This is a genomic window from Cognatundibacterium squillarum, from assembly GCF_014652435.1.
Classification (GTDB): Bacteria; Pseudomonadota; Gammaproteobacteria; order Burkholderiales; family Burkholderiaceae_D; genus Undibacterium; species Undibacterium squillarum.
The window spans coordinates 115,344-172,482 of record NZ_BMYU01000007.1 but is presented as its reverse complement, the minus strand read 5'-3'; the positions used below and the strand labels follow the sequence as shown (position 1 = coordinate 172,482).

56 protein-coding genes (2 of these 56 only partly in view) are annotated in these 57,139 nt (G+C 54.0%); 30 read left to right on the top strand and 26 right to left on the bottom strand.

The window, feature by feature from the left end:
* From IE092_RS14235 to IE092_RS14175, 13 genes are all read left to right on the top strand, one after another.
* A protein-coding gene (locus IE092_RS14235) for an acyl-CoA dehydrogenase (protein ID WP_189357860.1) crosses the window boundary here: on the top strand, nt 1-733 show its 3' portion. Its footprint begins 398 nt before the window's first position; the window shows 733 of its 1,131 coding nt (coding positions 399-1,131); the start codon falls outside the window, past its left edge; its stop codon occupies nt 731-733.
* A 53-nt stretch (nt 734-786) separates the two neighbouring features.
* Nucleotides 787-1,392 (top strand): 2-hydroxychromene-2-carboxylate isomerase, encoded by a 606-nt coding sequence (locus IE092_RS14230; protein WP_189357859.1) that lies wholly within the window; start codon nt 787-789, stop codon nt 1,390-1,392.
* A gap of 28 nt (nt 1,393-1,420) precedes the next feature.
* Entirely contained in the window at nt 1,421-1,822 is a 402-nt protein-coding gene (locus IE092_RS14225) for a rhodanese-like domain-containing protein (RefSeq protein ID WP_189357858.1), read from the top strand.
* Nucleotides 1,819-2,223 carry a YchJ family protein gene (locus tag IE092_RS14220; RefSeq protein WP_189357857.1) on the top strand — a complete coding sequence of 135 codons (405 nt, stop codon included), beginning with the start codon at nt 1,819-1,821 and terminating at the stop codon, nt 2,221-2,223. Before IE092_RS14225 ends, IE092_RS14220 begins: the two co-directional genes overlap by 4 nt.
* Before the next feature lie 93 nt (nt 2,224-2,316).
* Nucleotides 2,317-3,939, top strand: a complete 1,623-nt coding sequence (locus tag IE092_RS14215) for a carboxyl transferase domain-containing protein (protein WP_189357856.1) — start codon at nt 2,317-2,319, stop codon at nt 3,937-3,939.
* Between the two features lie 19 nt (nt 3,940-3,958).
* Nucleotides 3,959-4,744 carry an enoyl-CoA hydratase/isomerase family protein gene (locus tag IE092_RS14210; RefSeq protein WP_189357855.1) on the top strand — a complete coding sequence of 262 codons (786 nt, stop codon included), beginning with the start codon at nt 3,959-3,961 and terminating at the stop codon, nt 4,742-4,744.
* Between the two features lie 196 nt (nt 4,745-4,940).
* Nucleotides 4,941-6,269, top strand: coding sequence for an adenosylmethionine--8-amino-7-oxononanoate transaminase (bioA, locus tag IE092_RS14205; RefSeq protein WP_229793191.1), 1,329 nt, complete (start codon nt 4,941-4,943; stop codon nt 6,267-6,269).
* Nucleotides 6,270-6,316: 47 nt separating this feature from the next.
* On the top strand, nt 6,317-7,528 hold the full coding sequence (bioF, locus tag IE092_RS14200; protein WP_189357853.1) for an 8-amino-7-oxononanoate synthase: 1,212 nt from the start codon (nt 6,317-6,319) through the stop codon (nt 7,526-7,528).
* Between the two features lie 2 nt (nt 7,529-7,530).
* Nucleotides 7,531-8,220, top strand: a complete 690-nt coding sequence (gene bioD / locus IE092_RS14195; RefSeq protein WP_189357852.1) for a dethiobiotin synthase — start codon at nt 7,531-7,533, stop codon at nt 8,218-8,220.
* Nucleotides 8,221-8,230: 10 nt separating this feature from the next.
* The gene (bioB, locus tag IE092_RS14190) at nt 8,231-9,253 is read left to right on the top strand and encodes a biotin synthase BioB (RefSeq protein ID WP_189357851.1); all 1,023 of its coding nucleotides are present in this window, start codon (nt 8,231-8,233) and stop codon (nt 9,251-9,253) included.
* A 130-nt stretch (nt 9,254-9,383) separates the two neighbouring features.
* Complete coding sequence (locus tag IE092_RS14185; RefSeq protein WP_189357850.1) at nt 9,384-11,384, top strand: acetyl/propionyl/methylcrotonyl-CoA carboxylase subunit alpha; 2,001 nt, start codon at nt 9,384-9,386, stop codon at nt 11,382-11,384.
* Between the two features lie 49 nt (nt 11,385-11,433).
* A complete protein-coding gene (locus IE092_RS14180; protein ID WP_189357849.1) occupies nt 11,434-12,165 on the top strand; it encodes a pyridoxine 5'-phosphate synthase in 732 nt (243 codons plus the stop codon).
* A gap of 30 nt (nt 12,166-12,195) precedes the next feature.
* A complete protein-coding gene (locus IE092_RS14175; protein ID WP_189357848.1) occupies nt 12,196-13,113 on the top strand; it encodes a hydroxymethylglutaryl-CoA lyase in 918 nt (305 codons plus the stop codon).
* A gap of 11 nt (nt 13,114-13,124) precedes the next feature.
* On the opposite strand, the gene IE092_RS14170 is transcribed toward IE092_RS14175, so the two are convergent.
* Together IE092_RS14170 and IE092_RS14165 are read right to left on the bottom strand one after the other, a co-directional pair.
* Nucleotides 13,125-13,871 (bottom strand): alpha/beta fold hydrolase, encoded by a 747-nt coding sequence (locus IE092_RS14170; protein ID WP_189357847.1) that lies wholly within the window; start codon nt 13,869-13,871, stop codon nt 13,125-13,127.
* Between the two features lie 14 nt (nt 13,872-13,885).
* Entirely contained in the window at nt 13,886-14,896 is a 1,011-nt protein-coding gene (locus tag IE092_RS14165; protein ID WP_189357846.1) for a M14 family zinc carboxypeptidase, read from the bottom strand.
* Between the two features lie 346 nt (nt 14,897-15,242).
* On the opposite strand from IE092_RS14165, the gene IE092_RS14160 reads away from it, so the two are divergent.
* The 4 genes from IE092_RS14160 to IE092_RS14145 all read left to right on the top strand — a co-directional run bounded on the left by IE092_RS14160 (nt 15,243) and on the right by IE092_RS14145 (nt 17,700).
* Nucleotides 15,243-15,842, top strand: a complete 600-nt coding sequence (locus IE092_RS14160; protein WP_229793190.1) for a GNAT family N-acetyltransferase — start codon at nt 15,243-15,245, stop codon at nt 15,840-15,842.
* Nucleotides 15,843-15,938: 96 nt separating this feature from the next.
* Complete coding sequence (locus IE092_RS14155) at nt 15,939-16,727, top strand: TIGR00266 family protein (RefSeq protein WP_189357845.1); 789 nt, start codon at nt 15,939-15,941, stop codon at nt 16,725-16,727.
* A gap of 147 nt (nt 16,728-16,874) precedes the next feature.
* The gene (locus tag IE092_RS14150; RefSeq protein ID WP_189357844.1) at nt 16,875-17,153 is read left to right on the top strand and encodes a hypothetical protein; all 279 of its coding nucleotides are present in this window, start codon (nt 16,875-16,877) and stop codon (nt 17,151-17,153) included.
* 211 nt (nt 17,154-17,364) lie between these two features.
* The gene (locus tag IE092_RS14145; protein ID WP_189357843.1) at nt 17,365-17,700 is read left to right on the top strand and encodes a DUF7709 family protein; all 336 of its coding nucleotides are present in this window, start codon (nt 17,365-17,367) and stop codon (nt 17,698-17,700) included.
* A 299-nt stretch (nt 17,701-17,999) separates the two neighbouring features.
* On the opposite strand, the gene gshA is transcribed toward IE092_RS14145, so the two are convergent.
* Entirely contained in the window at nt 18,000-19,595 is a 1,596-nt protein-coding gene (gene gshA / locus IE092_RS14140; RefSeq protein ID WP_189357842.1) for a glutamate--cysteine ligase, read from the bottom strand.
* A 407-nt stretch (nt 19,596-20,002) separates the two neighbouring features.
* Here gshA and IE092_RS14130 point away from each other — a divergent pair, with 407 nt between their 5' ends.
* Genes IE092_RS14130 through IE092_RS14120 form a run of 3 tightly spaced genes read left to right on the top strand, consistent with a single transcriptional unit; the run spans nt 20,003 to nt 23,198 of the window.
* Complete coding sequence (locus IE092_RS14130) at nt 20,003-21,244, top strand: efflux RND transporter periplasmic adaptor subunit (RefSeq protein WP_189357840.1); 1,242 nt, start codon at nt 20,003-20,005, stop codon at nt 21,242-21,244.
* Nucleotides 21,241-21,978, top strand: a complete 738-nt coding sequence (locus IE092_RS14125; RefSeq protein WP_229793189.1) for an ABC transporter ATP-binding protein — start codon at nt 21,241-21,243, stop codon at nt 21,976-21,978. Before IE092_RS14130 ends, IE092_RS14125 begins: the two co-directional genes overlap by 4 nt.
* Entirely contained in the window at nt 21,975-23,198 is a 1,224-nt protein-coding gene (locus IE092_RS14120) for an ABC transporter permease (protein WP_229793188.1), read from the top strand. Before IE092_RS14125 ends, IE092_RS14120 begins: the two co-directional genes overlap by 4 nt.
* A 102-nt stretch (nt 23,199-23,300) precedes the next feature.
* Here IE092_RS14120 and IE092_RS14115 read toward each other — a convergent pair whose 3' ends face one another.
* Nucleotides 23,301-23,834, bottom strand: coding sequence for a DUF6985 domain-containing protein (locus IE092_RS14115; protein ID WP_189357839.1), 534 nt, complete (start codon nt 23,832-23,834; stop codon nt 23,301-23,303).
* A gap of 36 nt (nt 23,835-23,870) precedes the next feature.
* Complete coding sequence (locus IE092_RS14110) at nt 23,871-25,043, bottom strand: HDOD domain-containing protein (RefSeq protein WP_189357838.1); 1,173 nt, start codon at nt 25,041-25,043, stop codon at nt 23,871-23,873.
* 108 nt (nt 25,044-25,151) lie between these two features.
* Here IE092_RS14110 and IE092_RS14105 point away from each other — a divergent pair, with 108 nt between their 5' ends.
* On the top strand, nt 25,152-26,312 hold the full coding sequence (locus tag IE092_RS14105; RefSeq protein WP_189357837.1) for an NAD(P)/FAD-dependent oxidoreductase: 1,161 nt from the start codon (nt 25,152-25,154) through the stop codon (nt 26,310-26,312).
* Between the two features lie 191 nt (nt 26,313-26,503).
* On the opposite strand, the gene IE092_RS14100 is transcribed toward IE092_RS14105, so the two are convergent.
* From IE092_RS14100 to IE092_RS14050, 11 genes are all read right to left on the bottom strand, one after another.
* The gene (locus tag IE092_RS14100; protein WP_189357836.1) at nt 26,504-27,550 is read right to left on the bottom strand and encodes an adenosine deaminase; all 1,047 of its coding nucleotides are present in this window, start codon (nt 27,548-27,550) and stop codon (nt 26,504-26,506) included.
* A complete protein-coding gene (gene xdhC / locus IE092_RS14095) occupies nt 27,537-28,427 on the bottom strand; it encodes a xanthine dehydrogenase accessory protein XdhC (RefSeq protein ID WP_229793187.1) in 891 nt (296 codons plus the stop codon). Before xdhC ends, IE092_RS14100 begins: the two co-directional genes overlap by 14 nt.
* Nucleotides 28,428-28,627: 200 nt before the next feature.
* A complete protein-coding gene (locus IE092_RS14090) occupies nt 28,628-28,885 on the bottom strand; it encodes a BTH_I0359 family protein (protein WP_189357834.1) in 258 nt (85 codons plus the stop codon).
* 163 nt (nt 28,886-29,048) lie between these two features.
* Nucleotides 29,049-29,429, bottom strand: coding sequence for a GTPase (locus IE092_RS14085; RefSeq protein WP_189357833.1), 381 nt, complete (start codon nt 29,427-29,429; stop codon nt 29,049-29,051).
* Between the two features lie 2 nt (nt 29,430-29,431).
* Nucleotides 29,432-30,169 carry a response regulator gene (locus IE092_RS14080; protein WP_189357832.1) on the bottom strand — a complete coding sequence of 246 codons (738 nt, stop codon included), beginning with the start codon at nt 30,167-30,169 and terminating at the stop codon, nt 29,432-29,434.
* A 65-nt stretch (nt 30,170-30,234) separates the two neighbouring features.
* The gene (locus IE092_RS14075) at nt 30,235-32,592 is read right to left on the bottom strand and encodes a sensor histidine kinase (protein WP_189357831.1); all 2,358 of its coding nucleotides are present in this window, start codon (nt 32,590-32,592) and stop codon (nt 30,235-30,237) included.
* A 3-nt stretch (nt 32,593-32,595) separates the two neighbouring features.
* The gene (locus tag IE092_RS14070) at nt 32,596-33,180 is read right to left on the bottom strand and encodes a DUF4390 domain-containing protein (protein ID WP_229793186.1); all 585 of its coding nucleotides are present in this window, start codon (nt 33,178-33,180) and stop codon (nt 32,596-32,598) included.
* Nucleotides 33,181-33,246: 66 nt separating this feature from the next.
* Nucleotides 33,247-34,686, bottom strand: a complete 1,440-nt coding sequence (gene rsmB / locus IE092_RS14065; protein ID WP_189357830.1) for a 16S rRNA (cytosine(967)-C(5))-methyltransferase RsmB — start codon at nt 34,684-34,686, stop codon at nt 33,247-33,249.
* 194 nt (nt 34,687-34,880) lie between these two features.
* Nucleotides 34,881-35,756 (bottom strand): alpha/beta hydrolase, encoded by an 876-nt coding sequence (locus IE092_RS14060; protein ID WP_189357829.1) that lies wholly within the window; start codon nt 35,754-35,756, stop codon nt 34,881-34,883.
* Between the two features lie 3 nt (nt 35,757-35,759).
* Complete coding sequence (locus IE092_RS14055) at nt 35,760-36,104, bottom strand: DUF1840 domain-containing protein (RefSeq protein ID WP_189357828.1); 345 nt, start codon at nt 36,102-36,104, stop codon at nt 35,760-35,762.
* A gap of 181 nt (nt 36,105-36,285) precedes the next feature.
* Nucleotides 36,286-36,816: a hypothetical protein gene (locus IE092_RS14050; RefSeq protein ID WP_189357827.1), complete on the bottom strand. Its 531-nt coding sequence runs from the start codon at nt 36,814-36,816 to the stop codon at nt 36,286-36,288.
* 234 nt (nt 36,817-37,050) lie between these two features.
* Between IE092_RS14050 and IE092_RS14045 the strand changes: the two genes are divergently transcribed.
* The 3 genes from IE092_RS14045 to IE092_RS14035 all read left to right on the top strand — a co-directional run bounded on the left by IE092_RS14045 (nt 37,051) and on the right by IE092_RS14035 (nt 40,219).
* A complete protein-coding gene (locus IE092_RS14045; RefSeq protein WP_189357826.1) occupies nt 37,051-37,431 on the top strand; it encodes a hypothetical protein in 381 nt (126 codons plus the stop codon).
* Nucleotides 37,432-37,473: 42 nt separating this feature from the next.
* On the top strand, nt 37,474-37,959 hold the full coding sequence (locus IE092_RS14040; RefSeq protein WP_229793185.1) for a GNAT family N-acetyltransferase: 486 nt from the start codon (nt 37,474-37,476) through the stop codon (nt 37,957-37,959).
* A 70-nt stretch (nt 37,960-38,029) separates the two neighbouring features.
* Complete coding sequence (locus IE092_RS14035; protein ID WP_189357824.1) at nt 38,030-40,219, top strand: ATP-binding protein; 2,190 nt, start codon at nt 38,030-38,032, stop codon at nt 40,217-40,219.
* 275 nt (nt 40,220-40,494) lie between these two features.
* Here IE092_RS14035 and IE092_RS14030 read toward each other — a convergent pair whose 3' ends face one another.
* The 5 genes from IE092_RS14030 to IE092_RS14010 form a co-directional block, all read right to left on the bottom strand.
* Entirely contained in the window at nt 40,495-41,691 is a 1,197-nt protein-coding gene (locus IE092_RS14030; protein WP_189357925.1) for a DUF1501 domain-containing protein, read from the bottom strand.
* Between the two features lie 17 nt (nt 41,692-41,708).
* Nucleotides 41,709-43,280, bottom strand: coding sequence for a DUF1800 domain-containing protein (locus IE092_RS14025; RefSeq protein WP_189357823.1), 1,572 nt, complete (start codon nt 43,278-43,280; stop codon nt 41,709-41,711).
* Between the two features lie 175 nt (nt 43,281-43,455).
* Nucleotides 43,456-44,151 (bottom strand): DUF2076 domain-containing protein, encoded by a 696-nt coding sequence (locus IE092_RS14020; RefSeq protein ID WP_189357822.1) that lies wholly within the window; start codon nt 44,149-44,151, stop codon nt 43,456-43,458.
* Nucleotides 44,152-44,270: 119 nt separating this feature from the next.
* On the bottom strand, nt 44,271-45,791 hold the full coding sequence (locus tag IE092_RS14015) for a YifB family Mg chelatase-like AAA ATPase (RefSeq protein WP_189357821.1): 1,521 nt from the start codon (nt 45,789-45,791) through the stop codon (nt 44,271-44,273).
* 5 nt (nt 45,792-45,796) lie between these two features.
* On the bottom strand, nt 45,797-46,039 hold the full coding sequence (locus tag IE092_RS14010; protein WP_189357820.1) for an accessory factor UbiK family protein: 243 nt from the start codon (nt 46,037-46,039) through the stop codon (nt 45,797-45,799).
* 429 nt (nt 46,040-46,468) lie between these two features.
* Here IE092_RS14010 and IE092_RS14005 point away from each other — a divergent pair, with 429 nt between their 5' ends.
* The 5 genes from IE092_RS14005 (at nt 46,469) to IE092_RS13985 (ending at nt 51,098) form a co-directional block, all read left to right on the top strand.
* The gene (locus IE092_RS14005; RefSeq protein WP_189357819.1) at nt 46,469-47,212 is read left to right on the top strand and encodes a TorF family putative porin; all 744 of its coding nucleotides are present in this window, start codon (nt 46,469-46,471) and stop codon (nt 47,210-47,212) included.
* A gap of 13 nt (nt 47,213-47,225) precedes the next feature.
* On the top strand, nt 47,226-47,564 hold the full coding sequence (gene glnK, locus IE092_RS14000) for a P-II family nitrogen regulator (protein ID WP_189357818.1): 339 nt from the start codon (nt 47,226-47,228) through the stop codon (nt 47,562-47,564).
* A gap of 19 nt (nt 47,565-47,583) precedes the next feature.
* The gene (locus tag IE092_RS13995; RefSeq protein WP_189357817.1) at nt 47,584-49,137 is read left to right on the top strand and encodes an ammonium transporter; all 1,554 of its coding nucleotides are present in this window, start codon (nt 47,584-47,586) and stop codon (nt 49,135-49,137) included.
* A 479-nt stretch (nt 49,138-49,616) separates the two neighbouring features.
* Nucleotides 49,617-50,519 (top strand): DUF6414 family protein, encoded by a 903-nt coding sequence (locus IE092_RS13990; RefSeq protein ID WP_189357816.1) that lies wholly within the window; start codon nt 49,617-49,619, stop codon nt 50,517-50,519.
* Nucleotides 50,520-50,606: 87 nt separating this feature from the next.
* A complete protein-coding gene (locus IE092_RS13985) occupies nt 50,607-51,098 on the top strand; it encodes an SLATT domain-containing protein (RefSeq protein WP_189357815.1) in 492 nt (163 codons plus the stop codon).
* A 230-nt stretch (nt 51,099-51,328) separates the two neighbouring features.
* Here the strand turns inward: IE092_RS13985 and IE092_RS13980 are convergent, their stop codons facing one another.
* From IE092_RS13980 to IE092_RS13970, 3 genes are all read right to left on the bottom strand, one after another.
* Nucleotides 51,329-52,594, bottom strand: a complete 1,266-nt coding sequence (locus tag IE092_RS13980) for a tetratricopeptide repeat protein (protein ID WP_189357814.1) — start codon at nt 52,592-52,594, stop codon at nt 51,329-51,331.
* Nucleotides 52,595-52,711: 117 nt separating this feature from the next.
* Nucleotides 52,712-53,359, bottom strand: a complete 648-nt coding sequence (locus tag IE092_RS13975; protein WP_189357813.1) for a hypothetical protein — start codon at nt 53,357-53,359, stop codon at nt 52,712-52,714.
* Nucleotides 53,360-53,607: 248 nt separating this feature from the next.
* Nucleotides 53,608-53,919 carry a DUF2288 domain-containing protein gene (locus tag IE092_RS13970; protein ID WP_189357812.1) on the bottom strand — a complete coding sequence of 104 codons (312 nt, stop codon included), beginning with the start codon at nt 53,917-53,919 and terminating at the stop codon, nt 53,608-53,610.
* A gap of 140 nt (nt 53,920-54,059) precedes the next feature.
* Between IE092_RS13970 and IE092_RS13965 the strand changes: the two genes are divergently transcribed.
* The gene (locus IE092_RS13965) at nt 54,060-56,018 is read left to right on the top strand and encodes a bifunctional diguanylate cyclase/phosphodiesterase (protein ID WP_189357811.1); all 1,959 of its coding nucleotides are present in this window, start codon (nt 54,060-54,062) and stop codon (nt 56,016-56,018) included.
* A 140-nt stretch (nt 56,019-56,158) separates the two neighbouring features.
* Here the strand turns inward: IE092_RS13965 and IE092_RS13960 are convergent, their stop codons facing one another.
* The gene (locus tag IE092_RS13960; RefSeq protein WP_189357810.1) at nt 56,159-56,860 is read right to left on the bottom strand and encodes a transglutaminase-like cysteine peptidase; all 702 of its coding nucleotides are present in this window, start codon (nt 56,858-56,860) and stop codon (nt 56,159-56,161) included.
* Between the two features lie 65 nt (nt 56,861-56,925).
* On the bottom strand, nt 56,926-57,139 hold the 3' portion of the coding sequence (locus tag IE092_RS13955; protein WP_189357809.1) for an IMPACT family protein. Its footprint extends 386 nt past the window's final position; only the last 214 of its 600 coding nucleotides appear in the window; the start codon falls outside the window, past its right edge; the stop codon is at nt 56,926-56,928.

Here is a 57,139-nt window from a genome sequence, read left to right as displayed (position 1 = left end):
AGATTTGAAAACCACGGCCAAACGCGAAGGCGATGAGTATGTGCTGAATGGTGTGAAGCAGTTTATCACCAGTGGTAAGCATGCTGATGTTGCGATTGTAATGGCAGTGACCGACAAAGCGGCAGGTAAAAAAGGCATCAGTGCTTTCTGGGTGCCGACCAGTACGCCTGGCTATGTTGTAGCGGGTCTGGAACACAAAATGGGACAGCATTCTTCGGATACAGCACAGATCATTTTTGAGAATTGCCGCATTCCTGCTGAAAATCTGATCGGGCAAGAGGGCATGGGTTACAAAATTGCGCTGTCCGGTCTGGAAGGCGGACGTATCGGGATTGCTTCGCAATCCGTTGGTATGGCGCGTGCTGCGTTCGAGGCAGCACTGAGTTACGCAAAAGACCGTCAGAGTTTCGGAAAACCCATTTTTGAACATCAGGCGATACAGTTCAAACTGGCAGATATGGCGACTCGCATTGAAGCAGCCCGTCAGTTAATCTGGCATGCTGCAAGCATGAAAGATGCCGGTAAGCCTTGCCTGAAAGAAGCGGCGATGGCGAAATTATTTGCCTCTGAAATAGCAGAACGTGTCTGTTCCGAAGCGATTCAGATTCACGGTGGTTATGGCATCGTCAGCGATTTTCCGGTTGAAAGAATTTATCGTGATGTGCGGGTATGTCAGATCTATGAAGGAACATCTGAAATTCAGAAAATTCTGATTTCCCGCGCACTGGCGTAAGTTATCCGTTATCTGCTAGCCCAGCAGGTTTCTGAAGATCCGAAAAGGGGATCATGATGCAAGCAATTGAATTCTGGTTTGACTTCGTTTCACCCTACGCATATATCGCAGCACAGTCGGTTGAGCAACTGGCTGCACGTTACGGGCGTACAGTGAACTGGCAGCCGGTATTACTTGGCGCGGTATTCCGGGAAACCGGATCAGGTCCCCTGACAATGCGGCCACCGGTGATGGCAAATTATTTTCGTCATGACTTTGAAAGGTCAGCACGGTTTGCGGGACTGAGTCTGCGTTTGCCGGATAATTTCCCCGTCAGTACACACAATACTGCACGTGTGTGTTTGTGGCTGAAGCAGCAGGCGCCGCATCTGACGGGTGAATTTGTTCGCAGAGTAACTTCAGCATATTTTAACGGCGATGTACCGGTGAACGATTCCGCTTGGCTGGCTGATGTGGTCAGCGGGCTGGACTTAGATGGTCAGTCTGCAATCGCTGCCTGCGCTGATCCGCAATGGAAAGATGCTTTGCGTGAACAGTGTGAGACAGCCATTGCACGCGGTATCTTTGGTGCGCCGTGGATCATTGTTGACGGTGAGTCGTTCTGGGGAAATGACCGCTTGCCGCAGGTGGAGCGATGGCTTGCTCAGGGAAGCTTCTGAAGTGAAATATTAACGGAGGAGACGTTCGATGAAAAAAGGCTATAAACAACTGGTAGACGAAGCAACGGCAATGATTCGTACCTACAGTGTGGCGGAAGTACTTGCCCGACTCGATGATCCGAATGTGCAGCTGATTGATGTGCGTGATATCCGTGAACTGGAACGCGAAGGCATGGTGCCGGGTGCCTTTCATGCACCGCGTGGCATGATTGAATTCTGGGTCGATCCTGAATCCCCATATTTCAAACCGGTATTCGGTGAGCAGAAAGAATTTATTTTATTTTGTGCTGCCGGATGGCGCAGTGCTCTGACGACCCGGACTTTGCTGGAAATGGGACTGGAGCATGTTGCCCATATCGAAGGCGGATTCGGTGCATGGAAGGCAGCAGGTGCGCCTGTAGTACAGAAAGAAAGAAAACAATCAGTATGAAGCAAAAAGCAGTAAAGCCGGTGAGCAATGCCTGTCCCTGCGGTTCAGGAAAAACACTGGAAACTTGTTGTGCACCTTATATTCGCGGCGAATTGCTCGCTGCGGATGCAGAAACACTGATGCGCTCGCGTTACACGGCGTATACCCAGAATCAGGAAGCGTATCTGCGTGCCAGCTGGGATGAGCGAACCTGTCCGAAAGAGCAGATTACGCATGAGGAACCGACGCAGTGGCTTGGTCTGGAAGTGCGCAAGCATGTACCCGGCGGAGATGAAGCAACGGTGGAATTTGTGGCGCGTTACAAAATTGCAGGCAAGGCTTACCGCTTGCATGAAATCAGCCGCTTTGTGCGGTATGAAGGACGCTGGTATTACGTAGATGGTCGTTTTCCCGCGAAGTAAGCTTGGCAGGCCAACGGGGGCTGACCTTCCCTGGCCTTAGTAACTGACAGGTGATCCTTGTCAGTCAGACTCAGATAAATACACAGAGACAAAATGGCGATTATCGAATCCAAACTGAATGCACGTTCGGAAGATTTCCGGCTCAACGCAGAAGCTATGCAACGCGTGGTGGATGACCTGAAACAGAAAATTGCAAAAATTGCAGAGGGTGGCGGTGCGGAAGCACGTCAGAAACATCTGAACCGTGGCAAGTTATTGCCACGTGACCGTGTGCAGATGCTGCTGGATCCGGGAACACCGTTTCTGGAATTTTCTCAGCTCGCTGCTTACGGTATGTATCAGGAGAAAAATGGTCAGGATGCTGCACCGTCCGCGGGCGTGATTACCGGCATCGGTCGTGTTGCCGGACAGGAATGTGTAATCGTCTGTAATGATGCTACCGTGAAGGGCGGCACTTATTATCCGATGACCGTGAAAAAGCATCTGCGTGCGCAGGAAATTGCAGAGCAGAATAATTTGCCATGTATTTATCTGGTCGACTCCGGTGGTGCAAATCTGCCGAATCAGGATGACGTTTTCCCGGATCGTGATCACTTCGGGCGTATTTTCTACAATCAGGCAAACATGTCTGCCAAGGGGATACCGCAGATCGCAGTGGTAATGGGCTCATGTACCGCCGGCGGGGCTTATGTACCGGCGATGAGTGATGAGTCCATTATCGTCAAAAATCAGGGAACAATTTTTCTCGGTGGCCCGCCACTGGTGAAAGCGGCAACCGGTGAGGTGGTCAGTGCAGAAGATCTGGGTGGTGGTGATGTACATACCCGCTTGTCCGGTGTTGCGGATCATCTGGCGCAGAACGATACGCACGCTTTATCGCTGGCACGCACCATCGTTTCCAATCTGAATCGTCAGAAACCGCAAACGGTTGTCACCCGTCCGGTGGCAGAACCTTTGTATCCGGCTTCTGAACTATACGGGGTGATTCCGGCAGATACCCGCAAGCCGTTCGATGTACGCGAAGTGATTGCCCGTATTGTTGACGGCTCTCAGTTTGATGAATTTAAAGCGCGCTACGGCACGACGCTGGTTTGTGGCTTTGCACATATCCACGGTATGCCAGTCGGCATTATTGCGAACAACGGTATTCTGTTTTCTGAGTCTGCCCTGAAGGGTACGCACTTTATTGAGCTGTGCTGCCAGCGCAAAATTCCATTGGTGTTCCTGCAGAACATCACGGGCTTTATGGTCGGCCGCAAATACGAAAATGAAGGTATCGCACGTAACGGTGCGAAGATGGTGACTGCAGTGGCAACTGCGAATGTGCCGAAGTTTACGGTGATTATCGGCGGTAGTTTCGGCGCGGGTAATTACGGCATGTGCGGCCGCGCATACTCGCCGCGTTTTATGTGGATGTGGCCGAATGCGCGTATTTCCGTGATGGGTGGTGAGCAGGCTGCCAGCGTGCTGGCAACCGTACGTCGCGATGGTATTGAAGCGAAAGGCGGCAGCTGGAGTGCGGAAGAAGAGGCTGCATTTAAACAACCGATTAAGGATCAGTATGAAGCGCAGGGACATCCGTATTATGCGTCTGCACGCTTGTGGGACGATGGCGTGATTGATCCGGCAGATACACGTATGGTTCTGGGTCTCGGCTTGTCCGCCGCACTGAACGCACCGATTCCGGATGCGCGTTTTGGTATCTTCCGTATGTAATACCTGATCAGGAAAGAACATGACATTTGAAACACTGGAATTGCAGCGCGAAGGCTTTCTGGCGACAGTGACACTGAATCGCCCGGATGTCAGAAATGCATTCAATGAAACCACCATCGCCGAACTGACCGAAGTTTTCCGGTCAATCGACAATGACGCATCGGTCAGGGTGGTCGTGCTGGCGGCGAATGGTCCGGCATTTTGTGCCGGTGCGGACCTGAACTGGATGAAAAAGATGGCGGATTACACCTATGAGGAAAATCTTGCCGATGCAGGTCAGCTGGCAGCAATGCTGAGCGCTATTTACCATTGCAGCAAGCCTGTGATTGCCCGCGTACAGGGTGACTGTTACGCCGGTGGTATGGGGCTGCTGGCAGCCTGTGATATTGCTGTTTCGGCCGATACAGCGAATTTCTGTTTATCAGAAGTGAAGCTTGGCCTGATTCCTGCCACGATTTCTCCGTACGTGATCCGTGCGATGGGTGAGCAGGCTGCACGCCGTTACTTTGTGACCGCAGAGCGGTTCAGTGCGCAGCAGGCCAGTGCCTGTGGTCTGATACACGAACTGGTGTCGCCGGAGTTACTGGACGACAAGATTGCTGAACTGGTGCGCCAGATCAGCGCAAACAGTCCGAATGCTGTCAGACAGGCGAAGCGGCTGGTGCAGACGGTAGCCGGTCAGTCGCTGACACAGGAGCTGGTCGCGGAAACGGTCAAAGGAATCGCTGAAATCCGTGCTTCTGACGAGGGGCGTGAGGGCGTGCGTTCCTTTCTGGAAAAACGCAAACCATTCTGGCTCAGCTGAGCGGGAACTTGTTCACTGAGGGCAGATTTCTGCTCTCAGGCATGGAAAATTGCCGTACATCCTGACAGGCGGCAGTAAATGCAGGCAGCGGTCAGGGATGGCCGGAAAACTCGCATACAATACGGGTCTTGATGAAAAAGGCGGTACCGGTGATCTCAGCAGATGTTCACAGTGCCGCCGGAGGCAGGAAGTCACCTTGAATACACAGCAATCCTGGGTAGCCCGCAGTCTGCAGTCGGTCTGGCACCCTTGTACCCAAATGCAGCATCATGAAAGTATGCCGCTGATTCCGCTCAGTCACGGGCGTGGTCCGTGGCTGTACGACATGGATGGCAAGCGTTATTACGATGCGGTCAGCTCGTGGTGGGTCAATCTGTTTGGTCATGCGAATCCGCGCATCGGTAATGCACTGAAGCAGCAACTGGATCAGTTAGAGCATGCCATGCTGGCTGGCTTCACGCATGAACCTGTCATTCAGTTATCCGAACGATTAGCTGCGCTCACAAACCACCGGCTGGGCCATTGTTTTTATGCCTCAGACGGCGCTTCCGCCACAGAGATTGCACTGAAAATGAGTTTTCATTTCTGGCGTAATCACGGCAACACTGAAAAGCAGGAATTTATCTGTCTGAAAGGCAGTTATCACGGAGAAACCGTTGGTGCTCTGGCAGTCACGGATGTCAGTTTATTCCGTGAGGCCTATGGTCCTATGCTGCAGAGAGCACATGTGATCGCCTCGCCGGATGCGCGTCAGGCAGCGGATGGTGAAACCGCGGTGCAGGTTGCCGAACGGGCGCTGAAGGAGGCGGAAGCGCTGATGCAGCAGCGGGAGGGCCGTATCGCCGCAATCATCGTTGAACCATTGATTCAGTGCGCCACCGGTATGGCGATGTACGATGTTGCCTACTTGCAAGGCTTGCGCCGTTTGTGTGACCAGTATCAGATTCATCTGATCGCCGATGAAATTGCCGTGGGTTGCGGACGGACGGGTACATTTTTCGCCTGCGAACAGGCTGGAATCTGGCCTGATTTTATTACCTTGTCCAAAGGCATCAGCGGCGGGTACTTACCGCTGAGTCTGGTGATGACGACGGATACTGTATATCAGGCATTTTACGATCAGGATATACGGCGCGGTTTTCTGCATTCGCATTCGTACACAGGCAATGCACTGGCATGCCGGGCTGCGCTGGCAACACTGGATATTTTTGAAGAAGATCAGGTTTTGCAGAGCAACGTGCAGAAAGCGCTGGAGTTGTCATCCGCGTTTGCACCGTTCGCGGCCATGCCTGAAGTAAAGCATTTACGTCAGCGTGGGATGATTCTCGCGTTTGATGTGCAGACAACAGCAGAGCAGAGCCGTGATTTTTCCAGACGGTTTTTTACGACAGCATTGCAGCATGAATGTCTGATACGGCCAATCGGCAACACGGTGTATCTGATGCCGCCATATGTGATGAACAGTGAAGAAATTCAGTGGCTGGCCAGTACAACAAAACAGGTTTTACAAGAGGTATTAGAATGAAGCGAGAACAGCAGGCCATAACGGCTGCAGTTCCGGAAACAGCAGGCATGCCCCTGCTGCAGGATTTGCAAGCGCAGTTAAAGGAATTGGATGACAAGCACTTGCTGCGTCAGCGTCGCACGGTGGATCAGGTACGTGGTGCGCATTACAAAACCGATGGCCAGAATTTACTCGGTTTTTGCAGTAACGATTATCTGGGTCTCGCAACCCATCCGGCTGTTGTACAAGCCCTGCAGGAAGGTGCCGCAAAATACGGAGCAGGCAGCGGAGCATCACATCTGATCAGTGGTCACAGCCGTGCGCATGCTGCTCTGGAAGAACAACTGGCAGCATGGATGTCACCCTGTATTGATCAGGCGCGGGCACTGTATTTCTGTACGGGTTATATGGCGAACCTTGCAGTTGTAACTGCACTGAGTGGTAAAGATGCGGCGGTATTTTCTGAAGAGCTGAATCACGCATCGATCATTGATGCAGTGCGTTTGTCGCGCGCAGAAGCCCATATTTTCCGTCATGGTGACCTGACGCAGCTGGAACAGCAATTACAGGCATGTACTCTTCGTAAAAAGTTAGTGGTAACTGACAGTGTGTTCAGCATGGATGGCAATATTGCTGATATTCCTGCCCTGCTGCGTTTGTGCGAGCAATATGATGCATGGTTGCTTGTTGATGATGCCCACGGATTCGGCGTGCTCGGTGAGCACGGGCGCGGTGTGCTGGAACATTTTTCTTTGCGCTCGCCAAATCTGATTTACATGGGGACCTTAGGCAAGGCTGCAGGTGTCGGCGGTGCATTCGTCACCGCACATGAGACCGTAATTGAATGGCTGATTCAGAAAGCCAGACCATATATCTACACTACGGCTGCAGCACCTGCACTGGCCCATGCACTGCAAACCAGTATTGCGCTGATCAGCGGAGATGAAGGAAAGCAGCGGCGTCAGCATTTACGCCAGCTGATCCGTATGTTCAGCAATGGTTTGAATCTGCGTGACTGGAATTTGCTGCCGTCACAGACAGCTATTCAGCCGGTTGTGATCGGTGATAATGCAGCAATGCTGCAAGCTGCTGAAAATTTGCGGAAACAAGGTTACTGGGTTGGGGCAATTCGCCCGCCAACGGTACCTGCCGGCACAGCTCGTTTGCGCGTAACGCTGACTGCTGCGCATCAGGTGTCTGATGTGCATATGCTGGTACAGGCCATGAACCGTATGAATCAGATGGCATATATTGCTCAATGCTTTGCGGAGGTGGCATAAGCATGCGCTGCAATGATTATTTTATTACCGGCACTGATACCGAAATCGGTAAAACCTTTGTCACCAGCGCTTTGCTGCAGGCGTTCAGTCAGCAGGGAATGTCCAGTCTGGGGCTGAAACCGATTGCATCCGGTGCAGAATTGCGCGACGGAATCTGGCACAACGAGGATGTGGACAGCCTGATGCAGGCTTCCAGCGTGAAACGCAGCCAGCAGGAAGTTTGCCCTTATCTGATGCAAACGCCGGCTGCGCCACATATTGTTGCTGCCCGTGAGAATGTCCGGCTTGATCCGCAAGTGATTGTGCAGGCGTATCAGCAGGCAACAATGCATGCAGATGCGGTGATGGTGGAAGGTGTTGGTGGTTTCAATGTGCCGCTGCTTGATGATCTGAGTACAGCCGATCTGGCGCAGCAGTTAGATCTGCCAGTGATTCTGGTGGTCGGGCTGCGTCTGGGTTGTATTAATCATGCATTACTGACTGCGGAAGCCATTGCTGCACGCGGATTGCGTCTGGCGGGCTGGGTTGCCAATACGGTCGATCCGGCCATGCTGTTTCAGCCGGAAAATATTCAAGCATTACAGAAGCGGATAAACGCGCCCATGCTGGGACATATACCGCGTCTGCATGATGCGGTTCCGCAGGTATGGAGTAAAGCCGCCGCCTGTCTGGATCTGAACTTACTGAAGTAAAGGAATTACTATGCAAGCTGAAAATCAACAAACTCTGCACTTTCAGGCTCCGGTACGCCAGATAGAAGCGGAAACCTGGCCGGTCGATGAAGTACTGGCATTGTTCGAGTTGCCATTTACCGACCTGATGCACAAAGCACAGACAACGCATCGTGCGAATTTCCCTGATGGCGATGTGGAGCTGGCAACCTTGCTGTCGATTAAAACCGGCGGCTGTGAAGAAGATTGTGGTTACTGTCCGCAGGCAGCGCGCTATGACACCGGTGTCGAGGCGAAAAAAATTCTGGACGTCCGCGAGGTGCTGGATGCAGCAAAAGCTGCGCGTGAAAACGGTGCAACCCGTTTCTGCATGGGCGCTGCGTGGCGTTCGCCAAAAGACCGCGACATGGAAAAAGTTGAAACCATGGTGCGCGAAGTCAAAGCGCTGGGTCTGGAAACCTGCGCTACGCTGGGTATGCTGAAAGAAGAACAGGCACAGCGTCTGGCGGCAGCCGGTCTGGATTATTACAACCACAATCTGGATACCGCGCCGGAGTTTTACGACAAAGTCATTTCCACCCGTGAATATCAGGATCGTCTGGATACACTCGGTCATGTCCGCAGTGCCGGTTTGAAAGTCTGCTGTGGCGGTATCGTCGGTATGGGAGAAAGCCGCCGTCAGCGCGCAGGTCTGATTTCTCAGCTGGCGAATCTGAATCCGTATCCGGAGTCAGTACCGGTTAATCATCTGGTACAGGTCGAAGGCACGCCATTGCACGGTTTACCGCCGCTGGACCCGCTGGAATTTGTCCGTACGATTGCAGTTGCACGTATCACGATGCCGAAAGCACGTGTTCGTTTGTCTGCAGGCCGTCGTGAGCTCGGTGAAGCGGTACAGGCAATGTGCTTCCTGGCAGGCGCGAATTCCATTTTCTACGGCGATAAATTGCTGACAACGGATAACCCGGAAGCGGAAGATGACCGCGTTCTGCTGGATAAACTGGGTCTGAAAACCCGCAGCAAAGTAGAAAGCAAAGCAGGCAGCTGTAGCTGACGCTGATATCCGCACGCAGAGATCGTGTCCTGACAACCGGGTTGCCGCCGCCACAAGCATGTGCAGCCCTGTTGTGACAGGCAAGAGATAAAGCATTTCTAACCAGATAACGATAAAGAAAGCGAGAGACATGTTTACCAAAATCCTGATCGCCAATCGCGGCGAAATTGCCTGCCGTGTAGCCGCCACTGCGCGCCGTATGGGTATCCGTACGGTTGCTGTGTATTCAGAAGCAGATGCCGGTGCGAAGCACGTTGCTGTTTGTGATGAAGCAGTGCTGATTGGCCCTGCTGCAGCGAAAGAAAGCTATCTGCGTGCAGAAAAGCTGATCGAAGTAGCACTGGCTACCGGCGCGCAGGCAATTCATCCGGGTTATGGTTTCCTGTCTGAAAACGCTGAATTTGCCAAAGCCTGTGCTGACAAGGGTCTGGTATTTATCGGCCCGCCTGCCAGCGCAATTGATGCGATGGGCAGTAAGTCTGCCGCGAAAGCATTGATGGAAAAAGCGAATGTGCCACTGGTTCCCGGTTATCACGGTGACCAGCAGGATACGGCATTCCTGAATGCGCAGGCTGATGCAATCGGTTATCCGGTATTACTGAAAGCCAGTGCAGGCGGCGGCGGTAAAGGTATGCGCGTTGTTGAAAAATCTGCAGATTTTGCGGATGCGTTGGCATCCTGTAAACGCGAAGCGATTAATTCCTTCGGTGACGATAAAGTACTGGTGGAAAAATATCTGCAACGCCCGCGCCATATTGAGATTCAGGTATTCGCAGATACCCATGGCAATTGCGTGTATCTGTTTGAGCGCGATTGCTCGGTACAGCGCCGCCATCAGAAAGTGATTGAAGAAGCACCTGCACCAGGTATGACGGCGGAGCGTCGTCAGGCGATGGGTGAGGCTGCGGTGGCTGCTGCAGGTGCCGTTGGCTATGTCGGCGCGGGAACGGTGGAATTTATTGCCAATCAGGATGGCAGTTTTTATTTCATGGAAATGAATACCCGTCTGCAGGTGGAGCATCCGGTGACCGAAATGATTACCGGCACAGATCTGGTGGAATGGCAGTTGCGCGTTGCTGCTGGTGAGAAACTGCCGGCGCAGCAGACAGACTTGCAAATCAATGGCCACGCGATTGAAGCGCGTATTTACGCAGAGAATCCGGAGAAAGGCTTCCTGCCGTCCATCGGCAAACTGCGTTATCTGCGTACTCCGCAGTCCGTGGAATTCAGTCTGGGTCACGGTACCGAGCCTGCCGCTTTCCGGATTGACAGCGGTGTGCGTGAAGGCGACACGATTTCGCCATTCTATGATCCGATGATCGCCAAAATGATCGTCTGGGGTAAAGACCGTACTGAAGCACTGGCACGTATGCGTCAGGCGCTGGCGCAATACCGTATTGTCGGTCTGCATACCAATATCGCTTTCCTGTCGCGTCTGATGCACTCAGACCCGTTTTCACACGCTGATCTGGATACCGGTCTGATCGAACGTCACCATGACAGTCTGTTCCCTGCGGTTGTACCGCCATCCGCATCAGTGCTGGCGCTGGCAGTCGCAGGATTGCTGCTGAGCGAACAGCAGGCAGGCAGCGATCCGTGGCAAAGCAGCCATGGCTGGCGTATGAATTTACCGCTGATCCGTGAGCTGCGCTTCAGCGAAGAAGAACAGCAGATTGCGCTCAGCCTGCAATACAGTGCCGGTTCATATCAATTGCAGATTGCCGGTGTCAGTCACACGATGCAAATTCGTCAGTCTGCAGGCAATCAGATTCAGCTGAGTCTGGATGAACTCACCCTGAGTGGTGAAGTCATCTGGGATGGTGAAAAAGTGCATGTTTTCGCAGCGGGACAGCACACTGAGCTGCATTATCATGATCCGCTCGCGCATGCTGGCGATGCCGAAGCTGAAGGTGGTCGTCTGACTGCACCTATGCCGGGCAAAATTGTCGCTGTGATGACTGAAAAAGGCCGTGCCGTCAAAAAAGGCGAAGCACTGCTGATTATGGAGGCCATGAAAATGGAGCACACGATCTCTGCGCCACACGACGGTGAAATCGCCGAGATTCTCTACGCCGTTGGTGATCAGGTCAGTGAGGGCGCGCAACTGCTGGCATTTGCACAGTCAAATTAAATCAGGAAAACCGGTTGTGCAGGCAGCCGGTGAAGAAAGGAAACAAAGCATGACCTTGTTATCAGTGAATATTAATAAAGTGGCGCTGATCCGTAATTCGCGCGGACGCAACTATCCGGATGTGGCGGCATTTGCTGCGCGTTGTCTGGATCTGGGCGCAGCAGGGATCACGCTGCATCCGCGTCCTGATCAGCGTCATGCACGTTACAGCGATGTTGAAACGCTGGGCGCTTTATGTCAGGCACGCGGTGCGGAACTAAATGTAGAAGGTTATCCCACCCGTGAATTTATGGATGTGGTGATCGCAGCCCGTCCGGCACAATGTACGCTGGTACCAGATGAACCCGGTCAGCTGACTTCCGATCATGGCTGGGATTTGCGTCGTCACGAAAAACAATTGCGAGAAGTGATTGCAGAACTCAGCGCACACGGTATCCGCAGCAGCCTGTTTGTTGATTACGATAATGCGGATATCCCGTTTGCGCGTGAACTCGGAGCAGACCGTGTTGAACTGTATACCGAACCATACGCAGAAACCTATGGTCAGCCTGAAAATGCGGCCATCTGGCAGGGCTTTGCGGACGCTGCAAAGCTGGCACAGGATGCCGGGCTGGGTGTGAATGCAGGTCACGATCTGAATCTGGAAAATCTCGGACGTTTCCTGCAGATTCCGGGCATTCTGGAAGTTTCCATCGGTCATGCAATTGTGGTCGAATGTCTGGAAATGGGCGTGCAGCAAGTGATGCAGGCCTATCAGAATATTATCCATCAAACAGCCTGACGCAGATCGGGTGCAGATACGGAGAACGGTATGACAAGCAAACTGCCTGAGTATGTCAAAGTTGTCGAAGTCGGGCCGCGCGATGGCTTGCAGAATGAAAAAGAAGCAATTCCCGCCGAAGTCAAAATTGAGCTGGTGAACCGGTTGAGTAGCGCCGGATTTGCCAACATTGAAGCCGCATCTTTTGTATCGCCGAAATGGGTACCGCAGATGGCAACGTCGGCAGAAGTGATGGCCGGGATTACGCGCCGCGAAGGCACGATTTATTCTGCGCTGACACCGAATATGAAGGGCTTTGAAGCCGCACTGGCTGCCGGTGCTGCCGAAGTGGTGATTTTCAGTTCTGCATCTGAAGCGTTTGCACAAAAGAATATTAATTGTTCGATCGAGGAGTCGATCGCGCGTTTTCAGGATGTGGCCGCTGCTGCCAAAGCAAATGGCATTCGTTTGCGCGGCAGTATCAGTTGTTCTTTCGGTTGTCCGTATCAGGGCGCGGTAGAACCAGCTGCGGTGGCAGATGTGGTGCGTCGTATGCGCGATCTTGGCTGCGATGAAATTGATATTGCCGACACCATCGGTACCGGTACTGCACGTCATGTTCAGCAAGTGATGCAGACGGTGGCGTCCGAATTTCCGCTGACGCAAATCGCCGGTCATTTCCATGACACTTACGGACAGGCACTGGCGAATATTTACGCCAGTCTGGAAACCGGTGTCGCGATCTTCCATTCCAGCGTTGCAGGTCTGGGTGGCTGTCCATATGCGAAAGGGGCGACCGGTAACGTGGCAACGGAAGATGTGCTGTATCTGCTGCACGGGCTGGGCATACGCACTGGCATCGATCTGGATCAGGTGGTGGATGCCGGGCAATTTATTTCTGCGCATCTTGGCCGTCCTGCTGCCAGCCGCGCAGGCAATGCACTGGCCGCGAAGCGTCGTACTGCCTGATCGATTGCTTGCTAGTCACCGCTCCATTTGCGGATTTGACGGATGATCCAGTCCGGATCATCCAGCGGAAGATCATGTCCGGCATCCGGATGCACAGCGCAGCTGGCTTTCCAGTGCTGCGCCAGACTCAGGCTGCAGCCGGGATCAACCAGCCGGTCTTTTGCGCCTGCGAGTATCAGTAAAGGGACTGCCGGTGTTTGTCGCGGTGCATGAAAGCGAATAGCCGCACCCAGCTGACGCAGTGCGTTTTTACGGGTCACCGGATATTCCTGTGCGTAGCTGCTGAAGCGATCCAGTACAGCGGGATTTTGCTGATGATGCTGACTGGTCAGGCTCAGCAACAAACGTTCTCTTTGCGCCGGCTGACGTTGCCAAAGCTGAGCCAGCAAGGCGGGATAATTTTCAGGCTTCAGCCGCCGGTAAAACGGATGATAACCAGCGAGGCTGGTATTAATCAGTACCAGTCTGCGCACTTCGTGCGGATAACGGCTGATCCAGTCGGTGGCCACCATGCCACCCAGCGAGATCGCAATCACACTGACCGGTTGCTGATCGGCATTTTCGCGTTTCAGTTCTTCTCTGAGAAAGTCTGTCATGGCGCTGATGCGGGTCGGACTGGTTTCCTGCCAGCGGCTGCCATTGCCCGGGAAATCCGGTGTCAGTATTCTTTCCTCCGTATAGGCGGCAGCCAGTCTTGCGGGAAAATCTTCCCAGTGCCTTTGTTCACGCATCAGTCCGCGCAATAAAACCCAGGTCATCGCCTTAGCTCCGTTCAGGGGTTGAACCAGCGGCGTACCGCCTGTTCCTGCATACGCAGCCGTCGCGGGCCGCTGACTTGCCAGCTCTGATAACCGCAAGTAGCACGCATCAGAAAATCCAGCCATGAAGTATGACGCCTTAATACACGGTGCAGCCGGTGTTCCGCCACCGGATTAAACATGCCCAGCCTCGAAAATAACTGGCGCGGATTTTTTTTGACCCACAGCCACGAGCCCATTTCCAGCGTCAGTGGCAGAAAACAATGCTGCGGCTGTTGCAGCGCTTCCAGATATAAATAATCCCAGATATCGCCGTGCGTGCGGTATTGCAGGCTTTGCGGCTCAAACAGATAGCGATGGCTGGGGTGGGTCTGTTCAAATAATTCTTCCAGCGCGATGACTTCCGCCAGATGCGGAATCGGATCCGCCGTATGTGCCAGCGGAAACCAGACACGGTCGCGCAGCCCGAAGCCGGAGTGGCAATCGACCGCCAGACTGAACGGACGTCCCATTAGTTCCTGCCGTACAGTTTCTGCCAGCACCAGATTTTCCGCTTCCATCTCCTGACCGGCGGGACCGCGATACCACGGCAACAGATTACTGACACGATGCCCGCCCAGCAGCAACGGTACTTTTTCCCGCGCTTCGACAGGCGAATTTCGCATCAGATCAACGCCGTTCGGATTGGCACGTGTCCCCAGCCACATACCACCCGGATTGATCAGCGGAATAAACACGATACGGATATGTTCCAGCATGTGCTGCAGACTCACATCCCAGCGCAAACGCGATAAAGTGCCGCGCAGAAATGCCAGTAATACTTGCGTACCGATGCGTTCCAGCCCGTGTATGCCGCCAAAAAAGCCAATTGCAGGCAGTGAAGGATCAGGATTGCCGAGCGCAATCTTGTACACCGGAAAGCGTTTATGTCTGGTTACTACATGACAAAGAACACTGATATCAGCATGGTGTCCTGACTGATGCAGGATGGTTTCCAGTTCGCGTAATTCGGGCAGTGATGGCATAAGCGAAGGGAGTAACAAAGAAATCAGTACTGTGCCGCGGGTTACCGGGGTATCCGGTATTTGCATCCGCCTGCCATGCAAGTGCGCCGCAATGGCGCAGCCGGAGGATGACCATTGTGGCATTAATGCAGGTCTTTGTTCCGTTTTGTTGTCTCTTTGCCTCATGTTTGTGCAGCGCTGCAAGAAAAAAATGCAGCCGCAGCATCCTGCTACTGACATTTGCTGGCATCGTGTTTGCTTTCCTTCAGCTTAACTTTTTTGGATAAGACATGTGACTCAGGAAGGCAGGCTTTGCAGAACTTGTGCGTCATCTGCATCCTGAGAGAGATTTTGACGGAGAACAGAAATGAATGCTGATGCTTGTATGGCGAACGCTGATAGCGGTAGTTCAGTGGCTTTACCTATCACGCTGCACGAATTGCGTGCAGCGGAAATGCCACCGTATATCCCGCAACTGATTCAACTGCTGACCGACTGTGTCGGTCATGGTGCTTCAGTCGGTTTTATGGCAGACCTCACGCCGGAAAAGACGGCTGCATTCTGGCAGAAAGTACAAAGCAGTGTCGCAGCCGGTGAGCGCAGGCTGTTTGTGGCACTGGATACGCAGCAAATGCTGACAGGCGCTGTGCAACTGATCACCGACATGCCTGACAATCAGCCGCACCGTGCTGAAATTGCGAAGCTGCTGGTGTTCAGTCATCAGCGCAGAAAAGGTATTGCACGGGCGCTGATGCTGCATGCGCAGCGCGAAGCACGGGCGGCCGGAAAAAGCTTACTGGTGCTGGATACAGAAACCGGCAGTGCTGCCGAAGCACTGTACCGCAATCTGGGCTGGCAAGTTGCAGGACACATTCCCGGATACGCCCGCCTGCCGTCCGGCCCGCTGGCGGGAACCAGTATTTTTTATCTGCCACTCATGGCCTTACCTTCCGCCGCCATCCGGTAAATCTGCGCTGCGATTACCGTCCTCATTCTGATCCGCTCTGCATACAATGCGCAGCATGTTTGAAACGCCTGTGCAGGCATCTTTGAGGAGAGAAGAATGGCAATGGATGTGGTGGACTATCGTGTGTATGGCGATGATATGCAGTTTGTGGAAATCGAACTGGATCCGGGCGAAGCGGCCATCGGTGAAGCCGGTACGATGTTCTACATGGAAGACGGCATCCAGATGGAAACCATTTTCGGCGATGGTTCCGCCAGCCAGACCGGCATCTTCGGCAAGCTGCTGGGCGCAGGTAAGCGTCTGGTGACCGGCGAAAGCCTGTTCACTACGATGTACAGCAATCAGGACAGTTTCACCAAGCGCCGTGTGGCTTTCGGTGCTAACTATCCGGGTAAGATCGTACCGATGGATTTGTCGCAGCTTGGCGGCACACTGATGTGTCAGAAAGAAGCTTTCCTGTGTGCGGCACGCGGCGTTTCGCTCGGTATCGGATTCCAGCGCAAACTGGGCGCCGGTTTCTTCGGCGGTGAAGGTTTCATTTTGCAAAAGCTGGAAGGCGATGGCATGGCCTTCATCCACGCCGGCGGCACCATCATTGAGAAAACCCTGCAACCGGGTCAGGTTCTGCGTGTCGATACCGGCTGCGTCGCTGCGTTCACACCGGATGTGGATTTTGATATTCAGTTCGTCGGCGGCATTAAAACAGCTTTGTTCGGCGGTGAAGGCATATTCTTTGCCACGCTGCGCGGTCCCGGCAAGGTCTGGCTGCAATCGCTGCCGTTCTCGCGTCTGGCGAATCAGGTTGTCAGCACTGCCATGGGCGGCAGCAAGTCTGAACAGGGTTCTGTGCTGGGCAGCTTCGGCAATATGTTTGAAAAAGACTGAGTTCTCTGTCGTACTGCTTCATCTCCCTTTTCACCGCCGTCATTACGGCGGTTTTTTTGTTGTATGCAGCGCAAAGCACCGGCAGATGCATGCCGGTCATCTGTGAATAACGGTAAGCTTAAAGCTTGCCCGAATTCTCAGTCCGGTATGGATACTCTGATCATTGATCAGGCAATGGCTTTTGTGCGGCGCCTGAAAGATAAAAATCACGATGAAGTTCCTGAATGGCAGGACTATCAGGAACTGGTCAAAGCACATTTACCGAATCCGTTTAACCTGCGTTTCAAAATGCCGCAGGAATACTATTACGCCTGGTTGCGCGGCAAAGGGCTGAATCATCAGGAATGCCTGATACGTATGGGTTTAATCAGCGACACCGAACCCGGAGAGTCCGGCAGGAAGCCATTCTGGAAGTTCTGGGTCTGAGCTTTCAGGACTGTGCCACCTGTATGGACTGCGCACGATTTTCCTGAACGTATTTCATCAGTACCGCTTGAATATTCTCTGACGAACACTATCTGCATAACAGGCAGCGGTGCATTTCTTCCTTTCGCACCTAGCTTTCACTCCCCAGCCATCATCGCCAGCGGGCCATTTTTTCCGGCCATGCTCGCCGGTTTTTTTGATGGAGTTATGCATGCAAACACCCGATCATACGGCCGCTCTGGCCGGAATTAATCAGAAAATTCTCAGTGAGGGCGAGCAATTGCCTTTGGTTAAGCTGAAAGATGGCAGTCAGGTGCAAACCGGAACCGTCGCGACCATGCTTGTCAATATTTCGCTTTATAACAATGGGCAGCGCGGGCAGGTCGAAGAAGAATTGCGCCTTTCTGTGCCGACGCTGATCAAAGTCGGTTTGTTCGATCTGTTCCCGCCGCAGGACTGGATCGCCGGTGATAATCCGGGCCGCCGCTACGTTGGAATGATCGCGCAAGCCTTGCAGACAGAAAACACGACAGGCAGCGCCGCCTGATCACGACAGCCCGGTCCCCTGAATAGCGGCGCTGCGGACTATCCGTATTGTGCAAAAATCGTCATTTACATTTTCCGGACGACCAGAGTTTCTGCCGACGACCGCCGGATCGCTGTGCTGAACACCGCATTCAGGGCAAAAACGGGCTGAAAAACGGCCTGAAACAGATCAGAGACAGCCTTATCAACAGGCAGACTGCGAACCAGCTGCCGGACGACAGGCAGCGAATGCAGCGGGTTAGCGGATTTTAGGAGAGGATGCGGACTGCAGGTGCACAAACCTGCAGCCGCATGAAGTGCTTATTCGTCGCAGCAAATCTGCTCAGAAGTGCGGGAACGGTAATCCTGAATAAAGCTGTCAAAGTCACCACTCTGCTGTTGCTCGATGGTGCTTTGTTCCTGCAGGGATTGCTGTGCTGCCGCAGTAAAGCCTTGTGTCTGTTCCGTTGATAAAGGGCGGTCGCGGAATTGTTGTGCCAGTTGCTGACTTTGCGCCAGACCAAAGCCTACATAGGAGTTGCCGTGTTCCGTGATGGCCTGCAGCACCTGTGCGGACGGCGTAAGTTCAGGATTAACCAGACGCGCTTTCTGCACCGCCAGACTGTCACGATGTGCACTGCCGCCATGCTGCTGGTCGAGCAAGGCCGCTACCGGCTCCATCGCAGCGATCAGATCCAGTCCCCATGCCTGCAGGCTGATTTGCTGTTCGCCGCGCTGTAACATCAAGCCCGGGCGACGGCCTTCACGCACGGTGGCACTGAAGTTGGCCTGATTGATATTGCCTTCGGCTTCGCTGGTCAGCGGGCTGTCCTGCAAGGCGCAGTAGGTCAGGAACACATCGAGGAAACGCGCGGTTTCCAGGCTGATGCCGAGCGGATCAAACGGATTCACATCCATACAACGCACTTCGATGTACTGCACACCGCGCGCACACAAGGCTTCCACGGCGCGTTCGCCGCTGCGTATCACTTGTTTAGGACGAATCGTCGCGTAAAACTCATTTTCGATCTGCAGCACATTGGTATTGATCTGTACCCATTCGCCATCTTTGCGCGTGCCGATCGCTTCATACGGCGGATACGGTTTGCGTACCGCTTTGGACAGGCTGCGCATGTATTCCAGCAGCGTGTTATACGGCGGCACCAGCCCATCCTGCGCATTATTCTGATAACCGAGATCGCTCATGCGCAGGCTGGTCGCATACGGCAGATACAGCGTATCGTCCGACAGCGTTTCCAGCGTATGCGGCGCGCCGCGCAGGAAGCTGCGCGGAATTGCCGGCGAAGCGCCGAACAGATACATCAGCAGCCAGCTGGTGCGGTGGAAATTGCGAATCAGGGCGACATAGCTTTCTGATTGCAGATACTGTGCGTCACCGCGCCGTCCTTCGGCTTTGCTGATGATTTTCCAGACGTCCGGCGACAGCGAAAAATTGTAGTGAATACCGGCAATGCATTGCATGGTTTTGCCGTAACGCAATGCCAGACCGCGCCGGTACACATGCTTGATCATGCCGATGTGGGATGTTCCATACCACGCAATCGGAATCGCTTCTTCCGACGGCAGTTCGCCGGGCATGGACTGGCTCCACAGCATTTCCTCGCCCAGATTAGCGTGTACAAAACGGTGAATCTGATCGAGTCGCTCCAGCACTGCAGAAATATCCGGCAACGCCGGCGTAATGAATTCCAGCAAGGCTTCCGCGTAATCGGTGGTGATTTCAGGATGGGTCAGCGTTGCGCCCAGTGCCACAGGATGCGGGCGCAACGAGAGCGCACCATCATCCTGACGGACGCGCAGTGTTTCGCGCTCAATGCCACGCAAGCCATCGCCTAAAACATGCAGATGTTCAGGCTGGCTCAGCAGGGCAAGACGTTCAGTTAATAATTTGCTCACGTTGTTCCTTTTTTATGCTGTTTGTGCCACGAAACGTCTAAGCATAGCCGAAATTTAAAATCTGCATCGGGAGCAGGGCATTTTGCCATGTTGCAGATCATGAAGTGGCGGAGGAAAAATGCTTATCTTCCCCCGTTATTATGTCGTGTACATGTCAATCCAGGTTCACAGCGACAGCAGGTTGTATTTCTGCATCAGGTTATTGCCTCTTTTTTTTGCCGCATGCCTGTTTGTGAAAACAGCACAAATAAAAATTTAACTGTGCAAAATGAAACATTAAAGGAACCAAACTGCATCAGATGCAGACAAATCAGCATGCAAAGCTCATATGATGTGGCGACACGCCTGATTTCACAGGTGGCGATGCAATGATGATGCCTTACGGCGATTTCTGATCGGATTCTGACATGCAAATTTTTACGAAAAAGCGGGTAATTGTGGCAGCAGTGCTGCTGGCACTGGGCGGCGGTGCGGTGATGATGATGAAACCGTCCGCTGATAAAACCAAAGAACAGTTACCCCGTTACCGCACGGCAGTGGTGGATACAGGAAACCTGACCCAGACGGTCACTGCCAGCGGCACGCTGAATCCGGTGGCGCTGGTCAACGTCGGTTCGCAGGTTTCCGGTCAGGTTTCCGAGCTGAATGCGGACTTCAATGACCGTGTTAAAAAAGGACAGGTCTTGCTGAAACTGGACCCGACCATTTTCAATGCACAGGTGAAACAGGCGGAGGCCAGTCTGGCATCTGCAGAAGCGAACCGTCGTCTGGCGCAGGCCAATCTGGAACGTAACCAGCGTTTGCAGGCACAGAATTTTGTCTCTGGTTCCGCCATGGATCAGAGTAAGCGTGAACTGGAAGTAGCAGATGCCAATATCAAAGTCGCGCGTGCGCAGCTGGATAATGCGGTGGCGAATCTGAATAACAGCGTGATCCGCTCGCCGATTGACGGCGTGATCATCAAACGGACAATTGATATCGGCCAGACCGTAGCAGCCGCTTTCCAGACCCCGAATCTGTTCCAGATCGCGCGTGATCTGACCAAAATGCAGATCGATACCAATGTCTCCGAGGCCGATGTCGGTGCGCTGCGCGATGGCCTGCCAGCCCGTTTTGTCGTCGATGCCTATCCTGACCGCGAGTTTGAAGCCACGCTGCGCCAGTTCCGTCTGGCGGCCAACGTGCAGCAAAACGTGGTCACGTATAACGTGGTGCTGGATGTTGATAATAAAGATGAATTGCTGAAACCGGGCATGACCGCACAGGTGCGGGTAGTGGTTGGTCAGCGTCAGAATGTGTTGCGGATTCCGACGGCTGCACTGCGTTTCAAGCTTAGCGATGAAGAGCAGGCCAAAGAAAACAAACGTAAAGAAGCATCTGCCAGCGCTTCCGCTTCGGCGAATGCAGCTGCTGCCAGTGCCAGTAAAACGGCAGCGAACGATAACGATGATGACATTGGATTCCGTTCGCGCCGTGATCAGACCCGTACTTTTAAAGTATATAAATTAGATGATAAGAATCAGGCAGTGCCGGTCGATATTCAGATCGGACTGTCGAATTTCCGTTTCACTGAAGTGCTGAAAGGCGATCTGAAAGCCGGTGATAAAGTGATTATCCGTTCTGCCGCTAAAAACGGGGAAAACGGATGAGCACCGACCTGATCACGATCCGTGATATCCGGAAAAGTTATTTTTCCGGCGGTATAGAAACGCCGGTGTTGCATGGCCTGAATATCCGGATTCCGCACGGTGATTTTGTCGCGGTAATGGGACAGTCCGGTTCCGGTAAATCCACACTGATGAATATTCTCGGTTGTCTGGATCAGGCCAGTTCCGGCGTGTATCTGCTGAATGGCAATGACACGCTGACCTTATCGCGTGCTGAACTGGCCAGAGTGCGGAATCAGACCATAGGCTTTGTGTTCCAGAGCTTTAACCTGATCAAACGGATGAGCATCGCGGAAAACGTAGCGCTGCCGCTGATTTACGCTGGTACCGGACGCGACAAAGCACGCAAAAAAGCCTTACAGGAACTGGAGCGCGTGGGGCTGGCGGAGTTTGCAAAACGGATGCCGAATCAATTATCCGGCGGTCAGCAGCAGCGTGTGGCGATCGCGCGTGCGCTGGTGGCAGATCCGCCGCTGATTCTGGCGGATGAACCGACCGGTAATCTGGATACCCGCACCAGCGTGGACATCATGCAATCGTTCCAGCAGTTAAACAAAGAGCGCGGCATCACGATTGTGCTGGTCACGCATGAACCGGATATTGCGGCGTATGCCAGAAGGCTGGTGCGTCTGAAAGATGGTCTGGTGTTATACGATGGCCCGGCAGCAGAAGGTTTGCGCCAGCTGGCGACTGCGCATTTGACGGAGGAAGTATGAATCTGATGCAAGTCATGGTGGAAGCATTCCGTGCCATGAATGCGAACCGCCTGCGCACGGCACTGACCATGCTCGGCATTATTATCGGGATTACCTCGGTGGTGCTGATGCTGGCAGTCGGTGACAGTGCGAAGAAATTTATTTCCAAAGAACTGGAAGTGCTGGGCAGTAATCTGATGATTGTGTCACCGGGTGCGAACCGTACGCAGGGCGTACGTGCCCGCAGCGGTACGGCACCGTCGTTATCGATAGAAGATGCGGAAGCGCTGAATGACTTACCCAGCTTAAACGGCGCTGCCGCCGCGCTGCAGGGCTTTTTTCAGATCACTGCAGGTAACGACAATTCGAATAACGCAGTACTCGGTATTACGCCGGAAATGTTCACAGTGCGTAACTGGAAAGTTGCGCAGGGTGCGGCATTCAGCGATTCGGACATCCGCTCTGCGTCACGCATTGTGGTAATCGGTAAAAAAGTCGCGGAACAGTTTTTTTATAAAAGCGAGCCGGTCGGTCAGTATCTGCGGATTGATAACGTGCCGTTTCAGGTCAGCGGTGTACTGGAAGGCGAAGGCCGTTCTTTCGACGGTGGTGATGTCGGTGACATGGTGCTGGTGCCGATCACGACAGCGCGTGCCACACTGATCCGCAGCCCGTTTCCGCGCAATGTGCATTATCTGATTGCGCAGGGTAAGAGCGATAAGCAAATGGCGGACGCGCAGGAAGATATCAAGGAAATGCTGCGCGACCGCCACCGTATCCGTGGTGAACAGGAAGATGATTTCCGTATCGATAATCTGGCCTCGATTGCCGAAGCCGGTGCCAAAATCAGTACCGGTCTGGCGGCCTTACTTGGCGCCATCGGTGCGATTTCGCTGATTGTGGGCGGAATCGGGATTATGAATATTATGCTGGTGTCGGTCACCGAGCGTACCCGCGAAATCGGTATCCGCATGGCGATCGGTGCGCGGCCGCGTGATGTGCTGCTGCAATTTCTGACCGAAGCCGTGGTGATTTGTCTGGTCGGTGGCATGATCGGTGTGTTGCTGGCCAGTCTGGGTGCTGCCGGCATTACAGCAACCGGCAAAATCACGGTCGATATCGGCTGGGATGCGGTGCTGATTGCCTGCGCATTCTCCAGCTTCGTCGGTATCTTCTTCGGTTTTTATCCGGCACGCCGCGCGGCATCCTTATTGCCGGTGGATTGTCTGCGCTACGAATAAAGCTGCCTTGCGGTAAAACGCAGGCAAACAAAAAGCCGGTCAGTGTTCGCTGACCGGCTTTTTTTATGAAGTTGATTCGCGCGCTGTAACGTGCAGCGGGGATCAGCCCGGGCTTTGGTACACGATGCTGTCCAGTTCAGCGATGCCATACACTTCCTGATTGCTCAGGAAGTCGTCAAATGCGCTGACGCGGCTGACGCGGTTGCCTTCGCGGAAGACGATTTGCAGGCCGTCTTCTTCATTCCAGTCGCAATCGCATTCCAGTACCAGATACACGCCCTGTTCTGCATCGCTGCGGCGGCGTACCAGAATTTCCGCGCCGAATTCCAGATGATCCCAGAGCTGTGCTGCGTGCTGGATCTCAGGGCAGTCACGTTTTTCCGATTTCGCCAGTTTGGCGCAATCCAGATAGTAGTAATAAATATGCTGTTGTGCAGCCCGCAGCATGTCTGGTCCTGCGCTCAGAAAGCGCCGGACGGCTTCATGAAATTCTTCCGGATGCGCATCGTCCTCATAGCCTTCGAGCAAAAATTCGCATTCCAGACCGTCCAGTGCCGGTACCGCCACCGGTGCGCTGACCAGCCAGTCGTAATCCGCATCATGGCTGAGTGTGCCAAGCAGAGGGAATTCCATCATCCGTTTCCTTTCAGTGAAGGCGCGCATTCTACCTGATCAGGCAGATCCGGTGTCATGTGGCGCGGGTTCAGACAGGTTCAGGTCAAACAATTTCAGATGATCGAGGTGGCGGTAGCAATAGGCTTCCTGCGCACTCAGGCCATGCAGCAGGATGGTTTCCTGACTGCGCAGCAATTGCTGATTGATCAGCATGCGCATTTTGGCAATCAGATCCGCATTGTGTAGCAGGACGCCCAGACTGGAAACGGTGGTTTGTTCGCTGCCCGGAATCTGTTCACGCAGTGCGGTAATCACATCGTCCGGTAAGTCCCATTCGGTGGCGATACGGGTACTGAGCGTGTTTGCCACCACTTGCAGCAGCAGGCAGAAACTCAGGCTGAAAGGCACGGACGGATCGCGGACTTCCTGATCCAGTACACGGAACACGGTAATCAGGCCAATCTGATGCAGCAGGCCGGCCAGAAATGCGTGGAAAGGTGCGGTGTCATCATCATGGCTGCTCAGTGCGTGGCAGGCCAGACCGCATTTTTCGGATTGTGCCCAGATCACCGGTGCTGCGCGGCGGCTGTAAGGGCCTTGCTGCAGATTCAGAATCGGGCGGAATGCGACTTTGGCAATCACATAGCGCAAGCCTTCTTCGCCCAGCATCAGTACAGCGGCATCGAGGCTGGTGATTTTCTGTACATGGTGATGCAGTACATTATTCACTGCCAGCAGCACTTCGCCCACCAGCGCCGGATCACGCATGATCAGTCTGGTCAGCTGGCTGACCGAGGCATGCTCCTGTTTCAGCGTGGATAGCAGCGGCGGAATAATGCCCGGCATACGCGGTACCAGTGTTTGCTGGTGCAGTTCGGCATTCAGTAAATCGTACAGACTGTCGGTCAGCTCCTGCTCCTGCGGATGCGGCTGGCGCGCAGGCGGGAAACCCAGCAGCCATTCGTAAAACAAAGGATCAACCGGTGCCCGCGGATACCAGTGCTGAAACGGTGCAGCAGGCAGCGTGGTGCGTGCCGGTGCAGGGGTGCTTACCGGTGCTGCATCCGCTTCCTGGGTCATTTTCTGAAATTCTTCAAACCGGTACAGCGGAGCGGTATGCGGTGCGACTGCCGTATCGTCGGCAAAAGAGTCGCCTTCCGGCATCACAGGTGGCGGGTTATGATGGCCGGAAAAGTATCGATGGAAGAACCGCTCAAACAGAGATGCCACAAACAACCTTTACATTCGGTTACACATAAACTAAGCATAGCAGCTTTGCCATGACAGGGGTATGTCAGTACGGCAACAGAACCATGCAGAATAACAACAGGAGATGAGATGCAACAAATTGTGATCACCGGCGGTGGTGCAATCGGGGCGGCCATTGCGTATTTTCTGGCACAGCACTACGGCGCACAGTGGAAAATCACAGTACTGGAACGCGATCCGGCCTACACCTGCGCCTCATCGGCCTTATCTGCCAGTTCGATTCGTCAGCAGTTCAGCCAGCCGCTGAATATGGCAATGTCGGCCTTTGGCTGGGATTTTCTCAGCAATGCCGCGCAAACGCTGGCAACGCCGCAGCACAGTGTTGATCTGCAATTATGTGAACGCGGCTATTTGTATCTGGCCAGCGCTGCCGGTGCCGATACCCTGCGCCGTCTGCATGCACGCCAGACGGCGCATGGTGCGCAGGTCAGCCTGCTGTCGCCGGAAGCCTTGCAGCAGCGTTTTCCGTGGCTGGCGACAGCTGATCTGGCGCTGGCTTCACTGGGAATGGCACGCGAAGGCTGGTTTGACGGCTATGCGCTGCTGATGGCATTACGCAACAAAGCGCGGGCGCTCGGCGTGCGCTTTGTGCAGGCAGAGGCCAGCGGCTGGCAGGTACAGAACGGTAAAGTGATCGCCGTCACATTGCAGGACGGGCAAAGCCTGCCCTGTGATGTGGCGGTGAATGCAGCCGGTGCATGGTCAGCCCGCCTGCATGACCCGTCCGGCTTTGTACTGCCGGTGGAAGCGCGCCGCCGTACCGTGTTTGTGCTGTCCAGTCCCGCCAGCACGCCTGACTGCCCGCTGCTGATCGACCCCAGTGGTCTGTGGCTGCGGCCGGAAGGCAAATACTGGATTGCCGGTATGCCGCCGCAAGCGGATTTACCGGATTTGCCGCTGGAACCGGACCATGCACAGTTTCAAACCCTGTGGGAAACGCTGGCGGCCCGCATTCCGGCGATGGAAGCGCTGCGCGTGCAGCGCGCATGGGCTGGTTATTACGAAATGAACACCCACGACCACAATGCGATTATCGGCCCGCATCCTGCATATCCGAATTTGTGGATCGCCACCGGCTTCAGCGGCCACGGCCTGCAACAAGCCCCCGCCGCCGGCCGCGCCAGTGCCGAATACCTGAGCACCGGCCATTTTCAGACACTGGATCTGTCCCCGCTGTCCCCGCAACGCATCGTGGACGGTATCCGCTTCACCGAAGAATGCGTGATTTAAGCCCGAAAATGCCATTCTGAGGCCAAAAAATACCCCCGGGGGTATTTTTAAAAGCCCAGTGTTTATGCCGACAACAGCGCGATTTTTGCGGATACCCCCTGCTTTTTCAAAAAACAGGGGGTGAAGACGGGGGGTGAAAAGCGATAAAGGCGACGGTCAGCCGGTGTACTGCGTGCCGGGCGCCGGGCAGGTCAGAAGCCGGCGTTCACGCCGTGTTGCTGTGCGTAGTCGCGCAGGGTTTGCAGCCATGCGTCGCGCTGGCTGTCATCGACGAAGCTGGCCCTGAAGCTGTTGGCGGCCAGTTGCAGCAGGTCGCTGCGGGTCAGCGGCATCGCTTCGGCGCAGGCGATGAAGTTATCGTTGACGTAGCCGCCGAAGTAAGACGGATCATCGGCATTGATGGTGACGCAGACACCGGCGTCCAGCATACGTTTCAGATTGTGCTGGCGCAGGTCTTTCACCACGCAGAGTTTCAGATTCGACAGCGGGCAGACGGTCAGCGGGATTTGTTCTTTGATCAGTCTTTCCATCAGCGCCGGATCTTCTTCGGCGCGTACGCCGTGATCGATCCGTTCCGCACCCAGTTCATCCAGTGCACCCCAGATGTAGGCTGGCGGGCCTTCTTCACCGGCGTGGGCGACGATGTGCAGACCCATTGCCTGCGCAATCGTAAACACGTGGGCGAATTTTTCCGGCGGATTACCGAGTTCTGAGGAATCGAGACCGACGCCGTTCCACAGGTCGGCATAGTCTTCGCGCAGCGGCAGCGCCGATTCCAGCGTGCTCATCGCATCGTCTTCGCTCAGGTGGCGCAGGAAGCACAGAATCATGCGCGAGGAAAAGCCTTGCTGGTCGCGGGCTTCGCGCAGGGCGCGCGCGATACCGGCAAAGACGGTGGTAATCGCAATGCCGCGTGCGGTATGGGTTTGCGGATCGAAAAAGATTTCGGCGTGCAGCACGTTGTCGGCAATGGCACGGTCAATATAGGCGCGGGTCAGATCGTAAAAATCCTGTTCGGTTTGCAGTACGGCGGCACCGGCGTAATACAAATCCAGAAACGATTGCAGATCGGTGAACTGGTAGGCAGCGCGGATCGCTTCGACACTGTCGTAAGGCAGCGTGACCTGATTGCGGCGTGCCAGTGCAAACATCATTTCCGGTTCCAGCGAACCTTCGATATGCAGATGCAGTTCAGCTTTGGGTAAACCCAGAATAAAAGCGCGGTCAGCGGCTTGCATGTTCAGACTCCGGCAGGTTAAACGAGGGCGCAAGTGTAGGGCGCATTGCCCGTGCTTGCAATAATTGTGCAGCAATCGCCACCGCGATCACCCCGGGTTCTTTGCCGGGAATGCCGGGAATGCCAACCGGACAAGTCATGCGCGCCAGTTGTGATTCGGCGATGCCGGCTTGTCGCAGGCGCGAATGAAAGCGGGCGCGTTTGGTGGCAGAACCGATCAGCCCGAACCAGGCAAAATCATCGCGGCCCAGTATGTGTTCGCACAGACGCAGATCCAGCCCGTGATGATGGGTCATTACCAGAAATTCTGCACCGGCCGGCGCGGCTGCAATCAGGGCTTCGGGGATATCGGTTGCTTCACACTGCACCTGCGGCGACACATCCGCCGGAAACAGGTGTTCACGTTCATCGACCCAGACGATGCGCCCCGGCACCGCCTGCAGTACTTGTACCAGCGCCTGCCCGACATGACCGGCACCAAACAGATACAGCGGCGTTTGGGCCTGCTGTTCAGCGTGCAGGTCTTGCAGGCGTTGAGTGCGTTCGGCGGCAGTCCAGAAATCGACCCGTTCCAGCCGTAATTGCAAAGCACCGCCGCAGCACTGACCGAGGCTGGCACCCAGCGTCAGATCCAGAAGGCGTTCGCACTGTGCCGGATCAGCGTTGCGTTCATGCAGCCACAGGCGTGCTTCCGCCATCGCCCGCCATTCCAGATGCCCGCCGCCGATAGTGTCGTGGCAGGCATCAGCGGTGATCAGCATACGGGTTCCCGCTTCGCGTGGCACCGAGCCACGGGTATGCAACACCGTGACCAGTACGGCCGGTGTGTAGTTATCCAGCGATTGCAATGCCTGCAGCAGTGTGCCGGTGCTCAGCATCGCAGTCTCCGGCATGACAGCGCCACGCTGGCCTTGCAGCGGGCGGGGAAAGCAAAGGCGGTCAGAACAGGCGTGGCAGGGTTCATGTCTGTGCAGAAAACAGGCGGAAAACAATCACCTTAACAGGCGGCGGGTCGCACAGGTATAGCACCGCGCTGATGGCGGATATGGTCCGGCAGCTATAGTGCCGGACCGGTGTGTTAATGCAGGAACAAAGGCTGAGAAGACATACCGGTATGCTGGGCCAGAAATTCATCAATTTCTTCCATGCTCGGATCGGAAGAAATCAGTTCTGACACTTCATAACGGAAATTCAGGGCGGACATGCCAGCGATAAACCATTCTTTGCGGAAGGTTTTATCGGTAATTTCATAACCGCCGAAACGCAGAGCTTCGTGATCCGTATCAGCACCGTACTCCACCACACTGTAGTGATCACTGTTGTAGATGAGATTCATGGTACGTCCCCTTTCTTTCTGACACATACTTCGAAGCGAGATATGTTGCAAACGCCAGTATTCAAGTCTGGAACGCAAACCTCCTTCCCGGGGATGACAGCTGCATCCGGTGCGGCGCAGTACCACGCGGGCAGGGGACGGCAGGCTTTACCGTGAATTCAGTTTAGAGGGAAATATGCTGGTCCGCCAGCAGGATCTCGCTGTACGGAGCATTCTTTAACAATTCGCACAGCGAGTCATAATGGGCGCTGCTGGCCATGGCCAGCCACAAACGGGCAGGGCGCGGGCGCAGTAAGCGGTTGAGGGTGACTTTTAAAGTCAGTTGTCCGGCGCAGCAAATGCAGCCGGGTGCGATTCTTTGCAATGCAATCTGCGCGGACGGATGCAGCACAGGATTCCCCTGTGGTAATCCTTCCAGCAGAACAGCGTGAGCAGATGCGGGAGACGCAGGCATTGCAGCCATCGCAGACGCAATCGCATGTTCCCGCGCAGCATAATCAGCACCGGTCACAATCGTGACCGGTACAGGTAAAACTGCTTGCAAGTTTATTCGCCGCGTTTAGAGTATTTGACCGATTCCACACCCAGCTGTTTCAGCTTGCGATACAGATGGGTACGTTCCAGACCGGTTTTTTCGGCAACACGTGTCATGCTGCCACTTTCGCGGTGCAGATGGTATTCGAAGTAAATCCGCTCAAACGCATCGCGTGCTTCGCGCAGCGGCAGGTCAAACGACAGGCTGGCAAACTGGCTGGCAGGCGAGGCTGCAGCAGGCTGTGCCGGTGCTGCGGCGACAGCAGGATAACCACGGTTATCAAACTGCGCGGCAGCAGCACTGATACCGCTGATACTGTTGATGGAGCTGACCGGTTCCGGTGTCAGGACGCGCATCGCCGGTACTGCCGGACGTGCCGGTTCCGGTGTGCGGGTCAGACCCTGCTGCACCGCTTTCAGCAGCTTTTGCAAAGCGATTGGTTTTTCCAGGAAATTCAGCGCACCGATACGGGTGGCTTCCACGGCGGTATCAATGGTGGCATGACCAGACATCATGATGACCGGCATGGTCAGCAAACCGTCGCGCTGCCATTCTTTCAGCAATGTCACGCCGTCCGTGTCCGGCATCCAGATATCCAGCAAGACCAGATCCGGTTTTTCGGCCAGCCGCGCTGCACGTGCCTGCTGTGCATTTTCGGCCAGTTGTACTACGTGTCCTTCGTCCCCCAGGATTTCCGAGAGTAATTCCCGGATACCCATTTCATCATCTACGACCAGAATATTCGCCATAAATTTACCCTATTACTGCCCCTGTGGTTTTGTTTTTATCCCTGCCGGATGTTGTATTGCTCCGGTCAGGCTGGAATCGCACCGTCTTGCGGACTGGAATCCGGTGCTAACTTTAACAGCAAAATCGATACTTTTGCACCGTTTGTATCGGTACGGTTCTGAATATCGATTCTGCCCCCGTGCTCATCAATGATCTTTTTCACCATCGGCAATCCCAGACCGGTACCGCGTGGCTTGGAAGTTGCATAAGGTTCGAAGGCGCGCGCCAGAATTTTGCTGGAGAAACCCGGCCCGTTATCCGTAATCAGCAAACGTACCCCTAACTGGGTTTCCTGATTTTTTCCCTGCATACGCACCAGTTCTGTGCTCACATCAATACGCGGTGCACTTTCCTGATCGGTGCGCTCGCCAATCGCATCCTGCGCGTTTTGCAGCAGGTTGTGGATGACCTGCCGCAACTGTGTCGCATCGCCCATAATTTTCGGCATGCCGGCCGCCAGCGACAGCCGGATGATGTCGCGTCCGTCGCCGGCCAGATATAAATGCAGCACTTCATCGATCAGCGCATTCAGATCCAGTTGCGACAAAACTGCCGGTGGCGTGCGCGCGTAATCGCGGAAATCATCCACCATGCGTTTCATAGAGCTGACCTGATTCACAATGGTTGTTGTGCCTTTGCGCAGAATCGCTGCATCCGTCTCGCTGAGTTTTTCCTCCAGCTTCATCTGCAGACGTTCTGCCGAGAGCTGAATCGGTGTCAGCGGATTTTTAATCTCATGGGCCAGACGGCGTGCCACTTCTCCCCAGGCAATCGAGCGCTGTGCTGAAATCACCTTGGTGATATCGTCAAATACAATCACATAGCCTTCACCTGCGCCCACCGGTAAGTGTGATCCCCGTGCCAGCAGCGTAATATTCTGTGCCACATTATTCGGCATCGCATCGGCTGGCTTTTCCCCCTGTGGCTCTGCATCCGGGCGCGGAATTTCGATTTGCTGCTGCCAGTGTTCCTGCTTGTCTGCATCGTTATCGTCACGCATTTGCTGTTCTGCGAAGGCTTTATCAATCGCCGCCGCAAACTGATCCAGACCGGGAATGTCATGCAGTGCCTTACCGACTTCGCCCTCAACAGGGCGCTGCAGAATCCGTTCTACCGATTCATTGCAAGTCACCAGATGACCTTGTTCATCCAGCACCATCACACCCGCAGACATGTTGGCAAGTACTGACTCAAGGTAGGCTTTAGCATTTTCCAGTTCAGAGCGGTTACGCTCAACGGCGGTTCGGGCATCCAGCAACTGCCGGGTCATGGTGTTGAAAGACTGTGTCAGACTGCCCAGTTCATCGGTGGTGGAAATGATAGGACGAGGTGAAAAATCTCCCTCGGTCACCGCTTTGGTACCTTCCGCTAACAGCAGCAAAGGACGTGCCAGCTGGCCGGAGATAAAGAAAGCACTGGTAATCGCGGCAAAGACGGAAACCAGCAAAGTCAGCGTCAGGGTGAACACATACATGGTTTTCAGGCTGCTGCGCCCGAGTGAACGTACCTGATATTCGCTGGCGGCACTGCGCACAGCTTCTGCATGCAATGCAATGCTGGCCGGTACCGGATGGATCAGTTGCAGATAATAGGTGTCGCGGTTCATGGACAGCGAATAATCGCTGCTGTGTAACTGGACGACAACGCGGGTGCGCAGGGACTTGGCCGGTTCCTGTGCAAGCACCGGACGTTTTGCACCATTTTGGGATGTTGCATTTGAAGTATCTGCATCAGCGGGTTTTTCATCGATGGCTGCATACATGCGGCCACTGCGGGCTTGCCGCAGCATGTCAGGTGTCGGCACTTCGGGGATCAGACCGGTATTCTGGCTGGAGCTGGCGACCACGCGGCCACGGCTGTTGACGATGACAGCGTCCTGTACCAGTGCTTTTTCGCGCAGGCGGTATAACTGTATGCTGAGAGGGGTATCGGAAGGGGAGGACAGGTCACTGGACATGTCGCGGGCTTTGGCTTGCAGGTCTGCCAGCAAAAATTCCATGGCACTCAGACCAAGGTTTTTACCGGATTCCATCGCAGATTCGACTTTGACGTCAAACCAGGATTCGATGGAATGCGAAACGAAATTCACCGACACCACATAAATGACCGAACCCGGCAGGATACCAACCAGCGCAAACAGCAAAACCAGCCTTGTCATCAGACGCGACCCGAATTCCCGGTTGCGGTAGCGGCTGAACAGACGCCACAGCAACATCACAATCAGGGCCAGCAAGGCCAGTGCCACAACCACATTCGCGGCCAACAGCCATTTGTAATAGGGTTCTAAGCGGGCGGAGTTATCAGAGGCGGTGGTGAGTAAAAACAGCAAAATACTCATTAATGCACCGCCGATAATCAGGGCATATCTTAAAAATCTTGTCACTTGCTACTCTGCCCTGAAGGTAAATCGTTTCCAGTCGGATGAAACCCGCCAGTCACTGTTATTAATTGCGGCAATCAGAAAGGTTTTGGGCAGATAACTCAGATCCAGCTTGAGCTTCACTGCGACGTTGTACAGTGCGCCGGAGGTCAGGCTGTTTTTGTCTGCCAGCAAAATGCGGCGCGGGCGCTGCACCAGAATCAGCGCCTCATCGAGTGTGCTGAAGTTCTGCTGCAGGCCATTGTTGGTGGTGGCGGTGTACTGGCGCGTCCACGGGTTGTAACCGATGCGTACGGATTGCGCGACGCGCACGGTTTTTTCGTCAAACCAGTACCAGCGTGAGCGTGTGACTTCCACCTCTGTCGTAAACGTCAGGGGAATTTCTTTGGTGATCGCGTCAACCAGGCCGTGATTCAGTTCGAATGAGAAGCTGGCATTCAGCCGGTAACCGTCCTCAGTGGCTTCCACTTTCGCAGAAGTCACTTCGGCTTCTGCCGCAGAAACAGCAGGCACGATCGCTACCAGCGTTGCCAGCATCAACAGGCCGGGTAAGACAAAGCGTCGTAGTAGCGCCAGAACTCCGGAAGTCATGCAAAGCAGTTAAGAAACATGTCAGAAAAACGATATTCAATCATAACGTGAAGCCCGGACTTTCCGTCAGCTTTGTTCCGGTTTCTGAAACAAAGCATAAAATAAGCCGTCATGTTCGTTGTGTGTATCGGACGTTTTTCCGGTTTCCGGCAGTAATTGTCCCGGCGCATCGAGGCGGATTGCCTGATGCCGTGCGGCAAATGCGGCAGCCTGTGCTTCGGATTCTGCAGGCCAGACCGAGCATGTCACCATCAGCATTTTTCCGCCCGGTGCCAGCATGCGCCACAGGTTGTCGAGAATACGGGCAGATAAGGCGGCTAACTGGGCAGTGTCTGTCTTACGGCGCAACCAGCGGCTGTCGGGGTGGCGACGTACGACACCAGAGGCGGTACAAGGGACATCTGCCAGAATGCGGTCGTAAGGACGCTGATCCCACCAGTCGCTGCGGCTGGCATCACCACGCTGGACGCGGGCTTTCAGTTGTAATCGTTGTAAGTTGTCATGAACCCGGGCCAGGCGCACGGCGTCCGCATCCAGCGCGGTCAGATCCAGGTCGGCCAGTTCCAGCAAATGGCAGGTTTTGCCGCCCGGCGCAGCACAGGCATCCAGTACCCGCATACCATTCTGTACATCCAGTAACGGAGCCGCCAACTGAGCAGCGGCGTCCTGTACAGAACTCAGACCTTCGGCGAAGCCGGGAATTTGCTGTACCGGTACCGGGCGCAAAAGCTTCAGTGCAGCCGGCCCGATTTTGACGGATTCCAGCCCGGCGGCAGCCAGTTGCCGCTGATAGCTGTCACAATCTGTACGGCGCTGATTCACGCGCAGTGTCATTGGGGGTTGCTGATTTCCGGCGTCCAGTATGGTTTCCCATTGCTCAGGATAGGCGCTGCGTGCCTGATCCACCCACCATTGCGGGTAATTCCAGCGTGCAGCCGGTTGCTTGACAACCAGGCGCAGTAATTCATCCTGTTCACGCAGGAAGCGTCGCAGTACAGCATTGACCATGCCCTTGGCAAACACCATGTGCCCGTTTGATGCAGCAGCACTGACTGCCTGATCCACCACGACAAATGGTTCATAAGCCAGTTCCTGATCGGCATCACGCATCAGCAGTGTCAGGGAGGCGCACAGTAAGCCGTAGAGCAATGCCGGTTCCGGTTTCTTACTGGTCATGATCTGCAGCAGTGCTTCTGTACGGCCGAGCTGACGCATGCTGCGATAGGCAATATCCTGAATCGCACCGCGTGCCTGCGGGCTGGCCTGCAGTCGCGTGAAAATATCCGTCAGCGCCTGAGGCAGTGCAGTGCCTTCCAGAACGGCAGCAATTGCCTGTGCTGCGCCGGTTAAGGCATAGGCCAGCGAATCTGCGCGAATATCAGTCAGTTCCGGTGCTGGTTTTTCAGGCACGGCCGGGCGGGTACCGCCATAAGGTCGCTGGGCCGGACGGCTGCGTTGCGGTCTCGGAGAGGATAAGCTTAATGTTTTTCGCGTGGTATCTTGCATATGATCTGACAGGTTTGGCCGTGATTAGCGGTAAGTACATCGGAACAGCGGAACCGGGTTTCCGGCGCGGGGCGCTAGTGTACCAGTGAGTAGCCTGCCGCTGCTATGAAAGACTGCGTTTCTCTGACGGAACAACGGTGTTTCATTATTCTGTCCTGAACGGCTCAGAACAGACCACTACGGTCCTGCGCCGGTCAGGCGCGCTGACGTGTTGCGGAGAATGCAGGCGCAGAATGGCGGGTAAGCCACTGTCGCATATCTGCCCATGCCGGGTTTGGCAAAGGCTCGTTCAGAATCTCATGAAATGCATCCGGATAACGGCAAACGCTGAGCATTTCCGTCGGCGCTGCAGCAGCAAACGCCTCACTGCCGCGTGGGTCGACCAGTTTATCGGCTCCTGCAATCATCAGCAGTACGGGTATCTGCAACTTTGCTGCTTGCTGGTGGCAAACATTCATGGCGCTCAGCATGCTGTTTAATAAGCGCGCCGAAATTTTGTTGTGTACCAGCGGATCGCGCTGATAAGCACGGATCACTTCCGGATCCCGGCACAGGTGTGGCAGAGACAAGCCGTTGGGTAAGCCAAGTCCCGGTGCCAGTTTCAGCAGTAAGGCCAGTACCGGACGGCTCCACAACGGCATGTACAGCGCAAGTGCCGGAGCGGATAAAATCGCGCCGGACACCGGTAGTCCCGGTTCGGTCAGCAAGCGGCATGTCAGCAAACCACCCATACTGTGCCCGAACAGTAGCGGCGGGGAAGGAAGCTGCTGTGCAAAGTCACTGATGACGCCTTTTGCATCTTCCAGCATTTGTATATCTGACGGTGTATCGCCCCGCTGACCGCCGGATTTTCCATGCCCGCGGTGATCAAAACAGCGCACGGAATAACCGAGTTCGCGAAAAAAACGAATTGCCGCCAGATAACGCCCGCTGTGCTCGCCTATGCCATGCAGTAAAACGATTCCCTTATCATCAGTCCCGCCACTGTGCGGCCCGGAATAATCGGTTACGAACAGCGTAACGCCGTCAGCACAGACAAACTGATGCTGGATGGCCGCAGCTGTCAGCATCTTTCAGACTCCCCACAGCACATCGCGTTGCATTTTGTGTGCCGCATGCAGCATTTCCAGTACCGGAAACGCACGGGTAGCGAAAGTCACCGGTTCCGGTTGCTCATGTTCATTATCATCGGTTTCATCGTTGTGATGCGCTTTTACATCACGGGTGACCTCATCAGAGACGGGATGCATTTTGCTGTCGCTTACGGCAGCTTCCAGCAGTCGTATCGCGTCGGGCAATTCCGAAGGTGTAATCACACCCCGCTCCACATCTTTGTTCATCAGCTCCAGAATGCGGCGGGCATGTTCTTTGTACATGGTAATTTCTGCTGCAGCTTTGGATTGAAATGTCACCAGCATGGTATGCCCTCCGAAAAAAATCTGACGAAACCCCTGTACGCCGTTCATCAGCTGCAAGTGCAGAATAAAAAGACCGTCGCCGCGCGACGCTGAAGTACAGGTACCTTCGTTCTATCATAATCCCTAATATTGCAATTGGGGAGGGCAGTCTGCTGCTGTCCGTTGCTGCTAAGTACGGGGTTTACGGTTTTTCTGCAAAATCGCTTGTAAAAGATTGCAAAAACGGATCGCTGACCGTCGCATCTAACTGATGCAGCGGGCCTGTTACCACGATCTGGTAGACGTAGTTGCGATGAATGATAAAGCGCGCGTGCATGGCAACAGCCTGACCCTGCGGCGTTTTTCCTTCGGCCCGGACAACAGCGCCGGGTGCGGTACCCGGTGGAACGCTTGCCCCGATATTGCCAAGCATGCCATGCAGCATGGCTTGCCACATCAGACCGGTCTGATGACGGTCTTGTACTTCTGTCCAGCCAACAGTGAATGTCAGGTCATCTTCTGTAACGCCGCGCATTTGCATGGTGCACGGAATACCGGACAGGACAATATCTCTTGCCGCAGCTACCGGTTTGCCGGGCATCATGATACGAAAATGCCCGTCAGGCTCGTGAATTTCGCGCCAGTTCAGTGCAGGCTGGCAGGCTATCAGCAACATACCTGTGATCAGCCAGCTGAGTATGGCAAGCAGACGTTTCAATTGCATCAGATTCATCGCTATTCCTGTGTAATTGGCACCGGATCGCCCGGTATTGATACTGAGGCGTTCAATCTGTATCAGAAACTGCAGTGAAATAAGGGAACAAAGCGGTTCGCGCCCTTTCAAACAGATACCTTGCTGCTATCATCCCATATGGCAGTGGCAGCAGTCACTGCGCACATGTGAATTCAGTGGTGTGAATGCACCTGTTCACATTTTTTATGCACGTATTTTTACCGGATATTCATCATGTTGAGTTTTTCGATACGAACTGGCCTCGTCCTGCTGATGTTGCTGAGCTGTGCCGCCTGCGAGCGTATCGGGTTGGTCGATCCTGCAAAAGAAGCTGCGCGAAAAGAGTCCGACGCCCGTGCGACCGGTAGTGCATGCCGCCATGCCGGTCGTGCGATCGAAGACTGTTATGCACTGAATCCTGATGCAGCCCGCGCTGCAGTATATGCAGGCTGGAAAGAAATGAACGATTACATGCGTGAAAATAAAATTGACGTCGTGAAGCCTGAAATCGCGCCGAACGAACCACCGCCGCCAAAACCGGAGGTATCGCCGGAAGCGTCTGAATCCGCGTCGGCGTCTGCATCAGAATCTGCATCTGCAAAATCGAAAAAATAAATAATGTCTGATCAGGCGTTTTTCACAGACACGTACATCAGAATGATGGGCGCAGAGGATATCAGTGCGGTTTACGCCGTTCAGCAGGCTTGTTATGTGCCGCAAATGGTGGAGCCTGAAGCGCTGATTCAGCAACGCTGGCAACAGGTAGCGGATACCTCATGGGTAGCTTGCGACTCCGCGGGCCCGGCAGCTTATCTGGTCGCCTACAGAAGTCTGAAAAATAAAGTATCGGCGCTCGGGGAAGCATTTCGCCATGCAGAATGCCCTGACACGCTGTATTTACACGACATGGCTGTGCATCCGCGCTTGCGCGGCAGCGGGATTGCCGGACGCTTGCTGGCAAGTGCGCATGAGTATGCGCGTGCCAATGGCTTGTCCTGGCTGGGGCTGGTTTCCGTGCAGGATACGCTGACTTTCTGGTGTAAGCAGGGTTTTGAGCCTGTTGTGGCGGATGCAGATCAGCAACCGGTTCTTGCTACTTATACCGGACCGGCATGTTATTGTCTTCTGCCGGTGGCAGACTGATTCCGGAAAAATCCATTAAAAATAAAGCTGATGCCCCGCCAGGACGGAATGTTTTTACCCTGATAACTGAATGATGAAATTAGCCGGATTACGAACCAGCCGAATCGCCAGAATCTTTGCTACAGGTCTGGTGCTGTCGATCATTATCGGCACGCTGGTGTTCATCTGGACATTACGCCTGCAGGAAATCGGAAAGTGGGAAAAACAGACAGAAACCTACAGTGTCGTTCTGGCGGAAAACACGTCGCAGCAAATGGATTTTGCGTACTCGGCAATTACCAGTATTGCTGAGCGGATTCAGGATCGCTGGAGTGTCAGCGCAGATTATCTGAGTTCGAAACTTGCGACTTATGACTTTCATTTATTTCTGAAAGACAAAGTCGAACTGTTTCCGGCAATTGATGTGATTTCCGTGCTGGACGTGAACGGCAATACGATCTCTACTTCACGCCAGTTTCCCGCGCCGGAGTATTCGCTGTATGACAGGGATTATTTTCTGATGCAAAGAGATAATCCGACGCTGGGTATTTACCTGAGTAACCCGGTGCGCAGCAAGTCCACCGGCAAATGGATGTTTTTCCTCAGTTACCGCCTGAATGGCAGTGACGGTGAGTTTATCGGCGTTGTCATCCTCGGATTGTCGCCGGAGTTTTACGCCAATTTCTACGAAAAACTCAGTATGGGCGGGCGTGCAGCTGTATCGCTGATGCGTACCGATTTCACCTATCTTGCACGCTGGCCGGAAAATGACGCCGTGATGGGTGAAAAGAATACTTCGGGCAGCGCATTCCAGCTGGTACACGATAAGAACCAGCGCTCCGGTGTGATTGTCAGCGACGTCGCCAGCCAGAGTGAACCGAAACAATCTGTGACGCAAATGGTCGCTGTGCAGTCGCTGGAAAAATATCCGCTGATACTCAGTTTTGCTGTGGATGAAGATTTTTATCTGGAAGACTGGAAGAAGACCAGTGTGTCGATTGCCATCGTTGCAGCGGGTGCGGTGATCGCAGTCATCATTGCTTTTTACATGCTGATTAATCTGTTTCTGCAGCGCGAGCGCGATATGCAGGTGATGACGGATCTGAAGCGCGATGCCGACAAAATTAATCTGAAGCAGAATGAATTACTGATCAATCTGACCGAGCAGCAGAAAGCGATCAAAGAAAGTTCGGATCGGCTGCAGGCAATTTTCCAGAATGCTGCGGACGGTATCGTGATGGTCGATGACACCGGTCAGGTTGAAGCGATGAATCCGGTAGCGATTGAATTATTCGGTTTTAATGAAATGGCACCGGAAAACACAGACGCTGTACTGATGGCGTTTCCGGGACAGGCAGAACTGCTGGCCAGTGCAATGAAGGAAAGTGATTTTCTGACATCCGGTCGTGTGCGCCTGGAGGCGGAAACAACCCGTCTGGACGGGACACCGTTTCCGGCGGAGTTTTCTATCAGTGAATATACGCTGGCCGGTAAGCGCAAGCTGATCATTATCGTGCGCGATATTTCCGAACGCCGCAAAATTGAGCGTATGAAAAACGAGTTCATTTCTACCGTCAGTCATGAGCTGCGTACACCGCTGACGGCAATTCGCGGCGCGCTCGGCTTACTCGGTGGCGGTGCGGTCGCAGGTTTGCCGCCAGCCATGATGCCTTTACTGAATATCGCACAGAAGAACAGTGAAAGCCTGACCCGTCTGATTAATGATTTGCTCGATTTGCAGAAAATGGAAGCGGGCAAAATGGAGTTTATCTACGAAGACTGTGCATTATTTCCATTGCTGGAAACAGCAATTCAGCAAAATCAGGCGTTTGCACAGAGTATGTCGGTTGAGCTGGTGCTGGACACGGATGCCGGTATGGGGGCAGACAGTTTGCAGGAACGCTGGCTCAGCGTTGATGCCGGTCGCTTCCAGCAAGTCATGGCGAATCTGATTTCAAATGCCTGCAAATTTTCACCGGAAGGTTCGCAAGTCAGGTTATATGCACTGGCTTGGGCCGATCAGATGATACGCATCATCGTTGCAGACAGTGGCCCCGGCATTCCTGAAATCTTCCAGGAAAGAATATTCAAGAAATTTTCGCAGGCAGATGCATCTGACACCCGCAGCCAGAGCGGTACCGGTCTCGGTCTGGCGATTTCGAAAATGATTGTGCGTCAGTTGCACGGAGAAATCGGTTTTTATAATGCATCACCTGCAGAAGGTGGCGGAGCACGATTCTATGTGGATTTGCCGCTCGTGATTCCGCCGGACTTGCGATAGGTTTAACTAGAACTCATTTCATAAATACCCGCGAGATGCGTTTGTCTCATAGCGCGGGCTGGCAAGACGGACAAGGCAGTGAATAGCGGTGCTATTCACAACGCGTCCAACGCAGTCCAGCGTGCGCTATGAGACAAACCCTCCGGGAACGGAGGTGCCGGGCGCATTGCTTTGTTGCGTCGCTTGCACAGACACCAGTCTGTGCTGCGCAACGGCGCCGCGCACTGCTTCCCGGCACCCCGCGTTCGCACTCGTGGCTATTTATGAAATGAGTTCTAAATGAGGTGCAGATCGCGCGGCCGAACGCCGCCGAATACCTGTGCCAGCTGAGAGTCTGACAAACCATACATGCGGGCAAACATTCCGCCCAGAACTGCACGGTATTCATTCAGTACCGGATAGTCCCGGTTCTGAAACAGAGTGGACGCAGTCAACTGCTGCTGATCTCCGGCGATTTTTCCGCCTTTAACACTACCGCCAAGTACCCAGTACACTGAACCATGTCCGTGATCGGTGCCGCGCTTACCATTTTCGCGGAAGGTGCGGCCGAATTCACTGATAACGACCACGGTGGTATTTTTCCACTGACCACCCATCTCTTCGCGGAAGGTTTGCAAACCTTTGCCAAGCTCTTCAAATTTGTTTGCCAGCGTACCTTTACTGCTTCCCTGATCGACGTGTGTATCCCACCCGCCGACATCAATGAATCCAAGCGCATATTTCTCACGCATCAAACGTGCAATGCGTTGCGCCTCCAGTGCAAAACCTTTCGTACTGATTGCGTTACGGTTAGCGGAATTCATTTCTTCCTGCAGCTCACGCATCACATCAGCACGGACATTAAATCCTTCCGTGACTGCATCCTGCAGCCGGCTTTTCTGATACATGTCGCGGATGATCTGACTCTGACGCTGATCGATTTGCATTTTCGCCGGATTTTTCAGCGCCAGATTAGCAACCCTGGCATCACCCTGAAATATCAATGGCAACTGGTCAGTAAACGCCATACATTGCATCGGCTGCTGTGGCTGAATGACTGCTGCCAGACGGTTCAGGAATCCGGAATGAAAGTCGCGTTTGCCATTCAATGCCTGTCCCAGTTCGATGCTGTCCTGCGTTTCAAAATGGCTGCGCGTTAAGTCATCTGTGCCGGCAAAGGGAATAAAACTCAGTTCACCCTGCTGAAATAAAGGCAGCATCGTGTCTCGCAGCGCAGGATGCAGTCCCCAGTCTGCACTCAGTGGCAAAGCCGACTCCGGACGTTCGGAAGGTCGCGGTATGGCAATGTTCGGACGTGATTCATAATAAAAACTGCTGGAAACCGGTACCAGTAAATGACTGGCATCATAGCCACCGCGCAGAAACACGAGCAGAAAGCGCGGCTGATCTGCCGATGCAGCCATCACACTGCTGCTGATTCCTGCGGTTGCTGCAAATGCGCCTATTCCCTGCAAAAACTGACGTCTGTCCATCATGCTTTCCTTTCCGTTCAGCGGTGCATCATTTCCGGCGAAGCCAGAAACAGCAGATTCCATTCGGTGGTATTTTTTGCCTGCGCCAGTGCCTGACGGGTTTCATTGCTCAGGTAAGGCAGCATATTCTTGATGCAACTCGCATTGGATAATGTCGGGGCCTGAAACTTCTCCGCGCTATTCTGACCCTCTGCCCGGAACAAGTTTGCATTCCCATTTGCCAGAATGCGGGCCAGATCGAAGCGCGTACTCATTTGTCCCGCGCTGGACCATGCATTTTCAGCCAGCGAGTAACCATCCGGTGTTTGTCGTCCGAAGTAGGGCTGGCCTAGCATATTCAGCCAGTTAAGTGCCGGCGCGGTATTGACAATATTGCTGCCATCGTAGGTCAGTCGCAGTGAGGAGACCACGTAATGCAAGGGATCTTTAAACTGTTTGCCCAGCGATCGAATGAATTCTTCACTGTCAAACATGGTGCGCAGTGTGTAAGGAATATCCCCGTCGGAACGCAGGAAAGCAGAGGACATTGTGCTGATCAGTGCATCACTTGGTTGTGCGGAGACAAAAAACTGCGCCAGTTTCGTACTGACAAATCGAGCGGTGGCCGGATGGCGGCTCAGCATATCAATCACTTCGTCCGTTTCTGCCAGACCGCGTCCGCGTATCGTGTGTCCCAGTATCAGCTTGTCGCCGAAGTCGTGGCGTTGCGGATGAAATTCAAATAAGCCTTTACGCACAAACAGTTTCGCTGCTTCCGGACGCAGTTTCGGTACCTCGGGATGTGCCTGCATGTTGACACCAACGCCGGTCAGAACACGCGCCAGTTCCTGTACATCTTTTTGTGTATAACCGCCATTCACGCCGAGTGTATGCAGCTCAAGTAATTCCCGGGCGTAATTCTCATTAATTTTATTAACAGCGTTATATTCATTATCCAGATAACGCAGCATGGCCGGATGGTAGACCGTAGCGCGCAGTAATTCACGGAAATTACCAAGTGCGTTCGGGCGGATGGCACTTTCTTCGAAATCGCCGATCATGGCGCGGATATTATGTTTTCCGGAGAAAATGCTGAAGTGATTCATCCAGAACCAGGTCATTTGTTCCTGTAACTGGTTCGTTGAATAGACAGCGCGCAGCAGACTGCGCGAGGCAGCTTCGCGGGCTAAGCGGTTCATTTCCTGCTGGTAGGCTTTACGCAGCGTATCGTCAGTACCTTTCTGACGCTCTGACTCTACACGCTGTGCCTCCATTTGCCGGGCCAGTGCTTCCGCCGGAATTTTGCTGATCGTCAGACTGTCGATTTGCGCCTGTATCGGGCCGGGGACAATGCTGTGGCGCGCACGCAGTTGCTGATCCAGATAGCGGTCAGGTCCGACGGCAAGCACTTGCTGGTAGGAAGAATAATTGGCACCGAAACTCAGCCGGTTCAGCAGCAGATCCGTTCGTACATTGAATTGCGCGAACACTTTACCCGCCGGTGGCAGGATGACCGTTTCTTGTTTAGGCGGGGTACTGCAGGCAGCCAGCAGGCAAAACAGGCTGACTGACAGGCAGTGCTGAAATCGTAAGCGGTGAACCGGCAACATGAATGCTCCTGAATGAAACTTCATGCAGGAGCATACAATGAATTCTGCATAACGTGGATTGCAGAACCGGCAGATTTGTATAGATCAGGTAACACCAGTTTGCAGAACGTGCGGAAAAGTGACGTTCTGCAAATGCTGTGAATAAGCGTATCCCGGTGAGCTTCGGATACTCTGATCAGATCAGATCATCGCCGCCGTAACTGTCATCAGACGCAAAGTCGCTGCTCAGCGGCGCATCCAGCGGTTCTAGCGGAGAACTGTCATTCTGCGGCTGACTGAAGTAGCCCGGAATAAATTCACCCTGACTATTGTTCAGCTGCGCAGCACCGGACTGATCTGACAGCGCATTGTGATTGCCGCTGTTATGGCTGCCAAACATATGGCTGATTCCCTGATACAGAAAGGCGCCGGCCGCAACACCGGCTGCGGTCGATGCAATATTGCCGAGCATACCGCTGTTATTCGAGAAAAAACCGCCCGCTGCAGGAGCTTGCTGGGGAACCGGCTGTACCGGCGCTGCCTGCATGACCTGCGCAGGTGCTGCAGCCGTGTTCAGGCTGCGTGCCGGTGCACTGTTACCCCAGCCCCCGGAAGCGCTGTTCAGGAAACCACTCTGGCTGTTGCCTGCGGCGGCTGCCGGCTGGCTGCGCAGTTCGCGCAACTCTGCCTGCAGATCTGCGATCTGGCGGTTAGCGTTACTCAGTGCCTGTTCCATCAGCAAGGTTTTTTGTACCAGCAGATAAGCTGCGTCCGGTTGCCGGGCATACGCGTCCTGAATCATGGTTTGCGCTTGCGGATCTTTGACCGTACCTTTTACCTGTACCAGCTGATCCAGAAAATTCTGCAACATTTGTGTTTCTTGCGGCGACATATGACCTCCGGTGAACAATCAACATCCAGCCCGCGCAAACCGCTGGGCTGTGTGCGCCATATGTCAGGACGGCAGACGTGAAATCAATAGTGCGCTGACCCGTCTTTTAAAAAAATACCTCAGGTATTTTGTTTCAGTACCCGCCGGTACTGAATGGCTTCAGCCAGATGACGGCTGCTGATTTGTTCCTGATCTGCCAGATCAGCAATCGTGCGCGCCAGTTTCAGCACGCGGTGGCAACTGCGGGCAGACCATTGAAATTGCTGCATGGCTTGCTGCAGCAATTTCATGGCCGCAGGTTCCGGCTGGCAGTGCGTATCCAGTTCCTGACTGCTGAGTAACTGATTCGGTTTGCCTTGTCGTTGCAGTTGCCGTTCTGCAGCGCGTTGCACCCGTTGCCGGATATCTGCACTGTATTCGCCGTCCGCTTGTTTCAGTAAGTCTTCATGGCTGAGCGCCGGTACGGTAATTTGCAGATCAATGCGATCCAGTAACGGGCCGGAGATTTTGTCCTGATAACGGTGAATCTGATCCGGTGTGCAGCGGCAAACGATGCTGGGGTGGCCGTGGTAACCGCAGGGACAAGGATTCATCGCGGCAATCAGCTGAAAGCGTGCCGGAAATTCTGCCTGCCTCGCCGCACGTGAAATATGAATCCGGCCGGATTCCAGCGGTTCGCGCAGGACTTCCAGCACCTTGCGGTCAAACTCCGGTAACTCATCTAAAAACAATACGCCCTGATGCGCCAGAGAGATTTCTCCGGGACGCGGCGTGCTGCCGCCGCCGACCAGTGCGACCGCAGAACTAGTGTGATGCGGACTACGGTAGGGACGCTGACGCCAAAGTCCGGCGTGAAAGCCACCGGTTAAAGAATGCACCGAAGCGGCCTCCAGCGCTTCCTGATCGGTCATATCCGGCAGAATGCCCGGAAAACGGGCAGCGAGCATGGATTTGCCGGTGCCCGGCGGGCCGCTCATTAAAACAGAATGATTACCGGCGGCCGCTATTTCCAGTGCGCGTTTCACGCTGGACTGGCCTTTGACATCGCGGAAATCCGGATACAGCGCGACAGCGGCTGTCGGTTCGGCACGGTACGGTGTCAGTTTGTGTTCGGGCTGGGTAGCGGCCAGATGGGCGCAGACATCGAGCAGGGATGCGGCAGGAAGAATCACCGCATCGCGTACCAGTGCGGCTTCCGGTGCGCTGGCAGCAGGAAGAATGAAAGCGGGTAAATGATCCGATGGCTGACGGCTGATTGCGTAAGTCATGGCCAGCGCGCCGCGTACCGGACGCAGTTCGCCGGACAAAGAAAGCTCACCGGCAAATTCATAGCCAGACAGATCACCGGCAGGAATTTGTCCGGATGCAGCAAGGATGCCGAGGGCAATCGGTAAATCGAACCGGCCGGATTCTTTGGGCAGATCGGCGGGAGCCAGATTGACAGTAATCCGGCGGGCGGGAAATTCAAACCGCGCATTCTGGATTGCTGCTCTGACCCGGTCTCGGGCTTCTTTGACTTCGGTTTCCGGCAGACCAACGATGGTGAAGGCTGGCAAGCCATTTGCCAGATGCACTTCAACGGTGACTGCCGGTGCTTCCATCCCGTTCAGGGAACGGGTTTTCAGAACAGCAAGCGACATGCGGATTATTCGTCCTTCAGTTGTGCCTCCAGTGCAGCAACGCGGGCTTCGAGGGCTTCCAGTTTGGCGCGGGTTTTTGCCAGCACTTGCGCCTGAATATCGAATTCTTCGCGGGTAACCAGATCAAGGCGGGAAAAACTCTGGGTCATGAAGGCTTTGACATTTTTTTCGATGTCTTTGGCCGGAGAGTTTTCCAGTACCTGATTCAGTTTGCTCTGGAGATCGTTAAAGAGATTGGGTTTATCCATGATTTCACCTGAATGTTGTTTTTTTAGCTTTTTCTGCACATTTTTTGTGCAAGCCACCTATTCTGAAAGTGCGCCGCGCTGCAGTGCGTCAATTTAGTGCAGAACCGGCGCAGAACCGCAGCATGCTGCACAGCCAGCGCACAGTGGTTTCTCATCATAGCCTAAAGCAGGCACGGCGACTGCGCAAAACCATGCAATACCAGCAGGAATTTTGCATAACGATCAATGTTTTATGGTGTGTTGCAGTGCGGGCATACCACTTTCCGGCTGCTGGCACGACTTGTGCTAAAGGAGGTTTAGCTCCGAATTATTGCAATCATTTCTGGCAGGACTGCGAATGATCTTCAGGTCTTGTCTACCGGTAACAGATGAACTGAGTTCGGTTTCGTTTTGATTCTTGACGTATTACATCTTTGAAGGGGTATCGCAATGAAGAAAATCGTACTTGCAGTTGGCTTGCTGGCAGGCGCACAGGGTCTGGTGTATGCGGAAGACGCGAAACCGGAACATGAAGTCAGTTTTAACGTTGGTGCAGCCAGTGAATACCGTTACCGCGGGATTTCGCAATCCCGTCTGGATCCGGCGTTGCAGGGTGGTGCGGACTATACCCACAACCCTACCGGTTTGTACGCAGGCACCTGGCTGTCCACCATCAAATGGACCAAAGATGCCGGTGGCAGCGGTGATGTCGAATGGGATATCTACTTCGGTAAAAAAGGCGAAATCGCCAAAGACTGGTCGTATGACGTGGGTGTGCTGAACTATGTGTATCCGTCCAATGGTCTGGACAAAGTAGCGGGCTTTGCGAATGCCAACACCACGGAAATTTATGGTCAGATCGGTACCGGCCCGTTTTATGCGAAGTATTCGCACAGCGTGACCAATCTGTTCGGCTTTGTGAACAGTAAAAACAGCGGTTATCTGGATGTGGGCGCGAATGTGGAACTGGCTGACGGCTATGTGATGAATCTGCATGCCGGCCGCCAGATCGTGAAGAACAACGGCGCTTACAGCTATACCGACTTTAAATTCGGCGTGACCAAGGAATTTTACGGCGTTTCGTTCAGCCTCGCGCTGATCGGCACGGACGCAGAAAAAGGTTTGTATGTGACACCTGCCGGCAAATTTACCGGCAAAACCACGCTGTTGCTGACAGCAGTAAAAACATTCTGAGACCGGGGAAAGTATGAAACTCATCACAGCCATTATTAAACCGTTCAAGCTGGACGAAGTCAGAGAAGCGCTTTCTGATCTGGGCGTACAGGGAATTACGGTGACTGAAGTCAAAGGCTTCGGACGTCAGAAAGGCCATACCGAGCTGTATCGCGGTGCCGAATACGTTGTGGATTTCCTGCCGAAAACCAAAATTGAAGTTGCTGTTGATGACGCGATTGCTGATCGCGCCATTGAAGCAATTGAAAACGCGGCACGTACCGGCAAGATCGGTGACGGCAAGATTTTCGTATATGACCTGCAACAGGTCATCCGTATCCGTACCGGTGAAACCGGCAACGATGCACTGTGACCGGCAGGGGGATAACAAGATGAAGAAAATAATTCAGAAAGTCTTATGCGCCACCGCGTTGCTGGGTGTACTGGCGATGCCTGCGCTTGCACAGGATGCCGCTTCCAAACCGGCAGAAACCGCAGCGCCGGTGGCAGCCAGCGTCAGCGATGCAGCGCCGGCCAGCGCACCAGTCGCACCTGTTGCCGCTGCACCGGCATCCGCCGCAGAAGCCGCACCTGCAGCACCGGCGGCAGCCGCACCGGTACCGAACAAAGGCGATACCGCATGGATGATGGTTGCCACGCTGCTGGTGATTCTGATGACCATTCCGGGTCTGGCGTTGTTCTACGGTGGTCTGGTACGTTCCAAAAACATGCTGTCCATCCTGATGCAGGTGTTCATGATTTTTGCCGTGATCATCGTGCTGTGGTGCCTGTACGGATATTCGCTGGCCTTTACCGAAGGCAGTGCGTTTATCGGTTCGTTTGACCGCGTCATGCTGAAAGGCATCTGGGATCCGGTTAAAGCCAGCTACACAACCGCTGCCACCTTCAGCAAAGGCGTGGTGATTCCGGAATTTGTGTACGTGGCATTCCAGGCGACTTTCGCTGCAATTACCTGCGGTCTGATCGTCGGTGCATTTGCAGAACGTGCACGCTTCTCCGCAGTACTGGCATTCGTGGTGCTGTGGTTCACCTTCAGCTATCTGCCGGTTGCACACATGGTCTGGTTCTGGACTGGTCCGGATGCAATTAAAGATGCTGCCAGCCTGACTGCAGAAACAGCGAAAGCCGGTTTCCTGTGGCAAAAAGGCGCGCTGGACTTCGCCGGCGGTACCGTCGTGCATATCAATGCAGCGATTGCCGGTCTGGTTGGTGCATTCATGATCGGCAAACGTGTCGGTCTGGGTCGTGAATCCATGGCTCCGCACTCGCTGACCATGACCATGATCGGTGCATCCCTGTTGTGGGTGGGCTGGTTCGGTTTCAATGCCGGTTCCGCACTGGAAGCAGGTGACGTTGCAGCACTGGCCTTCGTGAACACCTTGCTGGCAACCGCCGCAGCCACTGTATCCTGGGTATTCGGTGAATGGATGTCCAAAGGCAAACCATCCATGCTGGGCGGCGCGTCCGGTGCGGTAGCAGGCCTGGTCGCGATTACTCCGGCTTGCGGTTATGTCGGCCCGATGGGTGGTCTGGTGATTGGTCTGGTCGCAGGTATCGTCTGTCTGTGGGGCGTGAACGGTCTGAAACGTCTGATCGGTGCGGATGATGCGCTGGACGTGTTCGGCGTACACGGTGTCGGCGGTATCCTCGGTGCCTTGCTGACCGGTGTATTCGCAGCGCCTTCGCTCGGCGGTCAGGGTATTTTTGACTACGTTGCCAACAAAATGTCGGCCGATCCTTACTCCATCGTCGATCAGGTGATCACACAGGCAACTGCGGTTGGTGTCACCATCGTCTGGTCGGTCGTGGTCTCCGTGATTGCGTACAAACTGGTGGATATTGTGATTGGTCTGCGTGTTCCGGAAGATGAAGAACGCGAAGGTCTGGACATCACCAGCCACGGCGAGTCTGCTTATCACTCTTAATATGGTTTTCAGTCAGGGCCGCTGATCAGAACAAGAGCCCGCGAACGATATCCTCAGTCAGTGTACAGAGCGCACGAAGCTGAACTTCCGGCCACTTTGCGAAAGCAGAGTGGCCTTTTTTTTCGTCTGCACGGTACAGGGAAAGCGTTGCGCTGACCTGATTGCTGACCGGATTCGCACCAGCCTGCCAGTAGCGACTGTGCAGAACACCGCATCTGTATTTTACGCAGAGCCAGACTTTCTGCCGACGACAGACGCACCCCCATGCAGAAATCCGCATTTTGCACGTTTTTGGTGCGTTTTTGGCTGTCGGGAGCCAGTAGCGGTGCTAGTACATTGTTGTGTTTGGTAAGGTGCTCGGTCTCATATCGCACTTCTGTAGTTGTATTTAATAGGATTCAATCGATACAAAGAATGTTGAAAAATATGTATCTAACAGTTATATTTAAAAATTATTTATATGAGATTTTATAGTTCTTATGAGCTTTTACGTTGAACCAGTTTATTTAAACGAAAAAATGGTACTCAATTGTGCCGCATACATATTCAAAGGCGTCGCATTGGAATCTGAGATATCTGAGGGAAAGGTTGCAAAGAACAAAGGCAATCTCAGTATAGGATTCAAATTTCTCCAGGATTTGCTGTCGCCGATTTCTGCTTCGGCTGAGCAAGAAAAAGAGAAAACAATCGCAACAAAGACCGCCAGACGCTATACCCTCGGGGGGTTGCATATGTCTTTGATTGATGCACTGAATGAAAATGGGTTCTTAAGCAGAACATTAGACATTGAATCAATCAACAGCCATGAGAATTATGTTGAGATGAACGTAATACTTAAGCCAATTGATTTTTATTCGATTATTGAAGCCTTGAAGGTTGCAACGCCGCTTATCTCTCAGATGCTTCAGAATTTTGGAGACAAATTCAACTCTCAAGTGTTCACAAAAAACATGAAGGCTGACTTAGCAAAATACGAGCAATTAGTTACGAAGATTTTATCTGAATTGGAAAATGACTATCTGAAGTCAGGTCAGCTTGAGATGATCATGGTTCATCCAGAAACAAACAGGCAGTTGGGCGTGGTGGATATCGATGTGAGCGATTTGGAGCCACTTGCGGTAAAAGCAAAGCTTACAGATGGCCGATTTAAGGTGATAGGTCGAATTTCTCGTCATGTTGGTAGCACAGAAAACATCAGTCTCGTACAGAGAACAGTACTGTCTTCAGCATTAGCAATTATTGAGAAACTGGTTACAGTCAGCAGTGGAATTGATAAATACAGACAGGGCATGAGTGCTGCCAGAATTATCGCGCAACAGGTCTGCCAACTCACTTTGCCAGGGCCAGCGGTACGAGTCATGGCAATGTCAGTATGCATATAAACCTAAAGTCTCAAATCATCGAACCGATAAAAGCGATGTTTTTTGAAAATAGGTAGTTTGGAACGTGAGGCCTCATTGAGCACACAAATGAAGAAGCAATCAGAACTTTTGAACGAGTGGTACCGCAGAGTGGCCGTCACTCAATACGCTCATTACTTATCGGCCAGTCATTTCGGGTCGCGTGCATATTGGCTTGGTGTACCAACCATTCTTCTCTCCACTTTGGTCGGTACATCCGTCTTTGCAACTATCGAGAAGCAACCTGATTTATGGATACGCGTCGCCGTCGGTTTGGCTAGTGTCCTAGCTGCTTTGCTAGCGAGCCTCCAGACGTTCATGGGTTATGCCGAGCGAGCAGAAAAGCATCGAATGGCCGGCGCAAGATATGGCGCTCTCGGAAGAGAACTAGAACAGATGAAATCATCCGAGAAAGAGCTTGCTGACGAGGTAATCGCAGCATTACGAAAGCGAATTGATGATCTAGCGCTAGAGGCGCCAAACAATCCACTCAAGATATATCGGCAAGCTGGAGGTGTAGATATCGAGGTCATCAAGAAATCAGAGCAGCCTCTTCATTGAAATGACTCACTTCGAAAAAGTTTTTATTTTGACTAACAATTAACGTTTCCGTGTTTTTGATGGGCTCGGTAATCATCTGCCAACTCCATAAGATAAAAATACCGAATCTGTCTTGTTGCAGCATGCATTAAAGAACGCTTCCCCAAAAAAACACCCTGTACGCGCAGGGCGGTACAGGGTGTTGTCGGGTGCTGCTGTGTCTGTGCACAGCAGCCTGATGCGTTAAACGATCAGTTTTGTGCGGCAGGGCGGGTCAGCAGCCACAGGCGTGCCAGATCCGCAGCATCTGCCCCTTTCAGGGTAGCGAATACTTCTTTTGCTTTGTCACGGTTACCGGTTTTCAGGTAAGCCATGCCCATATGCAGGCGGGCTTCATCTTCGTACTTCAGGCTGCCTTTGCTCATGCCCAGCTCCATCAGTTGTACGCCTTTTTCAGCCTGACCGCGAATCACATAGCTGTAACCGGTATTCACCAGACCGGTGCCGCCTTTTGCATTACGTGCTGCGGTTTCATCCGCTTCCTGCGATTTCAGTTCATCGGCAACCTGCTTGTTCACGCGGTCGCGCAACTGCTTGTGTTTCGCAGCGTCTTTACCTGTGCCCAGCAGACCGGCGCTGTAACCGGCTTCCAGTACTTGTTTGGCTTCAGACGGCAGTGCCGCCAGCAATGCCAGTTCTGCCATTTCGACGTACTGTGCGCCATCATCCATCGTGCCGTTGCTGATCAGTAAACGGTACATGTCCAGACGCAGGCGGTCAGAGAAGCCGGGCTTGCTCTGAATACGGTAAATCAGGTCGCTCCAGATTTCACGGGTAGGATAATACTCGGCCATCATTTCCAGAATGCGTGCATAACCAGCCATGTCTTTCTGGTGCTGATAGCAGCTGGTGTACAGCTTCAGTGTTTCTTCGGATGGTTTGACTTTGCTTTCTTTATTCAGCGCCAGAATTTCATCCAGTTTTTTGATGGTCGCAGGGTAGTCGGCTTTCAGATAATGAATACGGGCAACCATGCTTTGCACGGTGATGTCTTTCGGATCGCTCTGCAGGTAGCGCTGTGTCCAGACCATTGCTTTGTCATACTGTTTCGCATTGAAGTATTCCACGGCAACACCGTTGGTCATGCGCAGGCGTTCTTCCGGTTTCAGATAGGGAGACTCGATCAGGCCGACCAGTGAATTCACCAGCAATTCGGAGTTACCGGTGGAAGACCCGATGATGGCGCGGAAACGGTGCAGCATGAAAATCTCATACGGCAGTTTTTTATCCATCGCATCCAGGGTTTTCAGCTTTTCTTCAGTTTCTGCGTATTTTTTTTCTTCCAGCAGTTTTTGCAGCTCAGGGATGGCTTTCATGAATTCCGGACGAACGGTTGTGTCCAGTTTTTTCTCTTCCGCAGCCTGTTGTGCAAACGCGGTGGAGGTGAAGGCAGGTGCAAATCCGGTGCCGATAACGGCAGCCAGCATGGCAGCCAGAAGAAAAGAGGATTTTTTCATAAGTCTTCCAAAGTGAAAGTGACCGCAAAATGACGGCTCTGCGGACACAACGCACGTCCGGAGCGGTCTGTTGACAGTAAACGCCAGACGCGCATTATAGCGGAGTCGTCCGGCGCGTCACCATTTGCAGCCGGTATCCACAACGGTGCTGACCAGAAGTGGTGCAATTGCTAACAATCCTATGCCGGAATACGCTTTCAGGCATTCTTTTTTCTCTGCCTTCTTCACGCCTTTACCCAGCTTTTCATCCGTGCCGGGATCGGTATCCTGTGCCATCTGGATTTTGCCCATGGTGGTGCCGCGCCATTCTTTATCAATGCGGCCAGCACTCGCTTTTAACTGATGCAGATCGGGGCCGCTGCGCGGCGTCGCTGCTGTTGCGGGTTCGGCTGGCGGGTTGTCAGTGACGGGCGTGCTGACGGCGTGTGTCTCCACAGGCTGACTGACGGATTCGTTTGTTGTTTTGCGGGGAAGTTCCGGTTTGCTGCGTTTTGCAGAAACAGGTGCCGGTGGCGTGTTGCTTGTTCTGACCGGTTCTGCGGCGACGGGTTGGCTGACGACCGGTGCTTGCGGCGCTGCTTGTGGCGCAGGCTGAGGCGGCGCGACGAACACCAGTTCCATCGCAGAAGATGTGCTGTTGTGACTGCGCCACGGCTGATGCTGCATTTGCCACCACGCGCTGATCAGCAAGACATGTAATCCCAGTGCCAGCAACATGCCGCTGTGGCGGGAATTGCTGTGCGGATAGGTATTCCAGCCATTCATAGCGTTCTCCTTGCATCACCGGAAACGATCCGCAGTGCACCGGAAACGGATCACTGCGCGGGAAAATCCGGCAGGACTGCCGGAGTCGTTGAATCGTATATGATATGCAAAAATCATCATTCCGGCGCAGCGTATCCGGAAAGTGGCATGGTGCGCGATGGCGGGTATTGTGTTTTACGCTACAGCATTGCGCTGCAGTTCTGTTGCCGGTGCTAAGGTCAGAGACAGATACCGGCAGAGGTAGTCTGTCAGTGTGTGACTTTTTTGTACTGCACCACAATCCACGGTTTCACCACCACCGTCCACAATTCCGCTTCTTCCTTCAGCCATTGCTGCGCCTGTTCATCACTGACTTTCGCCAGCTGGCCGGATGCGAGCAAAGGTGCAATGGCGGTCGCATTGTCGCTGGCCATCCAGTACGCCACTTCGACCAGATCCAGACCGTCAGCCACCACGACCACATTACCGGCAGCGAACTGACGGATTAATTCTTTCCACGGATAACGTGCGGTTTCCTGCAGAATTTTCTGCTGCAATTCCGCGCCGGATTCTTCATTCATAACGACTCCTGCGTAAAAAACGACTGATTTTGCCCCCGCATGGTGAAAAACATGAAAGGGGCAGACGAAAGTGCTATTTTCTCAGAGTTAGGCCATCAGCGGCAGTCAGGCCGATGGCACATCTTTCCGGCTGATCTGACATGACCCTGAAAAAACAATTATTACTCGCGATTTCCGGCCTGTTTCTGCTGGTATTCATCGTGGTGCAAACCCTGACGGTACTGAGTACCCGCGATTACCTGCAACAGCAACTGGCATCCCACGCACAGGATGCGGCCACCACCTTATCCAAAACGCTGCAGACCGCGTTGCAGCAGCATGATGCGACGCTGGCAGCGACCGAAATTGCTTCTGTGTTTGACCGTGGCTATTACCGGCAAATGCTGGTGCTGGATGCAGATGGCAAGTTGCTGGCAAAACGGGAACTGGCAGATCAGACAGTGGCTGAACCGGGTTGGGTGACACGGCTGGTACAGCTGGAGTTGCAACCGGCGGAAGCGTTTGTGAGTGCGGGCTGGCGTCAGCTCGGCAAAGTGGTGGTAGTCAGCCATCCGGCCTATGCGTATCAGTATTTGTGGCAAAGCATGCTGAATCTGGCGGCATGGATGCTGGCGCTGTTTGTGCTGGTGATGCTGGCCGGATTGCTGATCCTGCGCTGGTTGCTGCATCCGCTGGAAGCGATGGAGGGCGTGGCTAACGGCATACTGCAGCACCGTTTTACCACGGTGCAAGCGGTGCCGTATGCGCGTGAACTGCGCCGGCTGGTGGAGGCTATGAATCAGATGAGCCGGCATATAGACCGGGAACTGACGCGTGCCGTGCAGCAGAGCGACAGCCTGCGCCGTCAGGCCATGCAGGATGCGGTGACCGGGCTGGAAAACCGCGAGAGTTTCCGCTTACGGCTGAACCAGTTACTGCAAAGCGATCAGGGCCTGAGTCAGGCCTGGCTGGGGCTGCTGGAACTGGAAGGTTTGCATGAACTGAATCAGCAGCACGGTTTTGCGCACGGTGATGCTTTGCTGCGACTGGTGGCAAAGGCAATGCAGCAGCATATTCCGGCGGAGTGCGGGCTGGCTGCCCGGCTCGGTGGTTCCGCATTTGCCTTGCTGATCTGGAATCAGAGTCCGCAGCAAGCCAGCCAGCTGGCGGCGCGTATCCGTCAGTCTTTGTCGGACACCTGCATCGGTTTGCAGTGGATTGCGGTACTCAGTGGTTTTTCTTCACCGGCAGAAGCAACCGTGCTGATGGCAAGGGCGGATTTTCAGCTGGCGCAGGCCAGACAGCAGCAGGGCTGGCAGCAAATCAGTATGCATGACGAGGTCAGCAGCGGGCAGCTCAGCGGGATGGGATCGCAAGCCTGGCGTCATGCACTGACAGAGGCGCAGACTGAGAACCGCTGGCAGTTATCGCTGCAGCCGGTGCTGCATCTGCATAATGAAAGTGAGCTGCATCAGGAATTGCTGCTCAGACTGGCATTGCCTGACGGGGAAGTGTTGCCGGCGGCCGCATTTTTACCGATGGTGAAACGTCATCAGTTATCGGCAGTGATGGATCAGGCGGCGCTGAGTCTGGCGCTGGAACTGATGGCGCAGCCGGCCGCTGCACCGCGCCGCATCGCGGTGAATATCGCCTCTGCATCGTTTGCTGATGAGGGCTGGCGCCACTGGCTGCTCAGTATCTGCAGCGACCGTGCAGCGGTCGCACAGCAACTGGCACTGGAATTCAGTGAGGCAGATTTGCATACGGCGGATCAGGCGGTGCTGCGTACCCTGAGCACTTTGCGTCAGTCCGGCGTGCAGACCGGTATCGACCAGTTCGGCCTGCATCCGGCGGCGGTGCGTCTGTTACGTCAGCTGGTGCCTGATTATCTGAAAATCGATCCGCAATTGTTGCAGCAGGCGATGCTGGATGAGAACTGGCGCACCCATTTGCAAGCCATCGTGCAACTGGCGACGGCAATGAATATTCCGGTGATTGCGCAAAAACTGGAAAATGCCGCGATGCTGCAGTTTGCACGCGAATGCGGTCTGGTGGCTGGTCAGGGCTTTTATCTGGCCGAACCGCTGACAGTACAGCGCGCGTTTCGTCCGTATCTGTAAGGCGGCAACGCTAAGGTAATTGTGCAGAAGTCCGCATCGCATGATTCCGGAGGCCCGGACTTTCTGCCGACGACCGCCGGATCGCTGTGCTGAAACCCGCATTTGAGCCAGTTTGCGGCCCAAAACCGGCTCCTGCGACATCACATCCGCTTTTCTTTTTCCATACGGTCGATGACTTCGCGCCATAAACGCACCGTAGACGCACCGCCTTTGCGGTTAACACCGCTGGCCAGCCATAAGTCTTCATCATTAAAACTGTAGACCGGAATCAGATCGGTGCGCAGCGAAGCCGCCTGCACTTCATCCACCAGATTATCCAGAATCAGCGGATCGGCCGATGGAAACGGGTAATACGCCAGCACCATATGGGTTTCGCCTATCTTTACGGCACGCACATAGGTGATGCGCAGACGTTCGACCGGAAATCCCAGCTCTTTCAGGGACATGTATTTGGCAATCGCGTAATCTTCGCAATCCCCGCCCCAGGACGCGACCATTTCCGCCGGCGTGGCCCAGTAATCCGGCACGCCCCAGTGTTCCTGATCGGTCAGATACGGAATTTTGTTGAAGAAATCATTGACCTTCTGCAGCAGCGCAAGCTCTGCTTTGCCATTCGCGGTCTGAATGGCAGCCCGCAGACCATCTGCACCGGCATCACGCCGGATTTTGCTCAGTGCAGACTGAAATAATTGCAGACGGCGCGGCGCTTCGGCACCGAAGCGTTTTTGCATGGCATCGATCAGCCCCGGAGAAAAATCGGTGAGACCGGACCAGACCGGCAGCGCTGCCAGCAACGCCACGGCGCACAGACTCAGCAGGCATGTCAGGCGTTGGCGGTGCATGGGCAGTTTCAGATATCCTCATAAAAAACTTCAGCACCGGCAAGGCAGGAAATGTCGCCGCCGGATCAGGCAGCCGGTTCCTCTGTCCGGCGCAGCGTGACCTGTCCTTTGAGTGCGGAGGTCAGCGCGTCACACAATTCATCCACCTGCTTTTCGCGCAGGCGTACCGTCATACGGGTCTGGCTATCATATTGCACATCCAGCACTTCCGCCTGAAATTTCTCCAGCCAGTGTCGTACTTGTGCTTCAGCCGCATACGCGACCGTGATCTGCAGTTCC

What these genes read in the sequence shown, in the direction of transcription:
- IE092_RS14230 (WP_189357859.1), top strand. Translation starts at nt 787, where the DNA reads ATGATGCAAGCAATTGAATTCTGGTTTGACTTCGTTTCACCCTACGCA.
- IE092_RS14225 (WP_189357858.1), top strand. Translation starts at nt 1,421, where the DNA reads ATGAAAAAAGGCTATAAACAACTGGTAGACGAAGCAACGGCAATGATT.
- IE092_RS14220 (WP_189357857.1), top strand. Translation starts at nt 1,819, where the DNA reads ATGAAGCAAAAAGCAGTAAAGCCGGTGAGCAATGCCTGTCCCTGCGGT.
- IE092_RS14215 (WP_189357856.1), top strand. Translation starts at nt 2,317, where the DNA reads ATGGCGATTATCGAATCCAAACTGAATGCACGTTCGGAAGATTTCCGG.
- IE092_RS14210 (WP_189357855.1), top strand. Translation starts at nt 3,959, where the DNA reads ATGACATTTGAAACACTGGAATTGCAGCGCGAAGGCTTTCTGGCGACA.
- bioF (WP_189357853.1), top strand. Translation starts at nt 6,317, where the DNA reads ATGCCCCTGCTGCAGGATTTGCAAGCGCAGTTAAAGGAATTGGATGAC.
- bioD (WP_189357852.1), top strand. Translation starts at nt 7,531, where the DNA reads ATGCGCTGCAATGATTATTTTATTACCGGCACTGATACCGAAATCGGT.
- bioB (WP_189357851.1), top strand. Translation starts at nt 8,231, where the DNA reads ATGCAAGCTGAAAATCAACAAACTCTGCACTTTCAGGCTCCGGTACGC.
- IE092_RS14185 (WP_189357850.1), top strand. Translation starts at nt 9,384, where the DNA reads ATGTTTACCAAAATCCTGATCGCCAATCGCGGCGAAATTGCCTGCCGT.
- IE092_RS14180 (WP_189357849.1), top strand. Translation starts at nt 11,434, where the DNA reads ATGACCTTGTTATCAGTGAATATTAATAAAGTGGCGCTGATCCGTAAT.
- IE092_RS14175 (WP_189357848.1), top strand. Translation starts at nt 12,196, where the DNA reads ATGACAAGCAAACTGCCTGAGTATGTCAAAGTTGTCGAAGTCGGGCCG.
- IE092_RS14170 (WP_189357847.1), bottom strand. Translation starts at nt 13,871, where the DNA reads ATGACCTGGGTTTTATTGCGCGGACTGATGCGTGAACAAAGGCACTGG.
- IE092_RS14165 (WP_189357846.1), bottom strand. Translation starts at nt 14,896, where the DNA reads ATGCCATCACTGCCCGAATTACGCGAACTGGAAACCATCCTGCATCAG.
- IE092_RS14160 (WP_229793190.1), top strand. Translation starts at nt 15,243, where the DNA reads ATGAATGCTGATGCTTGTATGGCGAACGCTGATAGCGGTAGTTCAGTG.
- IE092_RS14155 (WP_189357845.1), top strand. Translation starts at nt 15,939, where the DNA reads ATGGCAATGGATGTGGTGGACTATCGTGTGTATGGCGATGATATGCAG.
- IE092_RS14150 (WP_189357844.1), top strand. Translation starts at nt 16,875, where the DNA reads ATGGATACTCTGATCATTGATCAGGCAATGGCTTTTGTGCGGCGCCTG.
- IE092_RS14145 (WP_189357843.1), top strand. Translation starts at nt 17,365, where the DNA reads ATGCAAACACCCGATCATACGGCCGCTCTGGCCGGAATTAATCAGAAA.
- IE092_RS14130 (WP_189357840.1), top strand. Translation starts at nt 20,003, where the DNA reads ATGCAAATTTTTACGAAAAAGCGGGTAATTGTGGCAGCAGTGCTGCTG.
- IE092_RS14125 (WP_229793189.1), top strand. Translation starts at nt 21,241, where the DNA reads ATGAGCACCGACCTGATCACGATCCGTGATATCCGGAAAAGTTATTTT.
- IE092_RS14120 (WP_229793188.1), top strand. Translation starts at nt 21,975, where the DNA reads ATGAATCTGATGCAAGTCATGGTGGAAGCATTCCGTGCCATGAATGCG.
- IE092_RS14115 (WP_189357839.1), bottom strand. Translation starts at nt 23,834, where the DNA reads ATGATGGAATTCCCTCTGCTTGGCACACTCAGCCATGATGCGGATTAC.
- IE092_RS14105 (WP_189357837.1), top strand. Translation starts at nt 25,152, where the DNA reads ATGCAACAAATTGTGATCACCGGCGGTGGTGCAATCGGGGCGGCCATT.
- IE092_RS14100 (WP_189357836.1), bottom strand. Translation starts at nt 27,550, where the DNA reads ATGCAAGCCGCTGACCGCGCTTTTATTCTGGGTTTACCCAAAGCTGAA.
- xdhC (WP_229793187.1), bottom strand. Translation starts at nt 28,427, where the DNA reads ATGCTGAGCACCGGCACACTGCTGCAGGCATTGCAATCGCTGGATAAC.
- IE092_RS14090 (WP_189357834.1), bottom strand. Translation starts at nt 28,885, where the DNA reads ATGAATCTCATCTACAACAGTGATCACTACAGTGTGGTGGAGTACGGT.
- IE092_RS14080 (WP_189357832.1), bottom strand. Translation starts at nt 30,169, where the DNA reads ATGGCGAATATTCTGGTCGTAGATGATGAAATGGGTATCCGGGAATTA.
- IE092_RS14070 (WP_229793186.1), bottom strand. Translation starts at nt 33,180, where the DNA reads ATGACTTCCGGAGTTCTGGCGCTACTACGACGCTTTGTCTTACCCGGC.
- rsmB (WP_189357830.1), bottom strand. Translation starts at nt 34,686, where the DNA reads ATGCAAGATACCACGCGAAAAACATTAAGCTTATCCTCTCCGAGACCG.
- IE092_RS14060 (WP_189357829.1), bottom strand. Translation starts at nt 35,756, where the DNA reads ATGCTGACAGCTGCGGCCATCCAGCATCAGTTTGTCTGTGCTGACGGC.
- IE092_RS14055 (WP_189357828.1), bottom strand. Translation starts at nt 36,104, where the DNA reads ATGCTGGTGACATTTCAATCCAAAGCTGCAGCAGAAATTACCATGTAC.
- IE092_RS14050 (WP_189357827.1), bottom strand. Translation starts at nt 36,816, where the DNA reads ATGAATCTGATGCAATTGAAACGTCTGCTTGCCATACTCAGCTGGCTG.
- IE092_RS14045 (WP_189357826.1), top strand. Translation starts at nt 37,051, where the DNA reads ATGTTGAGTTTTTCGATACGAACTGGCCTCGTCCTGCTGATGTTGCTG.
- IE092_RS14040 (WP_229793185.1), top strand. Translation starts at nt 37,474, where the DNA reads ATGATGGGCGCAGAGGATATCAGTGCGGTTTACGCCGTTCAGCAGGCT.
- IE092_RS14035 (WP_189357824.1), top strand. Translation starts at nt 38,030, where the DNA reads ATGATGAAATTAGCCGGATTACGAACCAGCCGAATCGCCAGAATCTTT.
- IE092_RS14030 (WP_189357925.1), bottom strand. Translation starts at nt 41,691, where the DNA reads ATGGACAGACGTCAGTTTTTGCAGGGAATAGGCGCATTTGCAGCAACC.
- IE092_RS14025 (WP_189357823.1), bottom strand. Translation starts at nt 43,280, where the DNA reads ATGTTGCCGGTTCACCGCTTACGATTTCAGCACTGCCTGTCAGTCAGC.
- IE092_RS14020 (WP_189357822.1), bottom strand. Translation starts at nt 44,151, where the DNA reads ATGTCGCCGCAAGAAACACAAATGTTGCAGAATTTTCTGGATCAGCTG.
- IE092_RS14015 (WP_189357821.1), bottom strand. Translation starts at nt 45,791, where the DNA reads ATGTCGCTTGCTGTTCTGAAAACCCGTTCCCTGAACGGGATGGAAGCA.
- IE092_RS14010 (WP_189357820.1), bottom strand. Translation starts at nt 46,039, where the DNA reads ATGGATAAACCCAATCTCTTTAACGATCTCCAGAGCAAACTGAATCAG.
- IE092_RS14005 (WP_189357819.1), top strand. Translation starts at nt 46,469, where the DNA reads ATGAAGAAAATCGTACTTGCAGTTGGCTTGCTGGCAGGCGCACAGGGT.
- glnK (WP_189357818.1), top strand. Translation starts at nt 47,226, where the DNA reads ATGAAACTCATCACAGCCATTATTAAACCGTTCAAGCTGGACGAAGTC.
- IE092_RS13995 (WP_189357817.1), top strand. Translation starts at nt 47,584, where the DNA reads ATGAAGAAAATAATTCAGAAAGTCTTATGCGCCACCGCGTTGCTGGGT.
- IE092_RS13990 (WP_189357816.1), top strand. Translation starts at nt 49,617, where the DNA reads ATGAGCTTTTACGTTGAACCAGTTTATTTAAACGAAAAAATGGTACTC.
- IE092_RS13985 (WP_189357815.1), top strand. Translation starts at nt 50,607, where the DNA reads ATGAAGAAGCAATCAGAACTTTTGAACGAGTGGTACCGCAGAGTGGCC.
- IE092_RS13980 (WP_189357814.1), bottom strand. Translation starts at nt 52,594, where the DNA reads ATGAAAAAATCCTCTTTTCTTCTGGCTGCCATGCTGGCTGCCGTTATC.
- IE092_RS13975 (WP_189357813.1), bottom strand. Translation starts at nt 53,359, where the DNA reads ATGAATGGCTGGAATACCTATCCGCACAGCAATTCCCGCCACAGCGGC.
- IE092_RS13970 (WP_189357812.1), bottom strand. Translation starts at nt 53,919, where the DNA reads ATGAATGAAGAATCCGGCGCGGAATTGCAGCAGAAAATTCTGCAGGAA.
- IE092_RS13965 (WP_189357811.1), top strand. Translation starts at nt 54,060, where the DNA reads ATGACCCTGAAAAAACAATTATTACTCGCGATTTCCGGCCTGTTTCTG.
- IE092_RS13960 (WP_189357810.1), bottom strand. Translation starts at nt 56,860, where the DNA reads ATGCACCGCCAACGCCTGACATGCCTGCTGAGTCTGTGCGCCGTGGCG.